Origin of the sequence: Paenarthrobacter sp. TYUT067, from assembly GCF_023656375.1 — a bacterium.
Classification (GTDB): domain Bacteria; phylum Actinomycetota; class Actinomycetes; order Actinomycetales; family Micrococcaceae; genus Arthrobacter.
This window is the reverse complement of the sequence record NZ_JAMOIT010000024.1, coordinates 1-55,043: the sequence shown is the minus strand read 5'-3', so window position 1 is coordinate 55,043 and position 55,043 is coordinate 1. Positions and strand designations below refer to the sequence as shown.

The 55,043-nt window shown below is 62.7% G+C and carries 57 protein-coding genes (1 of these 57 running past the window's edge); 31 read left to right on the top strand and 26 right to left on the bottom strand.

Annotated features, from left to right (window positions below):
* On the top strand, positions 1-377 hold the 3' portion of the coding sequence (locus tag MOD31_RS19150) for an SRPBCC family protein (RefSeq protein WP_011776421.1). Its footprint begins 91 nt before the window's first position; the window shows 377 of its 468 coding nt (coding positions 92-468); the start codon falls outside the window, past its left edge; it ends in the stop codon at positions 375-377.
* Between the two features lie 11 nt (positions 378-388).
* Here the strand turns inward: MOD31_RS19150 and MOD31_RS19145 are convergent, their stop codons facing one another.
* Positions 389-1,030, bottom strand: a complete 642-nt coding sequence (locus tag MOD31_RS19145) for a LysE family translocator (RefSeq protein ID WP_250821410.1) — start codon at positions 1,028-1,030, stop codon at positions 389-391.
* A gap of 103 nt (positions 1,031-1,133) precedes the next feature.
* Between MOD31_RS19145 and MOD31_RS19140 the strand changes: the two genes are divergently transcribed.
* Entirely contained in the window at positions 1,134-1,589 is a 456-nt protein-coding gene (locus MOD31_RS19140; RefSeq protein ID WP_011776419.1) for an Lrp/AsnC family transcriptional regulator, read from the top strand.
* A 4-nt stretch (positions 1,590-1,593) separates the two neighbouring features.
* Here MOD31_RS19140 and MOD31_RS19135 read toward each other — a convergent pair whose 3' ends face one another.
* On the bottom strand, positions 1,594-2,052 hold the full coding sequence (locus tag MOD31_RS19135; RefSeq protein ID WP_011776418.1) for an Lrp/AsnC family transcriptional regulator: 459 nt from the start codon (positions 2,050-2,052) through the stop codon (positions 1,594-1,596).
* A gap of 324 nt (positions 2,053-2,376) precedes the next feature.
* On the opposite strand from MOD31_RS19135, the gene gluQRS reads away from it, so the two are divergent.
* Positions 2,377-3,264 (top strand): tRNA glutamyl-Q(34) synthetase GluQRS, encoded by an 888-nt coding sequence (gene gluQRS, locus MOD31_RS19130; RefSeq protein WP_250821409.1) that lies wholly within the window; start codon positions 2,377-2,379, stop codon positions 3,262-3,264.
* Positions 3,265-3,289: 25 nt separating this feature from the next.
* Complete coding sequence (locus MOD31_RS19125) at positions 3,290-4,408, top strand: serine hydrolase domain-containing protein (RefSeq protein ID WP_250821408.1); 1,119 nt, start codon at positions 3,290-3,292, stop codon at positions 4,406-4,408.
* Here the strand turns inward: MOD31_RS19125 and MOD31_RS19120 are convergent.
* Positions 4,405-5,016 carry a TetR/AcrR family transcriptional regulator gene (locus MOD31_RS19120; RefSeq protein ID WP_250821407.1) on the bottom strand — a complete coding sequence of 204 codons (612 nt, stop codon included), beginning with the start codon at positions 5,014-5,016 and terminating at the stop codon, positions 4,405-4,407. The two genes, MOD31_RS19125 and MOD31_RS19120, sit on opposite strands and share 4 nt — an antisense overlap.
* Before the next feature lie 103 nt (positions 5,017-5,119).
* Here MOD31_RS19120 and MOD31_RS19115 point away from each other — a divergent pair, with 103 nt between their 5' ends.
* Positions 5,120-5,911: an SDR family oxidoreductase gene (locus tag MOD31_RS19115; protein ID WP_250821406.1), complete on the top strand. Its 792-nt coding sequence runs from the start codon at positions 5,120-5,122 to the stop codon at positions 5,909-5,911.
* Positions 5,912-6,020: 109 nt separating this feature from the next.
* On the top strand, positions 6,021-6,557 hold the full coding sequence (locus MOD31_RS19110; protein ID WP_142937638.1) for an HD domain-containing protein: 537 nt from the start codon (positions 6,021-6,023) through the stop codon (positions 6,555-6,557).
* 162 nt (positions 6,558-6,719) lie between these two features.
* Here MOD31_RS19110 and MOD31_RS19105 read toward each other — a convergent pair whose 3' ends face one another.
* The 4 genes from MOD31_RS19105 to MOD31_RS19090 form a co-directional block, all read right to left on the bottom strand.
* Positions 6,720-7,964 carry a low temperature requirement protein A gene (locus tag MOD31_RS19105; RefSeq protein WP_250821405.1) on the bottom strand — a complete coding sequence of 415 codons (1,245 nt, stop codon included), beginning with the start codon at positions 7,962-7,964 and terminating at the stop codon, positions 6,720-6,722.
* A gap of 133 nt (positions 7,965-8,097) precedes the next feature.
* On the bottom strand, positions 8,098-9,423 hold the full coding sequence (locus MOD31_RS19100; RefSeq protein WP_250821404.1) for an ATP-binding protein: 1,326 nt from the start codon (positions 9,421-9,423) through the stop codon (positions 8,098-8,100).
* 161 nt (positions 9,424-9,584) lie between these two features.
* Positions 9,585-10,343, bottom strand: coding sequence for an SDR family oxidoreductase (locus tag MOD31_RS19095; RefSeq protein ID WP_250821403.1), 759 nt, complete (start codon positions 10,341-10,343; stop codon positions 9,585-9,587).
* A 4-nt stretch (positions 10,344-10,347) separates the two neighbouring features.
* Entirely contained in the window at positions 10,348-11,256 is a 909-nt protein-coding gene (locus MOD31_RS19090) for a fumarylacetoacetate hydrolase family protein (RefSeq protein WP_250821402.1), read from the bottom strand.
* A 142-nt stretch (positions 11,257-11,398) separates the two neighbouring features.
* Here MOD31_RS19090 and MOD31_RS19085 point away from each other — a divergent pair, with 142 nt between their 5' ends.
* Genes MOD31_RS19085 through MOD31_RS19065 form a run of 5 tightly spaced genes read left to right on the top strand, consistent with a single transcriptional unit; the run spans position 11,399 to position 16,121 of the window.
* Positions 11,399-12,703, top strand: coding sequence for an L-fuconate dehydratase (locus MOD31_RS19085; protein WP_250821401.1), 1,305 nt, complete (start codon positions 11,399-11,401; stop codon positions 12,701-12,703).
* Positions 12,700-14,007, top strand: a complete 1,308-nt coding sequence (locus MOD31_RS19080; RefSeq protein ID WP_142937644.1) for an alpha-L-fucosidase — start codon at positions 12,700-12,702, stop codon at positions 14,005-14,007. The genes MOD31_RS19085 and MOD31_RS19080 overlap by 4 nt, the downstream gene beginning before the upstream one ends.
* Positions 14,000-14,314, top strand: a complete 315-nt coding sequence (locus tag MOD31_RS19075) for an L-rhamnose mutarotase (protein WP_223941131.1) — start codon at positions 14,000-14,002, stop codon at positions 14,312-14,314. The genes MOD31_RS19080 and MOD31_RS19075 overlap by 8 nt, the downstream gene beginning before the upstream one ends.
* Complete coding sequence (locus MOD31_RS19070) at positions 14,311-15,255, top strand: aldo/keto reductase (RefSeq protein WP_250821400.1); 945 nt, start codon at positions 14,311-14,313, stop codon at positions 15,253-15,255. The genes MOD31_RS19075 and MOD31_RS19070 overlap by 4 nt, the downstream gene beginning before the upstream one ends.
* Entirely contained in the window at positions 15,252-16,121 is an 870-nt protein-coding gene (locus MOD31_RS19065; RefSeq protein ID WP_250821399.1) for an amidohydrolase, read from the top strand. Before MOD31_RS19070 ends, MOD31_RS19065 begins: the two co-directional genes overlap by 4 nt.
* On the opposite strand, the gene MOD31_RS19060 is transcribed toward MOD31_RS19065, so the two are convergent.
* From MOD31_RS19060 to MOD31_RS19035, 6 genes are all read right to left on the bottom strand, one after another.
* A complete protein-coding gene (locus MOD31_RS19060) occupies positions 16,118-16,789 on the bottom strand; it encodes a FadR/GntR family transcriptional regulator (protein ID WP_142937648.1) in 672 nt (223 codons plus the stop codon). The genes MOD31_RS19065 and MOD31_RS19060 overlap by 4 nt on opposite strands.
* Positions 16,790-16,930: 141 nt before the next feature.
* Positions 16,931-18,439 carry an amino acid permease gene (locus MOD31_RS19055; protein ID WP_142937649.1) on the bottom strand — a complete coding sequence of 503 codons (1,509 nt, stop codon included), beginning with the start codon at positions 18,437-18,439 and terminating at the stop codon, positions 16,931-16,933.
* 138 nt (positions 18,440-18,577) lie between these two features.
* The gene (gene aspA / locus MOD31_RS19050; RefSeq protein ID WP_142937650.1) at positions 18,578-19,993 is read right to left on the bottom strand and encodes an aspartate ammonia-lyase; all 1,416 of its coding nucleotides are present in this window, start codon (positions 19,991-19,993) and stop codon (positions 18,578-18,580) included.
* Positions 19,994-20,006: 13 nt separating this feature from the next.
* The gene (locus MOD31_RS19045; RefSeq protein ID WP_374207001.1) at positions 20,007-21,035 is read right to left on the bottom strand and encodes an asparaginase; all 1,029 of its coding nucleotides are present in this window, start codon (positions 21,033-21,035) and stop codon (positions 20,007-20,009) included.
* Complete coding sequence (locus MOD31_RS19040) at positions 21,032-21,751, bottom strand: FadR/GntR family transcriptional regulator (RefSeq protein ID WP_142937651.1); 720 nt, start codon at positions 21,749-21,751, stop codon at positions 21,032-21,034. Before MOD31_RS19040 ends, MOD31_RS19045 begins: the two co-directional genes overlap by 4 nt.
* A 129-nt stretch (positions 21,752-21,880) precedes the next feature.
* Positions 21,881-22,105, bottom strand: coding sequence for a helix-turn-helix domain-containing protein (locus tag MOD31_RS19035; protein ID WP_223941128.1), 225 nt, complete (start codon positions 22,103-22,105; stop codon positions 21,881-21,883).
* Positions 22,106-22,277: 172 nt separating this feature from the next.
* Between MOD31_RS19035 and MOD31_RS19030 the strand changes: the two genes are divergently transcribed.
* From MOD31_RS19030 to MOD31_RS19020, 3 genes are all read left to right on the top strand, one after another.
* Complete coding sequence (locus MOD31_RS19030) at positions 22,278-22,784, top strand: hypothetical protein (protein WP_142937652.1); 507 nt, start codon at positions 22,278-22,280, stop codon at positions 22,782-22,784.
* A 93-nt stretch (positions 22,785-22,877) separates the two neighbouring features.
* On the top strand, positions 22,878-23,486 hold the full coding sequence (locus MOD31_RS19025) for a hypothetical protein (RefSeq protein ID WP_223941127.1): 609 nt from the start codon (positions 22,878-22,880) through the stop codon (positions 23,484-23,486).
* An 86-nt stretch (positions 23,487-23,572) separates the two neighbouring features.
* Positions 23,573-24,034 (top strand): DUF3817 domain-containing protein, encoded by a 462-nt coding sequence (locus MOD31_RS19020; protein ID WP_250821398.1) that lies wholly within the window; start codon positions 23,573-23,575, stop codon positions 24,032-24,034.
* 127 nt (positions 24,035-24,161) lie between these two features.
* On the opposite strand, the gene MOD31_RS19015 is transcribed toward MOD31_RS19020, so the two are convergent.
* The 3 genes from MOD31_RS19015 to MOD31_RS19005 form a co-directional block, all read right to left on the bottom strand.
* Entirely contained in the window at positions 24,162-24,944 is a 783-nt protein-coding gene (locus tag MOD31_RS19015) for a PKD domain-containing protein (protein WP_223941125.1), read from the bottom strand.
* Positions 24,945-25,105: 161 nt separating this feature from the next.
* On the bottom strand, positions 25,106-25,774 hold the full coding sequence (locus MOD31_RS19010; protein WP_250821397.1) for a DUF6318 family protein: 669 nt from the start codon (positions 25,772-25,774) through the stop codon (positions 25,106-25,108).
* 110 nt (positions 25,775-25,884) lie between these two features.
* Positions 25,885-26,265: an RNA-binding S4 domain-containing protein gene (locus tag MOD31_RS19005; protein ID WP_250821396.1), complete on the bottom strand. Its 381-nt coding sequence runs from the start codon at positions 26,263-26,265 to the stop codon at positions 25,885-25,887.
* A 320-nt stretch (positions 26,266-26,585) separates the two neighbouring features.
* Between MOD31_RS19005 and MOD31_RS19000 the strand changes: the two genes are divergently transcribed.
* Positions 26,586-27,977: an MATE family efflux transporter gene (locus tag MOD31_RS19000; protein ID WP_223941123.1), complete on the top strand. Its 1,392-nt coding sequence runs from the start codon at positions 26,586-26,588 to the stop codon at positions 27,975-27,977.
* A gap of 70 nt (positions 27,978-28,047) precedes the next feature.
* On the opposite strand, the gene MOD31_RS18995 is transcribed toward MOD31_RS19000, so the two are convergent.
* Both MOD31_RS18995 and MOD31_RS18990 read right to left on the bottom strand, forming a co-directional pair.
* The gene (locus tag MOD31_RS18995; protein WP_250821395.1) at positions 28,048-29,151 is read right to left on the bottom strand and encodes a sulfite oxidase; all 1,104 of its coding nucleotides are present in this window, start codon (positions 29,149-29,151) and stop codon (positions 28,048-28,050) included.
* Positions 29,152-29,315: 164 nt separating this feature from the next.
* Positions 29,316-30,350 carry an aldo/keto reductase gene (locus MOD31_RS18990; RefSeq protein WP_166842440.1) on the bottom strand — a complete coding sequence of 345 codons (1,035 nt, stop codon included), beginning with the start codon at positions 30,348-30,350 and terminating at the stop codon, positions 29,316-29,318.
* 247 nt (positions 30,351-30,597) lie between these two features.
* On the opposite strand from MOD31_RS18990, the gene MOD31_RS18985 reads away from it, so the two are divergent.
* Entirely contained in the window at positions 30,598-31,089 is a 492-nt protein-coding gene (locus tag MOD31_RS18985; RefSeq protein WP_011776380.1) for a flavin reductase family protein, read from the top strand.
* A gap of 4 nt (positions 31,090-31,093) precedes the next feature.
* On the opposite strand, the gene MOD31_RS18980 is transcribed toward MOD31_RS18985, so the two are convergent.
* Positions 31,094-31,942: a hypothetical protein gene (locus MOD31_RS18980; protein ID WP_223941120.1), complete on the bottom strand. Its 849-nt coding sequence runs from the start codon at positions 31,940-31,942 to the stop codon at positions 31,094-31,096.
* Between the two features lie 187 nt (positions 31,943-32,129).
* On the opposite strand from MOD31_RS18980, the gene MOD31_RS18975 reads away from it, so the two are divergent.
* Entirely contained in the window at positions 32,130-32,534 is a 405-nt protein-coding gene (locus MOD31_RS18975) for a YchJ family protein (protein ID WP_223941119.1), read from the top strand.
* Positions 32,535-32,654: 120 nt separating this feature from the next.
* Here MOD31_RS18975 and MOD31_RS18970 read toward each other — a convergent pair whose 3' ends face one another.
* Both MOD31_RS18970 and MOD31_RS18965 read right to left on the bottom strand, forming a co-directional pair.
* The gene (locus MOD31_RS18970; RefSeq protein ID WP_223941118.1) at positions 32,655-34,619 is read right to left on the bottom strand and encodes an acyl-CoA dehydrogenase family protein; all 1,965 of its coding nucleotides are present in this window, start codon (positions 34,617-34,619) and stop codon (positions 32,655-32,657) included.
* 62 nt (positions 34,620-34,681) lie between these two features.
* Positions 34,682-34,984, bottom strand: coding sequence for a hypothetical protein (locus tag MOD31_RS18965; protein ID WP_142937662.1), 303 nt, complete (start codon positions 34,982-34,984; stop codon positions 34,682-34,684).
* Between the two features lie 292 nt (positions 34,985-35,276).
* Here MOD31_RS18965 and MOD31_RS18960 point away from each other — a divergent pair, with 292 nt between their 5' ends.
* From MOD31_RS18960 to MOD31_RS18950, 3 genes are read left to right on the top strand one after another with little or no spacing between them, the layout of a single operon-like run.
* Positions 35,277-36,734: a DUF3375 family protein gene (locus tag MOD31_RS18960; RefSeq protein ID WP_223941117.1), complete on the top strand. Its 1,458-nt coding sequence runs from the start codon at positions 35,277-35,279 to the stop codon at positions 36,732-36,734.
* Entirely contained in the window at positions 36,727-37,662 is a 936-nt protein-coding gene (locus MOD31_RS18955; protein WP_223941116.1) for a DUF4194 domain-containing protein, read from the top strand. Before MOD31_RS18960 ends, MOD31_RS18955 begins: the two co-directional genes overlap by 8 nt.
* Complete coding sequence (locus MOD31_RS18950; protein WP_250821394.1) at positions 37,659-41,123, top strand: ATP-binding protein; 3,465 nt, start codon at positions 37,659-37,661, stop codon at positions 41,121-41,123. The genes MOD31_RS18955 and MOD31_RS18950 overlap by 4 nt, the downstream gene beginning before the upstream one ends.
* Positions 41,124-41,225: 102 nt before the next feature.
* Here MOD31_RS18950 and MOD31_RS18945 read toward each other — a convergent pair whose 3' ends face one another.
* Entirely contained in the window at positions 41,226-41,720 is a 495-nt protein-coding gene (locus MOD31_RS18945; RefSeq protein ID WP_250821393.1) for an FBP domain-containing protein, read from the bottom strand.
* A 493-nt stretch (positions 41,721-42,213) separates the two neighbouring features.
* On the opposite strand from MOD31_RS18945, the gene MOD31_RS18940 reads away from it, so the two are divergent.
* The 6 genes from MOD31_RS18940 (at position 42,214) to MOD31_RS18915 (ending at position 48,515) form a co-directional block, all read left to right on the top strand.
* Positions 42,214-43,284 carry an iron-siderophore ABC transporter substrate-binding protein gene (locus MOD31_RS18940; RefSeq protein WP_250821392.1) on the top strand — a complete coding sequence of 357 codons (1,071 nt, stop codon included), beginning with the start codon at positions 42,214-42,216 and terminating at the stop codon, positions 43,282-43,284.
* A 5-nt stretch (positions 43,285-43,289) separates the two neighbouring features.
* On the top strand, positions 43,290-44,420 hold the full coding sequence (locus MOD31_RS18935; RefSeq protein ID WP_250821391.1) for an iron ABC transporter permease: 1,131 nt from the start codon (positions 43,290-43,292) through the stop codon (positions 44,418-44,420).
* A 95-nt stretch (positions 44,421-44,515) separates the two neighbouring features.
* The gene (locus tag MOD31_RS18930; protein ID WP_250821418.1) at positions 44,516-45,499 is read left to right on the top strand and encodes an iron chelate uptake ABC transporter family permease subunit; all 984 of its coding nucleotides are present in this window, start codon (positions 44,516-44,518) and stop codon (positions 45,497-45,499) included.
* A gap of 1 nt (position 45,500) precedes the next feature.
* Positions 45,501-46,325, top strand: coding sequence for an ABC transporter ATP-binding protein (locus MOD31_RS18925; RefSeq protein ID WP_142937669.1), 825 nt, complete (start codon positions 45,501-45,503; stop codon positions 46,323-46,325).
* On the top strand, positions 46,322-47,377 hold the full coding sequence (locus tag MOD31_RS18920; protein WP_250821390.1) for a siderophore-interacting protein: 1,056 nt from the start codon (positions 46,322-46,324) through the stop codon (positions 47,375-47,377). Before MOD31_RS18925 ends, MOD31_RS18920 begins: the two co-directional genes overlap by 4 nt.
* A 271-nt stretch (positions 47,378-47,648) precedes the next feature.
* On the top strand, positions 47,649-48,515 hold the full coding sequence (locus MOD31_RS18915) for an SGNH/GDSL hydrolase family protein (RefSeq protein WP_142937671.1): 867 nt from the start codon (positions 47,649-47,651) through the stop codon (positions 48,513-48,515).
* Between the two features lie 50 nt (positions 48,516-48,565).
* Here MOD31_RS18915 and MOD31_RS18910 read toward each other — a convergent pair whose 3' ends face one another.
* Entirely contained in the window at positions 48,566-48,853 is a 288-nt protein-coding gene (locus tag MOD31_RS18910) for a YciI family protein (RefSeq protein ID WP_250821389.1), read from the bottom strand.
* A 67-nt stretch (positions 48,854-48,920) separates the two neighbouring features.
* Here MOD31_RS18910 and MOD31_RS18905 point away from each other — a divergent pair, with 67 nt between their 5' ends.
* Positions 48,921-49,400, top strand: coding sequence for a MarR family winged helix-turn-helix transcriptional regulator (locus MOD31_RS18905; RefSeq protein ID WP_017198795.1), 480 nt, complete (start codon positions 48,921-48,923; stop codon positions 49,398-49,400).
* A 53-nt stretch (positions 49,401-49,453) separates the two neighbouring features.
* Positions 49,454-50,218, top strand: a complete 765-nt coding sequence (locus MOD31_RS18900) for an SGNH/GDSL hydrolase family protein (RefSeq protein ID WP_142937672.1) — start codon at positions 49,454-49,456, stop codon at positions 50,216-50,218.
* 12 nt (positions 50,219-50,230) lie between these two features.
* On the opposite strand, the gene MOD31_RS18895 is transcribed toward MOD31_RS18900, so the two are convergent.
* The 3 genes from MOD31_RS18895 to MOD31_RS18885 are packed head-to-tail and all read right to left on the bottom strand — an operon-like array spanning position 50,231 to position 52,999.
* Positions 50,231-51,019 (bottom strand): FAD:protein FMN transferase, encoded by a 789-nt coding sequence (locus MOD31_RS18895; RefSeq protein WP_250821388.1) that lies wholly within the window; start codon positions 51,017-51,019, stop codon positions 50,231-50,233.
* Positions 51,003-51,542 (bottom strand): FMN-binding protein, encoded by a 540-nt coding sequence (locus MOD31_RS18890; protein WP_250821387.1) that lies wholly within the window; start codon positions 51,540-51,542, stop codon positions 51,003-51,005. Before MOD31_RS18890 ends, MOD31_RS18895 begins: the two co-directional genes overlap by 17 nt.
* Positions 51,539-52,999: a ferric reductase-like transmembrane domain-containing protein gene (locus MOD31_RS18885; protein WP_250821386.1), complete on the bottom strand. Its 1,461-nt coding sequence runs from the start codon at positions 52,997-52,999 to the stop codon at positions 51,539-51,541. Before MOD31_RS18885 ends, MOD31_RS18890 begins: the two co-directional genes overlap by 4 nt.
* A gap of 395 nt (positions 53,000-53,394) precedes the next feature.
* On the opposite strand from MOD31_RS18885, the gene rpmB reads away from it, so the two are divergent.
* The 3 genes from rpmB to rpsN are packed head-to-tail and all read left to right on the top strand — an operon-like array spanning position 53,395 to position 54,108.
* A complete protein-coding gene (gene rpmB / locus MOD31_RS18880; RefSeq protein WP_011776361.1) occupies positions 53,395-53,631 on the top strand; it encodes a 50S ribosomal protein L28 in 237 nt (78 codons plus the stop codon).
* Entirely contained in the window at positions 53,631-53,798 is a 168-nt protein-coding gene (gene rpmG / locus MOD31_RS18875; protein WP_003798558.1) for a 50S ribosomal protein L33, read from the top strand. The genes rpmB and rpmG overlap by 1 nt, the downstream gene beginning before the upstream one ends.
* Positions 53,799-53,802: 4 nt before the next feature.
* Positions 53,803-54,108 (top strand): 30S ribosomal protein S14, encoded by a 306-nt coding sequence (gene rpsN, locus MOD31_RS18870; RefSeq protein WP_011776360.1) that lies wholly within the window; start codon positions 53,803-53,805, stop codon positions 54,106-54,108.
* The last annotated feature ends 935 nt before the right edge of the window (positions 54,109-55,043 follow it).

The window sequence follows — 55,043 nt, the reverse complement described above, 5'->3', positions numbered from 1 at the left end:
AAGCCCACGTTGACCCGGATCTCTTGGCTAAGTGGCTGGGCCCGCGCAGTACTCAAACGAAAATTACCGAGTACAACGCCACCACTGGCGGCAGCTGGCGCTACGAGAGCGGCGACGATAATGGAATGGCCGGATTCCGCGGCGTTTTCCACACGGTCGAACCCGACGCTTTGATCATCCAGACCGTCGAGTTCGAGGGCGCGCCCAACCAAGTGGTCATCAGCACCACCACTTTCGAAGATATCGATGGCAGGACGCGGATGTCCGCGCACGAGGTCTACCCCTCGGTTGAAGCGCGGGACATGGCTTTGGCTACCGGGATGGACTACGGCGTGATCGAAGGATACGAGCGCCTGGATGAGCTGCTTGCGGCCTAGCGGCGTGCCGGCTATATCTGCTGTAGAAGCGGAAGGAGTTGCTCGGATAGCAGCGCTGTCCCCAGCCCGATCATGATGATTCCGCTGATCAGGGTCACAACGCGGGCGGCGCCGGGCCGGGAAGCCAGCAGCTTCCTGGAGGTCAATGCGACTGCGGTGTACACCATGCCGGCCAGGATCACGAAGGTCAGGCCCAGCAAGCCGGACTGGACCGGAACCGGCAGTGCCGCCTCGGGGCTGACGAACTGTGGCACCAGCGCCACGAAGAAGAGCAGGCCTTTGGGATTTATACCGCTGGTGCCCATGCCCTGAAGGAAGGTGCGGAGCTGGTTTCCGGACTGCACGACGCCGCCTTCCGCACTGAAGCTCGCGCCTCGCCACGAGCGGATGGTAGCCACGCCGAGCCACAGCAAGTAGGCAGCTCCCGCGATGGTCAGCCACCCCAGTAGTCCTGGGACTCCCGCCAAGAGGGCTGCCAACCCTGCCGTCATTAGCGCGGTGTGGACGACGTATCCGCTGCACAGGCCGGCGACGGCGGGGACGAAGCTGCGTTGCTTGAGTCCGGCCGAAATCGAGTAAGCCCAGTCGACGCCGGGCGTGCACGCCAAGCTGACGGCGACGATCATGAAGGCCATAAACAGCTGCGGGTTCACGTTTTCTCTCCAGGGCTAGGTGGTAGGAAAACTCTAGGGAAAAACCGGCCATAAGTGTTCCTCTTTTTAGCCCACTGCCCGTCGTTCCCGGTAAGATTATTGCGTGATTGACGGGATCGATAGAAGTATTTTGCGCCACCTCCAAGATGACGGCCGGATGACTGCCACAGCCCTTGCTTCGAAGGTGGGTTTGACGGTGGCTCCCTGCCACCGGCGGCTCCGCGATTTGGAATCCTCAGGGGTGATCCGCGGCTACCGTGCAGACATCGACCCTGCCGCAGTGGGCCTGGGTTTCGAAGCGATTGTTTTTGTGACCCTCAAGCAGGTGGAACGCACCATCATGGCGGAGTTTGAAGAGCGCGTCACCGCCAGTCCCAACATCGTGGAGGCGCAGCGGCTCTTCGGGTCGCCGGACTATCTGCTCAAGGTCATTGCCGCGGACCTCCCCGCGTATCAGCGGTTCTACGACGACGAACTGGCGGCCCTTCCCGCGGTGGAACGGCTGACCTCAACGCTGGTGATGAAGAACCTGAAAACCAACATCGGACCCCCGGTCTAAGGCCCTACTCCGCGAGCAAGCCAGTGGTCCGGTAGGGGATCACTTCCCGGAGGAACATGCTGGTTGACGTGCGCACTATGCCAGGGCATAGGCGAATCTCTTCGGATACGCGGTAGAGATCGTCCGGACTCTTGGCAACCACCCTGATGATGAGGTCGGTATCGCCGGCCGGGGCGTGGCATTCCAGGACTTCCGGGATCTCCCGCAGTGCAGCGATGGCCTCATTCAGGTGACTTTGATCGAGTTCGGCGCTGACGGCAGCTGCCACGCCACGGCCTAAAGCCGAGGGCAGGACGCGGCTGCTGTTGGGGCGGAGGGCGCCGGACGCCGTCATTCGTTCCAGGCGTGACTGAACTGTTCCGCGAGCGAGGTGCAACGTCTGGGCCAGCACCATGATGGGCACGCGTGGATCCTCGTCCAAAGCGGCGAGGATCCGGCGGTCCGTGGCGTCGAGTTCCTGCAATGTGACCACTCCCTGACTAAGTTTTCACGTAAGACTGGTCAGATCGACTAATCGTTCTGATGTCCGTTGCACCAACTGTATGTCTTCTGCTCAAATGATGACAACGAAGCAGGACGAGGCTACCGCCAAAACCCGCAGGCACCAGGACCCCGGAACACCACCCGGAGCCCTGCACAGGTTTCCCGCAAGGAAGCAGCCGCTGATTGACTCTTGTTCACAGCATTGTCATTCTGCACCCGCCCCTTCACCCGGGTGTCACAGCAAGAGCCCCTGAGCTACCGGATCGTTGCGGTAGCTGAGGGGCTCTTGTGGTTGGCTTGGATCATGACTTCCGCTGGCCGCTTCGCCCCGAGCCCCTCCGGCGAACTGCACGTCGGCAACCTTCGCACCGCAATTCTCGCCTGGCTATTCGCCAAGTCCAGCGGCCGGGATTTCCTGCTGCGCGTCGAGGATCTGGACCGCGCCCGCTCCGGTGCCGAGGCCGAGCAGCTCCGCGACCTGCAGGCCGTCGGCGTCAGGTGGGACGCCGCCGTCGTACGCCAGACGGAGCGGGCGGAACTGTACGAAGCCGCGATTGCGCGCCTCACGGCTGACGGCCGCACCTACGAGTGCTTCTGCACGCGGCGGGAGATCCAGGAAGCGCCGTCCGCACCGCACGCCCCGCAGGGCGCTTATCCGGGGACGTGCCGGCGACTTTCGCACGCCGAACGCGAGATCCGGCATGCGACGCGTCCGGCTTCCATCCGCTTGCGCTCAGAGGTTTCGGAGTGGGCTGTTGAGGACCAGTTGCACGGCACCTACCTGGGAGTGGTGGATGACTTTGTGCTTCGCCGGAACGACGGCGTCACGGCCTACAACCTCGCGGTAGTTGTTGACGATGCTGCCCAAGGAATTGACCAGGTGGTGCGCGGCGATGACCTCCTCCCGTCCACCCCGCGGCAGGCCTACTTGGCGACGCTGCTGGGGCTGCAGGTCCCTGAATATGCCCACGTTCCGCTGGTGGTGAATCACGACGGCGTCAGGCTGGCAAAGCGCGACGGTGCCGTGACGCTGGGCGACCTCGCCGCCGTCGGAATTCCCGCCCAACGCGTGCGTGACCTGATCCTTGAGTCCCTGGATTTGCCTGCCGGAAGCGTCCAGGATGCGCTCCAGCACTTCACCCCGCAAAATGTGCCAAAAACGCCTTGGGTGTGGAAAACTCCCCAGGCCTGAATCGACCGCCGCGTAGGCTGTCTGAATGCAGTCACAGCTGATCGCCCCAGGTTTCGAACCCGTCGCCGAGCTCTTTGGCCGTTTTCTCGAGCAGGATCCTGACTATTCTGCGCAAGTGGCGGCGTACCATCGCGGCGTCAAGGTGCTGGACCTCAGCGGCGGCCCGCGCATCCGCCCTGATTCCGTCACGGGCGTCTTCTCGTGTTCCAAAGGCATGGCCGGCCTGGTCATCGCGTTGCTCGTCCAGGACGGCCAGTTGGATCTTGAAGCCGAAGTGGTCAAGTACTGGCCTGAATTCGGCGCTGAGGGCAAGTCCTCAGTGACGGTGGCGCAGCTACTTTCGCATCAGGCCGGGCTCCTTGGACTGGAAGGTGGCCTGACCCTCCACGAGGTCAACAACTCAGAGCTCGCAGCCGCCAAGCTCGCACAGCTTCCGCCGCTGTGGAAGCCCGGCGCGGCATTCGGATATCACGCGCTGACCATTGGCATCTTCATGGAAGAGCTGTGCCGGCGCATCACCGGTTCCACGCTGCAGGAAGTCTTCGAGCAGCGGATCCGTGCCGCGACCGGCGCTCACTTCTACCTTGGCCTGCCCGATTCCGAGGAGGCCCGCTTTGAGCCTTTCCGTTGGGCGGCCGACCCGTCGTGGCCATGGGTGGACCCGGCCAGTCACTTCGGCCTGGCTGCCAACTCGGCAGTCGGTGACATCCTGGACCTGCCCAACATCCGTGAAGTCAGGGCCGCGGGGCTGAGCTCGGCGGCCGGCGTGGCCAGCGCGGAAGGCATGGCGAGGATCTATGCTGCGGCGCTGACCGGGCTGGAAGGCGAAGTCGCCACGCCGCCTCTCCTGACAGAGGAGACCATCCGGACAGTCTCCGCTGAACAGGTCTTCGGGATCGACCGCGTTTTTGGCGAGACCGGCTGCTTCGGCACCGTTTTCATGAAATCCCACACGCGGATGCCGTTCGGCAGCTACCGTGCGTTCGGGCACGACGGCGCCAGCGCATCTTTGGGGTTCGCGGACCCTGTGTATGAACTCGGCTTTGGGTACGTGCCGCAGACGGCCGAGCCCGGGGGAGTGGGCTGCCGCAACTTCCAGCTGAGCTCAGCGGTGCGGGAAGTCATTGGCGGGATCGAGGCTTAGTTGACTTGCGCGGCCTGGACTCCGGCCGTCATTCCTGCCCATAAAGTGTCCGTGGTGGCAATGACCACGTCTTCCACTGAATTTCCGTCCAACTGCCCGCCAGCCGCGAGAAGGGCTGTGCCATGGAGGCTGACGAAGCACACCATAGCCAGTGTCTCGGGGTTGCCGGGAGCCAGGACGCCGGCCTCCTGCGCTTCAGCGATCATGGCCTGGGCGAGGTGTATGCCTTGGGCGCCGGTGCTTCGAAGTTCATCGCTGGAATCGGGGTGGTGCTTGGTGGAGTACATCACCGTCAGCAGTGCGGGGTGCTCAACGGCGAAGTCGACGTACGCCTTCCCAACGCTGACGAAACGTCCCCGGAGGTTTTCATAGGACTGGGCGGCATCCCGAATGCGGCGGTTCATCGACTCAAAGCCGGCCATGGCCACGGCGTCGATCAGGGCCTGCTTGTCGCGGAAGTGTTTGGCCGGGGCTCCGTGGCTGACGTTCACGTCGCGGGCCAGCTGCCGCAGGGAGAGTCCGTCCACGCCAGCTTCTTCGATGGTTTCCATGGCACGCTCCAAAAGTGCTTCCCGGAGTTTGCCGTGGTGGTAGGGCTGGTCAGTCATGGGTCAAGTCTAGGCCAATGTAGTCATTGACAACAATGTAGACACTGCCTACCATGTAGACAGCGACTACATTAGTCTTCGACTCAACCGACGGGATCCAGCCATGACCATGACCTACGCAGGTACCACCGCACTCATCACCGGTGCCAGCTCCGGACTCGGCGCCGAATTCGCCGGGCAATTTGCTGCCCGGGGTTCCAACCTCGTCCTAGTGGCCAGGCGCGCAGACCGTCTTGAGGAGTTGGCCCAGGACCTGCGCTCCCGGCACGGTATCACCGTCGCTGTGCTCCCCATGGACCTCGGCCGGGCCGGTGCCGGACGCGAGCTCTTCAGCGAACTGTCCGGGCGGGGAATCACGGTGGACACCTTGATTAACAACGCGGGATTCGGAACCCATGGTCCGTTGGTGGAGGAAGACCCGGACACCATTGCCTCTGAGATCTCGCTGAATGTGGCCGCCCTCGTGGATATTACCCGTGCATTCCTGCCAGATCTGCTCGCCTCCGGAAAGGGTGCGCTGGTGAATGTCGCCAGCACCGCGGCTTTCCAACCCATTCCCGGCATGGCCGTGTACGGCGCCACCAAGGCCTTCGTCCTGAGCTTCACCGAAGCCGTGGCCCACGAAACTAAAAACTCCGGTCTCAACGTCCTGGCCCTTTGCCCGGGTGCCACGCGCACCGAGTTCTTCGACGTCCTTGGCGGCGACTCAGCCGCCGCGGGCAAGATGCAGACCTCTGCGCAAGTTGTGGGAACAGCGCTCAAGGCGTTGGATCGCAAGGACACCCCCGGCAGCGTGGTCTCCGGTTGGGTCAACCGCGTTGCGGCAGGTTTCGCTCAGCGTTTGCCCAGGGCCATCACCGTTGCCATTGCAGCCCGCGCAGTTCAAGACTGGTAGAGCGGGCAGAGCCGGAGGCCGGGTAGCTCGGTGTTTCGGGGCCCGAACAGCGGATAGCCTGAAGGGAAGGACCGATCCCCGTCGGTCCCTCTTCAAGCCGGAGGCCAGCATGACCGAACCACGCTTTACCGTAGAGACAGCCCAGGTTTTGGCCGAGGTGGCTCACAACCGGCAGAAGGACAAGCTCAAACGGCCGTATCGGGAGCACGTTCTGGCCGTGGGCGACGCGCTCGCCGACTTCGATGAAGATATCCAGATCGCCGGATACCTTCATGACATCGCCGAAGACACCCCTATCACCCGGCAGGCCCTGCTCGAAATGGGGGTGTCCGAGCGTGCGGTAGACATCATCGAACGTGTCACCCGCCGCTTCCACGAGGACCCGGATGATTACGACGCCGGTATCCGTTTCGTAGCGGAGGACCACGACGCAACGTTGGTGAAGATCGCGGACAACGCCCACAACTCCCTGCCCGAGAGGGTCAAAGCGCTTGCGGAAAAGTGGCCGGACAAGCCTCCGGTAACCCGCTACGCCGATGCCCGCCCTGTGCTGTACGCGGCCGTTCCACGCGAAGAGGTCCGGATGATTCTGGAGCGCATCAACCCGTACTTGCTGAAGGAACTGGACGAGATCGTCCCCGAGTAACCCCAAATCCACCCGTTGTGGGGCCTACTCTGCATGGTTTCGAGGCGATATTGCGTGCAGAGCGGGCCTCGCAACACAAGCGGGGTGTGTTGTGGGGCCTACTCTGCATGGTTTCGAGGCGATATTGCGTGCAGAGCGGGCCTCGCAACGCACCGGAATGCCCTAGCCAGCGGCGGATTCGAGCCGACGGAGTGCTGCCGCCCTGCCTTTGTGCCCACGCCGTTCGTCGTACCCAATGGACAGGCCCAGCACCAGCATCATTGCCAGCATGCAGATGGGCACGGATGCACCGGCCGCGGCCAGGGCAATACTGGACGCCAGACCCAGGACCACCAGCGCGGAACTCCAGATGAGGTCGCGATCCGGACCCAGCATGATGCAGTAAAGGGTGGTGAGTGAGGCCTTGAAGAGGATCACCGGGATGGCGATGGAGGCCACGGCAGCAGCCGCCGGGATGTGTGTCTCGTGATCAATGAAGTACGCAGCGACGTGGAGTCCCGCGCCTGTAGCCGCAATGGCTGCGAAGACCGGCATGTGCCCATAGCCAAACACCCATGAGCGATGCCGCTGGACGTGAAGTGCAGGGCCTGAGGGCAGGATGAAGTAGATCCACCACATGGCGAAGGCCAGCCCGGTTCCACTCAAGCCCACCAAGGCGGCGTCCATGGACCAACTGTGTGTGGCAACGATTGCCCGCAGGGTTTCAATAGCGCCAATCAAACATTCACCCAGGGCGATGATGGCAAGCAGGCCGTATCTTTCAGCAATGTGGTGAGCATGCCAGGGCGTACGGATCTTGCGTTCTGCGAAGTACGGGGTCGCCATCTCCAGGACAAACAAAGGGGCCGCCAGGAGGAACGTGGTGAGCACATCCGTCTCAATCACCAAGGCGATGACCCAGCCAACTTGCACGATTGCCAGGTACTTCGCGTAACGGAGGCATGTCTCGCGGCGTTCCGGGTCTTGGCGGGCAGCGCGCAGCCACTGGAAGATCAAAGCTACGCGCATGATGATGTAACCGATGAGGATGGCCACGTTGTTGACATGATCCCCTTCCACAATCGAGTGGAACATCGGCTCAATGCCCATGGCCAGGATGAGGACGCCAACCATCTGGATCATGGTGACCACCCTGAACACCCAGTCATCGGTGTCGTAGGCGCTGGCGAACCACGTGAAGTTGATCCAAGCCCAGATCACCGCGAACATAGCGAAGCTAAAGCCCAAAAGGCCCGCCCCGAAATGCGCTTCGGCCACCGCGTGCGCGAACTGGCTGCCGGCAACACCGAAGGCAATAACAAAGGTCAGGTCGAAGAACAGCTCAAGCGGGGTGGCGGTGCGGTGTTTTTCGTGGGGATCGCGGCCGCCCATGCGGGAGAGCGCATGGCGATGGGGATTCGAGGACATGGCTCAAAGATTACCGCCACCCATGGGCCCCTCGCCGAGATCGCTGGAATGCGTCCAGATCGCCGGATAGACCCGGCGATCTCACACCATTCCGGCGGCCCGGCAGCGTTCCGGCGATCTCGCCGGCAGAAACCTACACCCGCCCCAGCACGTCGATGTCTTCCAGGAAGTCCTGATGCACCTCGGGGCTCACGGTGGTCCGGGTATCCGCAATCGCGTCGAGGTAGTCCTGCGTCTCGGGTCCCTTGCGCCCGGTGGACCCGGCCCCGGACGCAAGGCCGGCTGAACCGCCCGAGGCAGCATCGTCGTCGTACACTGCTTTTTCCAAAGCCCGCTGGGAGGCGCTGCGGGCAGCGAACTCGATGTCCGCCGGTGAGAAGCCTTCGGTTCGTTCCACCAGCTGGGCAATATCGACTGAGTCCACCACGGTTGTGGGGATGAACCGCTGCCACATGGCCTCGCGGGCATGGACGTCCGGGAGACCGATGGGAATGACGTAATCGAACCGGCCGTGGCGCAGGAACGCGGTGTCCAGGGCGCGGATGAAGTTGGTAGCGCACACCAGCAGCCGGCCGGGTTGTTCGCGGAAAGCCGGGATGATTTTGAGGAGTTCGTTGGTGACGCCCTGCAGCGGGGACGGCGGGTCACCGGCCCGCTGCGACGCGATCTCCTCCACTTCGTCGATGAACACCACGGCGTGTTCCAGTTCGGCAATTTCCAGGAACGTCTCGCGCAGAGCACCGGCCAGGCCCTTGGGATCGGAGGCGAGGCGGGACGGGAACACCTCCACAAACGGCCACTCAAGCCGGGACGCAATGGCTTTTGCGAACGTGGTTTTGCCGGTGCCTGGAGGACCGAAAAGTACCACGGCCCGGGGCGGAACAACGCCGTATTCATCGGCCAGATCAGCCTCAGCCAATGGCAGAACCAGTCGGCGTTCCAGGAGTTCCTTCTCTCGGCGCATGCCGGCCACATTCTCCCAGAGATCCCGGGCAAGGATGCGCCCGCCCAAGAGCCCCAATGCCCCGAGTTCCTGCCGCTGCACGGGGATGGTCCGCTCGAAGTAGCGCAGGTTCTTCTTCACCACAAAGCCGCGGCCCAGGAATGCTTCCACCCGCGTTTCCGTTTCCGGCATCAGCGCGGAGAGTTTGTTGAGCCCGTGCGGGGCCATGCGGTTCTCGACGGCGGAGAGCAGTGAGGTGCCGATCCCGCGTCCGCGGAACTCCGTCAGCGTTGCCAGGAAAACGATCCAGCCTTGGTCGTGGGCCGCGCGTCCGACGGCGGCTCCCACCACCTGTTCACCCTGCACCGCCACCACGGCATGGTCTTTTTCGCAGGACGCCAGAACCTCGGACAGTGCGTATACGGGTTCCACGCCGTCGGCTTTGAGTGACTCCCAGAGGTGCAGGATGCCGTCCAAATCGGACGAGTGGAAGTCCCTGATGCGCCAGTTGCTCATGGCTGTATCTCCTGAGTCTGCTAAGTGAGTCGCCGTTGATCTCTTGGAGTTGAGCATAGGCGAATCACCGCTGCCGGAGGTTGCGGGCCCGTTGCGTTACGAAGCAACGCGCGACGGCGGCCTGTCGGCGCGCGCGTTCGCTCCGGCGTCGTACCTCCCACCTAAGATGAGCGCAACCGCAGTCCCTGCATGCCGCCGTCCACCGCCAGGGAGGTTCCCGACGTCGATCCGGACAGCGGGCTCGCCAGGTAAGCGACGGCACCGGCCACCTCGGCAGGGTCCACCATCCGGCCGTGCGGTTGGCGGGCGTTGAGGGCGGCCCGCTCACCGGCGGGGTCAGCGGCTGAATCGAGCAACCGGCCAACCCACGGGGTGTCTACGGTGCCGGGGTTCACACAGTTCACGCGGATGCCCTCCCGGACGTGATCCGCGGCCATGGCGAGCGTCAGCGACAAGACGGCGCCCTTCGACGCCGAGTACAGGGCACGCTGCGGGAGTCCGGCGGTGGCGGCGATGGAACAGGTGTTCACGATCGCAGCCGCCGGGGATTCGCGCAGATACGGCAGGGCTGCCCTGGTGACGCGCGCGATTCCCACCACGTTGACGTTGAGGACACGCAGCCACTCGTCGTCGTCATTCGCGGCAATGTCACCTTGCGCGCCGATGCCGGCGTTGTTGATCACGATGTCCAGGCGGCCGAACTGCTGTACAACGCGCTCGACGGCGGCACGCACCGAGCCGTCGTCGGCGACGTTGCACTGCACTCCAAAGTGCGGGCTGGTTTCGGGGGCCAGGTCCAGGACCGCCACCTGCGCGCCCCCTGCCGCCAGGCGGTCCGCGATGGCTGCCCCGATGCCCGAGGCGCCGCCGGTTACGAGTGCTGTGAGGCCTTCGAAGTCGTTGCCCACCGAGGTTGCCACGGCGTTAGGCGTAGATGTGGGCGGTCGCACCGGACTGCGCGCCGGCCTGCGCACGGAAATACTCCTGGCGCTGGCGTCCAAGTCCTTCAATTTCCAGTTCCACCGCGTCGCCGGGCTGGATGAAGGGGAAACGGCCGGACAGTGCCACACCCTCCGGCGTGCCCGTGATGATCACGTCGCCCGGTTCCAGGACCATGTACTGGCTGAGGTGGTGCACGATCGTTGCGGGGTGGAAGATCATGTCCGAGGTACTGGAATCCTGGCGGGCCTCGCCGTTGACCAGGGTCTGCAGGCGGAGGTTGCCGGCATTGATGTCCGAGGCTGGAACCAGCCACGGGCCCAGGGGAGTGGAGCCGGGAAGGGATTTGCCTTTGGTCCACTGTCCTGCGGCGCCGGGGATTTGGTAGTCGCGCTCCGAGAGGTCGTTGGCCACGGCGTAGCCGGCGATGCATGCTTCGGCGTCGGATAGGGAGGAAAGGTATGACGCTTCCTTGCCGATCACGATTGCCAGTTCCACTTCCCAGTCGTACTTTTCCGACGACGGCGGGATGGGGGCGGCGTCGAACGGCCCGGCGATGGTGTTGGTGGGCTTGAGGAAAACTACGGGAACCTCGGGCGGCGTAGCACCGGATTCGGCAGCATGCGCGGTGTAATTGAGGCCGATGGCGACGACGGCGCCCGGGCGGGCAATGGGTGCACCGATGCGCAGGCCCTCCGCTGAGATCTCGGGAAGTTCCCCATTGTTCAGGGCTTCGCGGGTGCGTTCGATGCCGTCCGAGGCGAGGAAACCGCCGTCGATGTCTTGGGTCAGGGCCGTAAGGCTGAAGTACTTTTCAACACCGGCGGCGTCCTGGGCGATGACGGCCGGTTGTTCGTTTCCGGCCGTACCCAGCCTGGCGAATTTCAAGGTCATGGCTTCCTCCGTGCGTTCGGGACTAACATCCGAACTCTAGTGTGGTGTTGTTACCCATAATACGGAAATGTGACCCATTGACAAGGTATACATCCGATGTTTAGTGTCGGGTAAAGGTAGAGCAACGCACCTCAGGAGCCGTATGAGCACCATCACCGCAGTGGATACGTTCGATGTCCGCTTCCCAACGTCCTTGGAACTTGATGGTTCCGATGCCATGAATCCGGACCCGGACTATTCAGCGGCGTACCTCATCATCCGCACGGATGCCGGGGATGGGCACGAGGGCCACGGGTTTGTGTTCACGATTGGGCGCGGGAACGAGGTTGAAACGGCGGCGCTTGATGCCCTCCGCGGGCACATCCTCGGCCGGTCAGTTGAAGAGCTGCTCGCTGACATGGGCGCCACCTGGAAACTGTTGGCCCATGATTCCCAACTCAGGTGGCTGGGGCCGGAGAAGGGCGTTATGCACATGGCTATCGGTGCGGTGGTCAATGCTCTGTGGGACCTGAAAGCCAAACGTGCAGGTCTGCCCCTGTGGGAGTTGCTCGCAGGTATGACGCCCGAAGAACTCGTAGCGCTCGTGGACTTCCGGTACCTCACGGACGCGCTCACTCCGGACGAGGCGCTGAGCATACTTCGCGCCGCCGAACCCGGACGCGAAGCCCGCAAAGCGGCACTTCGCGCTGAGGGTTACCCCGCGTACACCACGACGCCGGGTTGGCTGGGTTACAGCGACGAGAAACTGACGCGGCTGGCCAAGGAAGCCGTGGCTGACGGATTCGCCCAGATCAAGTTGAAGGTGGGCGCCTCCTTGGAGGACGACATCCGCCGCGTGAGGACTGCGCGCGCTGCTGTGGGCCCCGACATCAAGATCGCCGTGGACGCCAACCAGCGTTGGGACGTGCAGGAAGCCATCGACTGGATGGCCCACCTCGCTCCCTACGACATCGCCTGGATTGAGGAGCCCACCAGCCCGGACGACATCCTGGGCCACGCTGCAATCTCCCGTGGAGTTGCGCCCATCCCCGTTGCCACCGGTGAACATGTCCAGAACCGTGTGGTGTTCAAACAGATGCTTCAGGCAGGGTCACTTCAGGTCCTGCAGATTGACGCCGCCAGGGTAGCGGGCGTGAACGAGAACATCGCGATACTACTTCTTGCTGCCAAGTTCGGTGTGCCGGTATGTCCGCACGCCGGCGGGGTTGGCCTTTGCGAAGCCGTGCAGCACCTGTCCATGTTCGACTTCGTAGCTGTCTCCGGTACCAGGGAGAACAGGACCATCGAGTTCGTGGACCACCTCCATGAACACTTCATCACTCCCGTGGTGGTCCACGACGGCGCCTACTGGCCGCCGTCGAACCCCGGGGCCGGAAACGAAATGCTCCGTGAAACACTGGCCGCTTACAGTTTTCCGAACGGCCCCATCTGGAAGGAATCCCGTTGATTCAGCACGCACCTTGGTTTGAAGAGGCACGCTTTGGGATGTTCGTGCACTGGGGCATCTACGCCCTGCCTGCCCGGCACGAGTGGGTGATGAACCAGGAAGAAATCACAGTGGAGGAGTACTCAAAGTATTTCCAACGCTTCGACCCGGACCTCTACGATCCCAGGGAATGGGCCCGCGCCGCCCGGAATGCGGGGATGAAGTACGTGGTCCTCACCACCAAGCACCATGACGGCTTCTGCCTGTGGGACTCAGCCTTGACTGATTACAAAGCCACCAACACGCCGGCCGGCCGCGACCTGATCACACCGTATGTGGAAGCACTCAAGGCTGAGGGGCTGAAGGTCGGCTTCTACCACTCGCTCGTTGACTGGCACCACCCCGACTTCACCGTTGACGGGGTACACCCGCAACGCAACGCTGCCGACGTCGAAAGCTTGAACGCCGGGCGCGACATGGCCCGCTACCGCGAGTACCTGCACGGCCAGGTGCGTGAACTCCTGAGCAACTACGGAACCATCGATTACCTGTTCTTCGACTTCTCCTACACAGGTGGACATGAAGAGGAATTCTGGGGCGGCAAGGGGCGAAAGGATTGGGATTCTGAGGCGTTGCTCGCCATGGTGCGGGAGCTGCAACCCGGCATTATTGTCAACGACCGGCTGGAAATCCCGGGAGACTTCGTCACGCCGGAACAGTACCAGCCCGCCGGCCCCATGATGCTCGACGGCGAACCGGTCACCTGGGAGGCATGCCAGACACTGAACGGAAGCTGGGGCTACGACAGGGACAACCTGAACTATAAATCCGTGGACCTGCTCATCCGCATGCTGGTAGACGGTGTTTCCAAGGGCGGCAACTTGCTGCTCAACGTCGGCCCTACCGGAAGGGGAAACCTCGATCCTCGGGCCCTGGCATCCTTGGAAGGCATTGGCGGCTGGATGAAGCTGCACTCGCGCGCCATCTACGGGGCGGGGGCCTCGCAGTTCACGGCCCCGGCAGATACGCGATACACGCAGCGCGGTGACAGGCTTTACGTCCACCTGTTCGCTTGGCCGTTCGAGTACGTCCACCTCCCGGACCTTGCCGGGAAGGTCGAGTACGCGCAGTTGCTGAACGACGCCTCCGAGGTGTTCCTCAAAGAAGTAAACCCCGGACAGCAGGCCATGAACATGACCCAGGGAGGCCAACCGCCAGGGACATTGACCATCAAGCTGCCAGTGCAGCGGCCGGACGTCGCCGTACCTGTGGTGGAACTCTTCCTGAAACCGTCGGCTGCAGAGCCGGAGGCCGTGAATGGTTGAGAGCATCGCCCTCCACACACGGCTCAAACCAGGGACGGAAGAGGCGTACGCTGACGCCCACTCGCACATTCCCCCTGAGCTGGTGGCGGCACTCAAGGAAGCCGGTGTGCGGAACTGGCGTATCTGGCGCAGCGGGCTCGACCTCTTCCACGTAGTGGACGTCGACAACTATCAAGAAATGCGGCATGCGCTCGCCCACCACCCGGCCAATGTGCCATGGCAGGCCCGAATGGCTGAACTCTTAGAGGTCCACGACGATTACTCAGGGGCGGATACGGGTATCCAAAGGGTATGGGAACTGCCATGAACTCACTCGATCTGCGAAAACTGGGCAAACTGGGCTTCGGCGGGGCGGGCATCGGTAACCTCTACCGGGCCATCCCCGACGGAGAGGCGCTCGCAACCGTCCTGGCAGCCTGGGACGCCGGCATCCGCTACTTCGACACCGCGCCCCACTACGGACTGGGCCTCTCCGAGCAGAGACTGGGTGCTGTTCTTAGGGACAAGCCCCGCAACGAATTTGTCATCTCCACCAAGGTTGGCCGGCTCTTGGAGCCCAACACACGTGGGGGCCAGGACCCCGAAGGCTTCGACGTCCAAGCCACCACCCGGCGTGTGTGGGACTTCTCCGAAAAGGGCGTCCGCCGCAGCATCGAAGACTCCCTGGAACGGCTCGGCCTGGACCACGTGGACATCGCATACCTGCACGATCCCGACGTCCACGATCTCCAGGCCGGAATCACCCAAGCGCTCCCGGCCCTGGAGAAACTCCGCTCCGAGGGTATGGTCCGGGCGATCGGAGTGGGCATCAACTCTGCCGAAGCGGCGTTGGAGTGCGTCGAAGCCGCGGACCTGGACCTTGTGATGCTCGCCGGCAGGTACACCCTGCTTGAGCAGCCCCGCGTCCCGCTACTTGAACGCTGTGCCGAGCGCAGCACCGGCGTCGTCAGCGTTGGTGCCTACAACTCGGGCCTCCTGGCCCGGCCCGAAGTCCCCGAGGACGCCCACTACAACTACAGTCAGGCACCACCGGATGTGCTGGAACGGGCGCGTGCGCTCGCAGCCGTTTGCCGCAATTTCGGCGTGGAACTTCCGACGGCGGCACTCCAGTTTCCGCTGCGGCACCCGGCAGTGGTGAACGTGACAGCCGGGGCGACTTCTCCTGAACAAGTCTCCATCAACGCTGCCCGTATGGAGGCGACCGTGCCGGACGAGCTGTGGGAGGCTTTGGAGGGCGTTGGGCGGTGATTGATTCGCACCTGCATTTGTGGACCCTGGACACCTTCGTCACCGGCGGTGCGCGCCACTATCCGTGGCTGGGCCCGCAGTATGGTGAACTCTTCCGCAGCTTCGGCGAAGATGAGGCGCGCCAGACGTTGGACGCTGCCGGAGTCAGGGGAGCCGTGCTGGTGCAGGCCGACGATTCCGTTGCCGATACCGAAAGCATGTTGGCCGTCGCCGCGAGGAATCCCTGGGTGTTCGGAGTGGTGGGCTGGATCAGGTTGGACGCGCCGGCTGACGCCGCTGAGCAGTTGGATCGATTCACGGCTCAAGCGGTTTTCAGGGGAGTGCGGCATCTGGTGCATGACGATCCCCGGGATGATTTCCTGGATCTTCCGCCTGTTCGGGAGTCGCTGGCGCTGGTGGCGCGGCGCGGCCTCACCTTGGACATCCCCGATGCTTTTCCACGGCACCTCGGTTCTGCGGTTCGGCTCGCCCGTGAGATGCCGGAACTGACCGTTGTGCTGGATCATTTGGGTAAGCCGCCGCTGGCTGATCCTTCGCTCATGGACCTGTGGCGCGCAGACTTCCTGGCGCTGGGACGGGAGCCGAACACAGTGGCCAAACTTTCCGGCTTACATTTGCCCGGAGTCGACTACACCGCGGATGCGTTGCGGCCGCTGTTTGAAACAGCATTGGAGGCATTCGGGCCGGGGCGTTTGATGATTGGCGGTGACTGGCCAGTGAGTACTGTGGGTGCACCGTACGGCCGGACGCTGGATGTCTTGCTGGAACTGGTGTCTTCCTTGAGTCCCTCGGAGCAGGACCTTGTGCTGGAGGAGACGGCGGTGCGGACCTACGGCTTGGCGGTCACCCCTTTGCCGGACAATTAGAGCGCCTGCCGCAACCAGTTCTCTACGCCGCTGATATGCACGGTGACCAGGGCCCGCACCAGTTCAGCGTCGCCGCGTTCCAAGGCGTCAGCAATTGCGTGGTGCTCCGCCAAGGTGTGCGCCACAGCTTTTTCCTGCGTCAGTCCGCGCCAGATCCGGGCCCGCACGGTGCTGCTGGACAGTGCTTCCAAGAGGCTCCCGAGGTAGTCGTTTCCCGCGGCCTCGGTAATGATGCTGTGAAATTGCAGGTCATGCGCGACGAGTTCCTCAACGTCCGTGTTCTCGTCGATGCCGTCCATGGTGCTTCGCAGGGCTTGCAGCTCGGCCGGCGTGATTTTAGCGGCCGCCAGGTGTGCGGTTGCGGGCTCCAGGATTCGTCGGACCTCAAAGAGTTCCAGGATGGACCGGTCCTGGTGCAGGTCAACGACGAACCCAACGGCTTCGTTGAGCAGCTTCGCGTCGAGGCTTGTCACGTAGGTGCCATCGCCGCGGCGAACATCCAGCACACGGATCAGCTCCAGAGCCTTCACAGCCTCACGCAATGAACTCCTTGAAAGGCCGAGCCGTTCGCTCAGTTCTTTTTCCGGCGGGAGTCGGTCGCCGGCCTTGAGTTCGCCGCGGATCAGCATGTCTTTGATCTTGCTGATCGCCTCGTCTGTGACAGCCATGGACCAATAGTAGCCACGAATGATCGGATGTCTGTGTCCGCCCCCTTCTCAGTTGGGTGCGTTAACGTACGACGGCGGCACCTGGGTTCCGATTGGTACGGAACCCGGGTGCCGCCGTCGTGAACTAGCGGTAGTTGCCTGTTACTTGTCGCCGCCGGGAAGAGGGCGGTTGGCGATGACGGGGGCGCTGCCCGTGTAGCCGTCACGGGTGGCAGCAAGCTCATGGATTTGCTTGCGGCACAGGAACCAGCCCCAGACCATGAGTCCGCAGGCAATCGCGGTGACCAGCATGGTCAATGGGGACTCGATGAAGACCATGATCAGCACAGCTGCCAGGAAGATCAAAGACAACCAGCCGGTGTAGGGGGCACCAAACATCCGGAAGGACGGGCGCTTGAGCCACCCCTTGTCGGCCCATCGTTTGAGCTGCATCTGGCACAGGACGATGGTGGCCCACGTGACGATGATGCCCACGGATGCGACGTTGAGGACGATCTCGAAAGCATCGGACGGGACCAGGTAGTTCAGAGGAACGCCGAGCAGGGAAACGCCGGCCGTGATGGCGATGCCGCCGTACGGGACGCCAGCCTTATTCATGCGCTGGGCGAACTTCGGGGCCGAACCGGCCACGGACATGGAGCGGAGGATGCGGCCCGTGGAGTAAAGCCCGGCGTTCAGTGAGGACAAGGCTGCGGTGAGCACCACGAGGTTCATAATGACGTCCACGCCCTCAACGCCAATGGAGCCGAAGAACGTCACGAAGGGGCTGACGCCCTTCTCGTAAGCGGTGAACGGGAGCAACAGGGCCAGGAGGATGACGGAACCAACGTAGAAGAGGGCGATGCGGATGACCACGGAGTTGATGGCCTTGGGCATGATCTTTTCCGGGTTGGCAGTTTCGCCGGCTGCAGTGCCGATGAGCTCAATCGATGCGTAGGCGAACAGCACACCCTGCATGAGGATGATCATGGGAAGGACGCCGTTGGGGAAGACGCCGCCGTTGTCTGCGATGAGGCTGAAGCCGACTTCCTGGCCTTCCACGGGTGTGCCGAAGATGACGAAGTAGGTGCCCACCAGGAGGAAGGCCACCAGTGCTGCCACCTTGATCAGCGCGAACCAGAACTCCATTTCGCCGAAGACCTTCACGGACACCAGGTTGAGGCAAAGGACTACCACCAGGGCAATCAGCGCCCAGGCCCATTGCGGAACAGCGCCAATCCAGGCGACGTATTTTCCGAAGAAGTTCATGTACAGCGCCGCGGCGGTGATGTCCACGATGGTGGTGGTGGCCCAGTTGATCCAGTAGAACCACCCTGAAACGAAGGCGGCCTTCTCGCCGTAGAACTCACGGGCGTAGGAAACGAAGGAACCCGACGACGGGCGGTGCAGAACCAGTTCACCGAGTGCGCGGAGGATCAGGAAAGCGAAGAAACCACAGATTGCGTACGCGATGACAAGGGAAGGGCCAGCTGCGTTGAGTCGGCCGCCGGCACCCAGGAACAGCCCGGTGCCGATCGCGCCGCCGATCGCGATCATCTGGATCTGGCGGGGCTTGAGGTCCTTGTGGTAGCCGGAGTCCTCCTGGTGGAGGGCTTTCTCGCTGGCGTGCGCTTGGGCCGGGACCGTGTGGTCCGTGATGGGGTTGGTCATTGGAATCCTTAGGGGTGTCCTGTTGGGGGTGTCCTGGGCGCGCCCGGAGAGGGATTCGGGCACGCAGAACAAAGCCTCGTGGGGGTATGCCTCATGGGGCGGGACGGCTGGTCGGAGCGCTTACAGGCCAGTTTCGGCCTATTTGCTGAGATTTGCCAGACGCTCGGGGCTCAGCAGTTCCTCCAGCTGGGCAGCGGTCAGGAGACCGTGCTCCAACACGAGTTCTGCAACGCCCTTGCCCGTTGCCAACGCTTCCTGGGCGATAGCGGTGGCGGAGGCGTAGCCGATATGGGGGTTCAATGCCGTGACGAGACCGATCGACTGCTCCACGGTAAGCCGTAGCCGTTCGGTGTTTGCAGTGATGCCCCGGACGCAGCGCGCCGTAAGGGTGCGGCACGCTGCTTCCAGGTGGGAGATGCTCTTGTGCAGGCTGTGCACAATGATCGGTTCGAAGGCGTTCAGCTGGAGCTGGCCGGCCTCCGCGGCCATGGTGACTGTGACATCGTTGCCGATGACCTCATACGCCACCTGGCTGACCACTTCCGGGATCACCGGATTGATCTTGCCGGGCATGATCGACGAACCGGACTGCACGGCCGGAAGGTTGATCTCGCCCAAACCCGCACGCGGTCCGGAAGACAGCAAGCGGAGGTCGTTACAAATCTTGGAGAGTTTCACGGCCACGCGCTTCAGCACGCCGGACAGGTGGACGAACGCACCCACGTCCTGCGTGGCCTCAATGAGGTCAGCAGCAGTAATGAGGGGAAGGCCAGTGATGTCGGCCAGATGGCGGCACGCGGCATCCGCGTAACCGGCCGGGGCATTCAACCCCGTGCCGATTGCCGTGGCACCGAGGTTGATCTCGTGGATCAGCATGTGGGATTCGTCCAGGCGCGCCCGGTCCTCGCCGATGGTCACGGCGTACCCGCCGAACTCCTGGCCAAGTGTCATGGGAACCGCGTCCTGCAACTGCGTGCGACCCATCTTCACCACGGTCCGGAACTCCCGGCCCTTCTCGGCGAAGGCCAACTCGAGTTCCTCGAGGGCCTCCAGGAGTTCCTTCACGGAGAAGATCGTGGCGAGGTTCACGGCCGTCGGGTAAACGTCGTTGGTGGACTGGCTCAGGTTCACGTGGTCATTGGGGTGAAGCTTGGAGTACTCGCCCTTGGGGTGGCCCAGGATCTCTAACGCCCGGTTGGCGATGACCTCATTGGCGTTCATGTTGGAACTGGTTCCCGCACCGCCCTGGATCACGTCCACCATGAACTGCTCGTGCAGCATGCCGTCAAGGATGTCCTGGCATGCCTGCTCGATGGCGCCTGCCTTCTCGGCATCCAGCAGGCCAAGCTCATGGTTGGTGCGTGCGGCTGCCTGCTTTACGGCCGCCAGGCCCCTAACCAGGTGCTTGTTGGTGGAGAGGGGTTGCCCGGTGATGGGGAAGTTCTCGATAGCGCGGAGGGTGTGCACGCCCCAGTAGGCATCCGCGGGGACATTGCGGTCGCCCAAAAGGTCGTGTTCGGAACGGAGGGGGATCGCCTGATCGACGGTGGTCATAGCTGTCCTTGGTTTAGTTGCTGAAAATTTGGGCTGCGCGGAGCTCGCCGACCGGAAGGCCGCCGCCCAGCACAGGGGGGCTTTGAAGCGTGTCCAGGCTGCCGCCGTCGACGCCCAACCGGCGAAGAACCTCGACGGTGACGGGCATGCGGGCGCGATCGCCGCCGTCGGAAATCTTCACTGCGACGCCGGTGCCGTCCGGGAGGCCAACCAGCTGGAGGCCTTCAAAACCATCCTTCGCGAGCAAGCCGGGAACGGCCCGCATGAGGGCTGTAACGTCACGGCTCTCACCAGCCACCATCTCCGGGAACCGGCGCATGGCGTGGGCAACCTTGCCCTCGTCTGTGCTTTCATCGGCAGCGGCGAGGCGGCCGTAAGCGCGCGCCATGCCGTGCAGCGAGTGCGCGAAGAGCGGGGTACCACAGCCGTCCGTGCTGACCGCAGCGGCTTCTTCGCCAGTGAGCTCTGTGATGGTGTCGCGGACCAGGACCTGCAAGGGGTGCCCGGGGTGCAAGTAGCCCTCCACAGGCCAGCCGTTGATGACGCAGACGGCGGTCATGGAGGCGTGCTTGCCGGAGCAGTTCTGCGCGAGCTGGGTGGGGCCGTTGCCGGCGCGGAGCCACTCTTCACGTTCAGGGACACCGAAGGGGAGGTCCTGGCTGTTACCCAAGGCCGCCTCGGTGAGGCCGTGCAGCTTCAGGATCTCAACGGCGCCGTCGCGGTGCATCTGCGCGCCGGAGTGGCTGGCCGCCGTAAGGGCCAAGAGGTGCTGGGGGATGTCCAACCCGGCCTTGAGCAAGGCAACAGCCTGTAATGGCTTCAGGCTGGAACGCGGGTACATGGGGGCGGCCGGCTCGCCAGCCTCGACGGCGGTGCTGCCGCCCGCTGTGAGGGCGATCAACGAGCCGTAGTGGATGCTCTCCACCAAGCCGTCACGTGTTACCTCTACGAGCGGGACGTGGTGGGGCGGCTTTATGTTCAGTGCCGCGGCCTGGTGGGCCGGTGCTGCAGGGGCGGGCATAGTGTCCTTCGGATGTGTCATTTGCTGAGGATCGTGTCCAGTGCCACGCTGACGGCCTGCAGATGAGCGGCCATCGCGTTGCTCGCGGCTTCGGAGTCGCCGGCTTCGATTGCGTTGAGTACTGCGACGTGTTCCTCGTCCGAGCGGTGTTGCCGGTCTGCGACGAGGTTCAAGGTTTCGGACTGGTGGGCCAGGGCTTCACGAATGTCCGAGACGACGCTGGCAAACACACGGTTCCCGCTGGCGCGGGCAACGGCTGAATGGAAGCTGGCGTCCAGGTTCACCCACGCTTCGGGATCGTTCTCGGTGAGCATCTCCTGGACGATTTCCTTGAGGTGTTCCAGTTCTTCCTCGGTCCTTCTTTGAGCCGCCAGTCCCGCTGCCGGGATCTCGATGTGAGGACGTGCTTCGTTAAGATCCCGCGCACTGTACTGACCCAAGGTAAGGTCGTTAGCAACCTTGTTGGCCACAATGAACGTGCCCTTGCCGGTCTTGGTCACCGTGAGGCCCAAGGTGTTGCAGGACCTCAAAGCTTCCCTGATGACTGAGCGGCTCACGCCGTACTGGCCTGCCAACGTTGCCTCGGAACTCAGCTTGGTGCCGATATCGAACTGGCCGCCCTCAATGGCGCGGCGGAGTGCCGCAAAGACCGCCTCGGCTGCGGAGATGCGTGAGATGGGCGTATGCCCACCCTGAGGTCCTTGCTGTCCGGCTGTCCGGCTGTCTGACAGGTTCACGCTCTGAATATGGCACGGGTCACAAGGGCGTGTCAACGCTGAAAGAGTCGCTTCACGGTTTGGGGACTTTCTTGTGGACCCCGGCGTCCCCTCGGGGCAACGTGGGATACGTTCTATCTGCGCGTTCGTTTACCATCGGACATTGCCCGTCTCGCTGTTGCGAATGGCAATTTCGAATCCCAGAGCTTGGAAGACGTCCATGAATTTCGATGTCTCCACGGTGGCTTTGCCGGACTCCACATCGATCACGAAGGTTCGCGACACGTTCGCCCGGCGGGCGAGTTCCTTCTGTGACCAGCCACGCTCGTCGCGAAGCTCACGCACCAGCGGACCAGCCTCTCGAACCGTACGCAATTCCACTCCTGTCGCCGTACGGCAACTTTGGAGGATGTCGCCGTACGCCGACTTTAGCTTTTGTTGCCGTATGGCGACAGTGCATCTTCTGCCTCCTTGAAAAGCCCTGGTCCAAATTGACGGACGCCGGGCTGGCAGCAGAGGTTATGACGTGGGCTTGACACAATGAACCATGATCTTCACCAAAAAGTCCCTCACCGAGAACGGGTTCACCGGCTTCCGGCCGATCGACGAACTCGATCTTATGAGGATTCCGCAGGGCCCGGGCATTTTCGTGATCCTCCGCCCCGCGGACTTCGAGCCCTTATTCCTCGGTAAGAGCACTGCAGGCACGTTCAAGAAGAAAGACCCCAATCTCAAGCGTGACGAACTGGAAGCCGAATGGGTGCCCGACGCTTCTGTGCTCTACATCGGCAAAGCCAGCGCCGGGAGCCAAGGTAATCGCGGGCTCCGCAAGCAGATCCAAGAGTTTCTGGACTACGGCCGTGGACGGCCAACCGTCGTTTGGGACGCACGGCTCATCTGGCAACTCCGCGACGCCTTGGACCTGATCATCGCGTGGAAGGAACTCCCGGCTTCCGAGGTCAATGCAGCCGAGGCCGCCTTCCACGCAGGCTTCGTGGCCGCTCATGGGCGCCTGCCGTTCGCCAACCTGGTTCAGGCTCGCCCCAAGAAGTGAAACCCTGCCACCCGCCAACAGCACCACGACGGCGGAACTTGAGATCCGCCGTCGGCCTCCCGCTCGCAGGCCTTACGGCGCATAATGGCAACCATGACGGGCAGTCATCATCCCGCTGCAGGCAAACCGCATGGACCTCGCATCACAGTTGAGGTGCCTGTCCTTCGGGTGGGCGCAGGAGCGTCGGACTACGACGGGCTGAACCGGTTCGTTGAGGCCCTCCGCAAACCGCAGGGCCTGCATATGACGTTGCTCCATGTTGGCATCCTGGATGAACTGGGCCGCGACATTGCTGCCTGGACCAAAGGGTTGTCAGCTCCAGAGAAGACGCTTCCGGAGATCGCCAGTTGGTTGACGGAGTTGCCGGTATTGCAGGGCTTTCTGGGGAAGTCGGACAAACTGATCCCTTTGGGCGGGGGCCGTCTGATGGGGCTCGAAGTCGAAGTGCCTCAAGAAGTGCACGACTATCAGGCACTTTTGGTGCAAGGGCTACACGTACTTTTCGACGACCTGGGCCTGGACAACATCGACGACTTCATCCTCAGCTCGCCCGCCCTTGGTTACAAGTCGCCGCGGTGGTTGCCCCACATCGCTGTTGGCAAAGCCCGCTCACGCCACGAGCCGGAGGTGGAGATAGCTCCCGTGGCTATTGAGTTGGGCGACTCGCAGATCCGGAATCGGAAGGCGCTGCCTTTGCCGTAACGCTGCGAGGCCCATGCCGTGACGTGGGGGCAGTTCTACAGCCGGTAAAATAGCGCGTGTCTCCCGTTTCCGACCTGAGGACTTCAATGCAGCCCCGCACCTTGTTCCGTACCGTTGCTTTTGCCGAGGCCGTGACATGGACGTTGCTGTTGATCGGGCTGTTCCTTAAGTACGTCACGCGCACCACTGAGGTTGGGGTGAGCATTGCCGGAGGCATCCACGGCTTCGTTTTCCTTTGCTACGCTGCGACGGCGGCATTCACGTGGATCAACCAAAAGTGGTCTACCCGAACGGGTCTGCTCGCGATCGGTTCAGCCGTTATCCCCTACGCCACCATCCCAACGGAGAAGTCGCTGGATCGTCGCGGCCTTCTCGACGGCGGCTGGCGCTTGGCCGCTGGCGGCGACGCACCCCGAGGCGGATTTGAGAAAGCCCAGGCCTGGGTTCTCCGGAACCCGATTCTCGCCGTAGTTGTTACTCTCGTCGCCGTGGGGGCCGTCTTTAGCTTCCTGCTGTTCATGGGTCCTCCAGGTACCTGGTTCTCCTAGAGCTTGGCAGGCTAGAAGCATCAGTTCTTAGGAACTGATGCTTCTCTTCACTTAAGGCGAAGGATCCCTGAATTCCTGGGCCGCAACCACCCACTTTGAATCGTGGGTGGTACGCGGCGTCGTCCGTTTACTTGGAAACTGCCCCGGGGCAGCCCCAGGAGTTGGGGTTTTCCTGGCAGGTGTCGGCGACGAGTGCTCTTTCTGTTTTCCAGACGTGGATGGTTTTGGTGGGTGTGGTGATGTCCAGGGTGCCGTTGATGGGTAGTGGTGGGCCGTTGTTGACGGAGTAGGTTCCGGTGAAGCTGGTGGTGACTGCTGCTTGGTAGTTGCCGGTTTCTGTGTAGATGTGGCTGGTGCGGGTCTGGTTGTTGAGCCATTCGGTTTCGGGGATGGAGTAGCCGGCGGCTGGTGTGGGGCCGAGGGTGGTGCCGTCGCCGAAGGTGTAGGTGTAGTTGGTGGGTGTGGCGGTGAGGTGGACTGTTTGGCCGAGGATGGTGAGGTCGAAGGTTTGGTCGTTGGTGGTGGTGTAGAAGTTGGTGGGGCCGCCTTTGAGGGTGTGGGGGAAGGGTTGGGCTTGGAGGTTTCCGGGGTTGACGGGTAGTTGGCGGAAATCGGCAAGGATCCGGGCGGCGATATCTTCCATGACATTTTCGGGCTCGGCGTCATACAAACATGCGGGCTTGCCGTCGACTGGCTGCCAATCAGTGAAGGTCGGATTGGTGATCCCCTTGGGAGCCTTCAACCAAATAACAGGCGAGCCCTTCTCGCCGCCGGATGTAGTAGGCGGGCATTCAAGAGTTAGGCAGCCCATTTCGCGGGAGCCCGGACCGCCAACGCGGCAGCGGAAGTCCGCCTTGTATTGGTATGGATCCTCCCCGGCGGCGTCTGATCCCATGTTTGTGGATGGCACGCCAGTAACTGGATCGATGATGAACTTGGAGCCGACCTCAATTGAGCGATCAGTGAAGCCGGTTCCCGGGCTTGGTGTGTTCGCCGCCCAAGAAGGCGCCGAAGAAAGCGTTGCCGAAACAAGTAGAACGGTGACAGCCACGAAACGGGCAGAGATGGATCTCATCGAATCACGCCGAGATCCGCTGTAGACCAAGAATCATTGGCGAACTTGCCAAAGAAGGCCGCTGCATCATTTATTGCAGCCGTCGGCTCCCTGCCATTAGACCCATCCGGGTTCATATACAGGATCTGGTCTTGCAGCACTTGGACCTTTGCAGGTTGCGATGGTGCCGACGGCTCCCAAAGGACTTCGATTACAGGCGTCTGATATTTTCCGCCGACCAGCCACCGGCCCTCCGTGTAGTTTGTTGCGACGTTGGACAGGAGGTCTGTGCAAAGCACGCAACTTTCATTGGACAACTCTTTTGCCTTGGCTGTGTCGCCGGTTTCGTACGCGTAGCTAAGCAACTGGAACCAGTACCCAATGAACGCTTCCAGCCCGGCCTTCGAGTTCTCCTTCGCCAGCTCTGGCATCACGGGAACGGGCACGTTCTGCGCCTTTCCGTGGGCGTCTGCAGGCTTGTATACGGGGGAGGCCGTCGCAGTAGCCGAAGCCGCCGGAGCCGAAACGCTCAAGCTGGGCGACGCCGTCGTCGAGATGCTCTCTGAGGGTGACGCGCCTGGTGCGGAGCCGCCCTGGCAACCGCTCAAAAGCACCACAGCGGCGAGTCCCGCGACCCACGTTCGGACGTGAACAAAAGGAAAAGTGGCAAACGAAAGGCGTGACATGACAGGCTCCCCAGCAGCTGTTTGGCGGTGTGCCGGTCAGTCTAGGCCGGGGACGGGCATCCATTCATGTCAGAAAACGCAGCCTGTGGATAACGTCCGCGAGGGCCCGCCTAGCCCCGCAGCTTCTCCATGTCCCGTCGGTCCTTCTTGGTGGGCCGGCCGGTTCCGCGGTCACGCTGGGGTAGGCCTAGCTTAGGGGCTACGGGACGCGGGGGAGTATGGTCCGTGAAGCAGTGGGAAGCGGCTTCGGCTCCGACGCGTTTGGCGATAAGTCGCCGTACCTCAAGGATGCGTTCCCAGCCTGACTCCCGGACCCGGATGGTGTCTCCAATGATCACGCTCTGCGACGCCTTGACCGGGTTCCCGTTGATCCGGATGTGCCCTGCGCGGCAGGCAGCCGTGGCAGCGGAACGGGTCTTATAGGCGCGGATCGCCCACAGCCAAGCATCGACTCGGACGTTGGCCGGGGACGAGGACGGGATGCTCATCATTGAATTGTCGCCGATAACCGGGGTGTGTGCACGGCAGACCCAGTTTCGAGGCGTCAAAGGGGCCCGAGCGAGCCGGTGTGGAACGGACCCAATGAATGTGACTTGCAGCAATTCTGCATTTCCTGTATTCCTGCCGTAATCCCACGAAGCGTCATTCTGGCGCAATTTCCAATGCACTAAGAACTCCGATCAAAGTAAATTTAGGAAACCCTCGGGAATCGTCAATGGGCGAATAATGTGTGTTAGCTTGTGATTCGTAATGATGAGACCCAGTGCCCGAGTTCAATCTGCAAAGGACCTGCTCGCGCGGGAATAGCGTGATGTCACAACGAATCGGTTCAACGGAGGACCCGGCGGCGTCGAGCGCTGCTACCCACACTGTCCTATCTCCTCGGACGTTTGCCTCCCTGGCCGGGACCATGTTTGCAGTCGATCTCCTGAGCGCCGGAAATGGAGCTATTGACCTGGCCTTCGTGGCCCCTTTCGGTGCCCTCATGGTGGCCGGCATAGGTTTGGGCGATCTCGTGACGGCGCTCTTCATGGCCTTCTTCGCGGGAATCATCGATGTTTTTGCTGTGAAATTGGCTCGCGCCGAAGGGCGGAATGATGCCAGCAGGTTATTGCCCAAATTATTTGCCGCGCTGTTGATCGTTGCTGCCGTCTGGACTGCAGCCGGGATGGTGGTCACCCGGGTTGTTCCCCTGATCTTTGCCGTTGTAGGCTCCGAGCCTGCTGTGGCTGCCATAGCCACCGATTACTTGACCGTACGCATGATGGGCATTCCCTTCACGTTGGCTCTGGCCGCCGTCTCGGTCACCCTCCGCATCGTGGGGAGACAACGCGCTTCCATTGTCCTCATTGCCACCGTGTTCGTGTTGAATGCGGCGTTCAATGCCGCCTTGGTTTACGGTCCGCTGAATGTGCTGGCAGCCAACCCGGTGATTGCTGTAGCCATTGCTACGGTGATCGCTCAGGTTTTCACTGCTGCCTGCGGGGTTGTTGTCCTCGCACGGCATTTCTCCCGAGGTCACGGGGAAAGCGGAGCCGCGGCTGATCAACCCCGGATCATCCTGCTGACCCGCGAGATGTTTGTAACAAGCCTTGGAGTCGGGTTGCGGCAAATGAACAACTACGCCGCTGCCGTGGTGCCCTTCATGCTCATCAGCCGTTTGGACGTGGCCACCGTTGCTGCGGCAGCGGTGGCCACGAGGATCTGGACCCTCTACTGCCGGGTTCCGCAAGCGACCCTCAGCGCTGTTGGCGTTTTTGTTGGGTACTCCCGGGGCCGAAGCCAGCCGGACGCCCACGCTGTGGTGCAACGTTCGGGTAAGTATGTTGTCTGGCCCAGTTTCATCGCGGCGGCCGGTGTGGCAGCGGCCGTTCCCGTCTTTGCCAGGGTCTTTGGCGGCGATGAGATTGACGTTGGATTGGTGTGGATGCTGACTGCTGCCTATCTCCTCGCAGTGCCTGCCTATGTCGTGGAGAATTTGTGCGGGGAGATCTTGACGGTGGAACAGCGGGCATCGTGGCTCTCCCTACCATCAACCGTGGTTACGTATCTGGTAACCATCCCGATTGCCATCATCGGGATCCTGATGTGGGAATCGGCGATGGTCGCCGTTGCCTCCGCAGCCGTGGCGTCGCTTCTTCTTGCCCTGCGGTACAGCATGCGGACAAGGCAGCTCGGCTATCGGATAATCGGGAGGTTCTGAGTGGCGCGTCTGACCATCTGGTCGGGATCCCGCCGTCGGAAACCGCCGCTGGCAGCCCGCCGAGAGCCAACTACCGCACCGTCACCTCAACCACCTGCGCCATGTTGTTCCCGATGCCCTGGTAGTTCCACACCTGTTCAGTGGGCTGGAGCGCGCCCGACGAATCCATGGCCCGGCACCGCAGAACATGGTCCCCGGGGCTCGCGACCCACACCATGGACCACCGCCGCCACGCGAAATCACCCAGCGGCGGATCCACATGCGCGGGCATCCACTCGCCGTCGATCCCCACCTCCACGCGATCCACCTCACCGTGCCCGGACCAGGCACGCCCGTGGAGCATCACGGGACCGGCGTCCACGACGCGTCGCCGCGTGTAGAAGTCCGGGATTCCCGGCGGCACCATCAGGGAGCGGACGCGAATGTGGGACACGGGTATGCCGGGCCCGTCTGGACCTTGGAGGTAGTGGTACGCGACCGCCTGCTGGAAACCCATGAACCGCGACGTCACAGCTTCGATCGACGTCAACCACTTCACACTGGCCATGCCGTACCAACCCGGCACCAGCAACCTGAGCGGAAAGCCGTGCTGAATGGGCAGCGGGTTGCCGTTCATGGCGTAGACCAGCATGACTTCGGGATGCATGGCTTCCGCCACCGAGAGGCTGCGCGCGTAAGGCTCTTCGACGCCCCCTTGTATGCCGTTGTCGGCACCGGTAAAGACAAGTTCGACGGCGTCACTCGCCAGGCCTGCTTCCTCCAGCAAGGGTGCCAACGGGGTTCCGGTCCACTCTGCCGTGCCCACCGCGCCGAGAACCCAGGGTTGGCTGACGGGACGTGGCTGCAGAAGCGACCGTCCGTTTCCTGCGCATTCAAGGGTGACGGGCATGGTGACGGCGGGCCGGGCTTTGATGTCCTCGAGACTCAGCTCGAGGCTCCGGTCAACGGCGCCACCCAGCCGAAGCCGCCATGTCTCAGCGGAAACATGGGGGATGTCGAAGTGAATCAGCAGGTAATGCAGCCCGGCCGGCGTGATGTCGTCGTGCAGGGCCTCGAGGGGCATGGAGTGGTTCCGCCCGGAGAGCTGAAGTTCTTCGTGGGTCAGGGGGCCTTCGGTTGGCTGCCCGGGGTTGGCGGCTTTCGATGCTCTTTGTTTGACATGGTGTTTGGACATGGGACGGCGGCGTTCTACTGGAAGCTAAACGCTGCGGAGTGCCGCAGCACTTAGGTCAAGGATCACGCCGCGGCCGAACCCACGTCAATAGCCTGTTGTGAGGCCTGCTTTGCGCGTTAACGCGTGCCGGGAGCGTGCAAAGCGGGCCTCACAACGGAAGGGGGCTACCGGCGTCGTAGTTCCGGGTACTCAAGGTGGGGCGCAACAGTGCCGGCGTCCCGCTCCAGGAAGTTCACGGCCGGGGCCACGATGTCGTCGATCTCGTCCAGGACGGACTCGCTCAGCACCACGTCTGCTGCTTTCAAGTAGTCGGTCAGGTGCTCTTCGGTGCGGGGGCCGATAATCACGCTGGTCACGGCAGGGTGGTTCATGGCGAATGCAACGGCAAGCTGGATGAGGGTCAGGCCGTGGCGGGCTGCGAGCTGCGCCAAAGCGTCGGCGGCGTGCAGCTTGCCTTGGTTGAACGGTGCGTTCACGTCGAATCTGCCGGGAAGGGCGGAGAAGCGTGAACTCTCCGGCTGGCCCCCGCCAACGCGGTAACCGCCAGCCAGCCACCCGCCGTCGAGCGGTCCGTAACTCAAAACCCCGACGCCGTACTGCTGGGTGATGGGGAAAACGTCCCGTTCATTAGCGCGCACCAGAAGGGAGTAAGGAACCTGGTCCACCACGGGCGGGGTCAGGTGGTTGGTATTCGCGATCCACTGGGCCTCAACAAGTTGGGCGGGGCTGAACACGGACGTGCCGTAATAGAGGATCTTGCCCTGGCGGATGAGGTCGTTGAGGGCAGTGATGGTCTCAAGGAGATCGGTGTTGTAGTCCGGACGGTGCGCTTGGTAGAGGTCGATCCTGTCCGTGTTCAGCCGCCGCAAGCTGTCCTCAACAGCCCGGACGATCCACCGGCGTGAGTTGCCGGCATGCGCTGGGTTGGAGCCCATCTGGCCGTGGAACTTCGTGGCCAGGAAAACGTCGTCGCGCCGGCTGTGGATGGCCTGGCCAACCACGGTCTCGGCCTCGCCCTGTGAGTAGATGTCGGCGGTGTCAACGCTGGTGATACCGGCGTCGAGGGCGGCCTTGATGATGCGGATGCTCTCGGCCGGACCCGTGGGTGCGGCGCCGGTGCCGAAATTCAGGGTGCCCAGCGTGAGGGGGCTGATCAGGGCGCCAGTGCGTCCAAGCGTTCGTAGCTCGTTGAGGCTCATGTCGGCTTCCTGTGGTGGAACGGTGCGGATGTTCAATCGAGGCTACACACGGCTACCGGAGGCATAAACGCAAATGGTAGAAGTTCTTCGTTTTTCTTCTTGCGAGGTAATGGAGGAGGCCTTACTTCGCGACATTTCTTGACACGCGGCAACACAAATGTCTTTCGAATCAACAAATATTGCCGTTACCGGAAGCAGGTGAATCATGGGAAGGGAACTCAGGCATCGCACGATAGGGGACACCGGAATGACACAGACCACAGTGGAAGAAACGGCGGCCATCAAGGCAGCATTCGCGCAGTTCCCGTCCGGAGTTGCGGCGTTCAGCGCCATGGTGGACTTCACGCCGGAAGCCTTGGTTGCATCGTCCTTCACGGTGGGTGTATCGCTGGAGCCGCCATTGGTGATGTTCGCCGTGCAGAACTCCTCCACCACTTGGCCGAAGCTCCGTCAAGCGCAGCGGCTTGGCGTTTCGGTGCTCGCCGAGGGCCAGGAAGCGGCCGCCCTCCAGCTGGCTTCCAAGACGCGCGACCGTTTTGCCGGATTGGACACCAGCGTGAGCGACTCAGGTGCAGTTCTGATCGACGGCGCGGTGCTGGGTTTCGAATGCGAAATTGTGTCTGAGACGCCCGCGGGGGATCACGCGATCGTCGTTCTGGAGGTCAAGGCCACCACCATCAATCTCGAATCCAAACCATTGATCTACCACGGTGCTGCGTTTAGGCAGTTGGCAGCCTAGGCATCTAGGAGTTGCGGCTGGCGCCGCTGAGCGAACCTTTTCGGATCGGGCTCGGAGACTTTCCATTCTTGGAAGTGTCCGGGCCCGGCTTCTTTGCCCCATTGCCTGAGGCCGGGCTCTTGGTGTCGCGGCTCTGTGCGGGACCCTGCTCCGGCTTCTTGGGTGGAAAGTCGGGACGCTTGGGAGGCGGGGTTTTGCCGTTGGACGACGGCGTCGGCTCGTCAAGGTCGCGGACGGTGACCTTGATGGCCGGTGGCTGTTGCGCTTTGGCGCGTGCGGCGGCCCGCTCGTCTGCTTCTGCCACTGCGTCTGCCCAGTCCTTCGCGAGGACAGGTGGTTCCTTGGCGGCTGCGACGACAATCGGGTGGTGGGCGGTCTGGTGTTCCACCACTGATTTAACCTCAGCCGGTTTGGGCAGGTTGCGGGGGTCTACTTTTGCCTTCCACGCGCCTTCCTTGAGCGCAGAAGACGCACCCGAGAGGCGTCGTCGGGCACCGCCCAGGAGGTCTCGCTTGGGCGCTGCAGGTGGGGCCCCGGCTCCGGGCGCGGAAGCAGCTCCAACCCCGGCCGACGCGAAAGCGGGCTCCGGCGCAGCGGGAGGCACCAAATGGTGGTGTGCCTCAGCGGGATCAGGTACGCGTTCAGGGTGCTGGGGGAGGTGAACTATGGGAGTGTTGGCCTTCTTGGGAAAGATCCCCACCATGGCCAAAAGGATGATGGACAGTAGCCGTCCGATTCCGGCGATCACCAGGGTGATGATGACGATCAACATCAGACCCAGGAACATCAGGACCGCCAGTCCGAGTGTCCCCAAATACGTCAGGTTGATGGCGAGTGTTGTCGGATCCTCCACGTTAGCCTCCCCTGGCCGTCGTTTTGTGATGCGCCCAATGCCCACCCAGCTTGCATATATAGCCTAAGGTCCAGCACCGACGGAATCACGCCCCGCCCCACCCTCTGGCGGGGTTGTTTCGAAGCTGTTATAAGGCGTGGGAAAATATGTTGCCCAGCTCTCATTTTTGGTCTCAGATTGGCGCTCCATGACCCCTGATTCAACCCGTCTCCGCAACGGTGCCTGCCCGTGCCTCTCCGGCGAACAATACGAGGAATGTTGTGGGCGCTTTCATCGCAGCGCGGCGGATGCGCCAACGGCTGAGCAACTCATGCGGTCCCGCTATTCGGCGTTCGTCATCCTGGATCCCGGCTACCTCCTGCGCACCTGGCACTTGTCCACCCGCCCCGCGTCGATGGACCTTGATCCGGACATGGAATGGCGCAGGCTGGACATTGTCTCGGCCACGGGCGGTGGCCCCCTGGACACGACGGGAACAGTGGAGTTCGCTGCGCACTACAGGCTCGACGGCGAACGCGGGGTCCAGCGCGAGCTAAGCCGCTTCGTCCGGGAGGACAAGCGTTGGTTCTATGTGGATGGGGACGTGCGCTAGTCGCGTTCCTTCCCAGTTGCCTCGATATTGCCGTGCGCCGATCACGGTGGTTCCGCGGCCTGGCCCGCCAAAGTCACGGTGTCCCCCGCACTAACTGGGAAGGAACGCGGCGGGAACGCCCTACCGGTAGTTCCGGTGCAGGTTCTCCTTGGTTGAAGCGCCAGGGGAGGCATCGCCGATCCAGGGCCCGGTGCCTTCGGACTGATCCAGGACGCCGGCCTCCAACCAGGCGTAGTCACCGGCCAGGACCTTCCGCGAAAGGTCGTGATCGCCGTCGTCAGTATTCCTCCACAGCTGATCGAAGTATTCGTCCACGCGGACGCGCGCCTGCTCGCAGTACGCCTCGGCCAGCTCAAAAGCGGTAGCGCCCTGTTCAGGATGGGTCCGGAGCAGCATCTCCGCCCGCGAACAGCACGCAGCCATGGCGAACAGCTCAGCGCCGATGTCCACGATCCTGCCCAGGAACGCCTGCTTGTGCTCAAGCTTCGCCTGCCAACGCCCCATGCCGTAGAACGTCTGGCGGGCCAGCCGCCGCGAGGACCTCTCCACAAAGCGCAGCTGCTTGCCAAGGCGTCCAAATTCCGCATAGGACCGCGGATCCATTCCGGCGCCAGCCACCAGTTTCGGGAGCCACTTAGCGTAAAAGCCGGAAGCCCCGACGGCGGCCCTCGCCTTATCCTGCAGGCTCGCGTCCGCTGAGGCGAGGTCTCCCGCGGCGGCAAGGTGGGCATCCACGGCTTCCCGGGCGATGAGGAGTTTCATGATCTCGCTGGAGCCCTCGAAGATCCGGTTGATGCGGAGGTCCCGGAGGAGTTGCTCGGCTGGGACTGCCCGTTCGCCGCGGGCTTCCAGGGAGTCGGCCGTTTCGAAGCCGCGTCCACCGCGGATCTGAACGAGTTCGTCGGCAATCCGGCAGCTCAGTTCCGTGGACCACAGCTTGGCCAGCGCGGCCTCGATGCGAACGTCCTTCTGGCCCGCGTCGGCCATCTCAGCGGAAAGCTCGAACACAGCCTCCAGCGCGAAGGTGGTGGCGGCGATGAACGCGATCTTCTTGCCCACGGCTTCGTGTTTGCCCACCGGACGGCCCCACTGCGTCCTCGCGTTGGACCATTCGCGGGAGATCTTCAGGCTCCACTTTCCGGCGGCCACGCACAGACCCGGGATGGAGAGCCGCCCCGTGTTGAGGGTGGTGAGGGCGATTTTGAGTCCTTGGCCTTCACGCCCCAGCCGGTTGGCTGCAGGGACGCGGACTTGGTGGAAGCGGGTCACACCATTCTCTATTCCGCGCAGGCCCATGAACGTGTTGCGGTTTTCCACGGTGATGCCGGGGGAGTCCATTTCCACCACAAAGGCGGAGATCCCGCCCTTGTGTTCCGTCCCGTCAGCGTCGGTATGGGCTGGAACCCTTGCCATGACCACCACCAGTTCGGCGATCACGCCGTTGGTGGTCCACAGTTTCACGCCGTCCAAAAGGTAAGAGTCGCCGTCGTCGGACAGTACGGCAGTGGCGCCCATGCGCGCGGGGTCGCTGCCGACGTCGGGCTCTGTGAGGAGGAACGCGGTAATGGCGCCGGCGGCGCAACGCGGCAGGTATTCCTGCTTCTGCTCGGGCGTGCCGAACTCCTTCACCGGTTCCGGAACTCCGATGGATTGGTGGGCTGAAATCAGTGCGCCCAGGCTCGGATGGACCGATCCCAGCAGGGCAAGGGCGCGGCCGTAGTAGACCAAGGACAGGCCCAGGCCGCCATATTCGCGCGGGACTTTCATGCCGAAAACGCCTAAGTCCGCGAGCCCTTTCAGGTATTCGTCGGGAATTTTTGCGTCCCGCTCGATTGTGCGGCCGGACATTGTTTTGGCGAAGGGCACCAAGCGGGCCATGAATTCTTCGCCCCGCTGGACGTCTTCTGTTTTTGCTTGCGGCCAGGGGTGTATCAGGCTCAGGTCGAAGCTGCCCAGGTACAGGCCCTTGGCGAAGCTGGGACGGTTCCATTCTGTTTCGCGCGCGGCTTCGGCGACGGCGCGGGCTTCTTCTGCGGTGGCGTTGACGCTTGCGGCGGCGAGACTGTTGTCAGTGGCGGACGTCATGGGATAACTCCTCTAGCCGGTGGTGCCGGATGGAGCCAGGGTCCGCCGTGGGTGCGAACCCTTCAGCTGTCCCTCAATGCTACCCGCGAGTAGCTACCTGTGCTAGGGGAAACCTGCGGCTGGAATTCGGCCGGAATTTCCACTTGTCCGGCGTGGTGAACCACCCGGTCCCACGCAAAGTTAATGCCATGGACCAGACCACCCAGAACGGCCTTAATGGCGTACCAGGCGATGCCCATTGCTCCGATAAGAATGATTGTTGCCAGTGCTGCGGCGGCAATGAAGGCCACCAGAATTGCAGCGAAAACCAGTGTTCCAATGAATACGTACGTGGCGGTATCAAGCGCAGAGAAGTCGAAATTCATGGTTCCCCCCGGGGCGACGGTGCGTGGGTTGACGCGGCGTGGCTGCGTCGATGCTCTGACACTAGGGGCGTCCATGGTTTCCGGCCAGTGCGGAAACGCCTCGCGGCGGCGTTGATATGGGATCGAAACCATACCAGGCGGTAGGTTACGGAATGGTTGCGACGGCGGTGCTTCCGGCAAGGCTCGACGGCGCCGCTTCCGGCGGTCGGTCGCCCCGGCGACGCTCTGCGTTAACCTTGTACGGGGCAGTTTTCGCTGCCAGCCAGGTTTCGCAGCAGCTGAAGGAGAGTAGTTGTCCCGTTCAGCCATGTCCTCCGCCGACGCCATCGGCGCCCGGCTCCGTGATCTCGAGCAGCTGACCAAAGGGCCTGCCTGGGCCCTGACGCGGTCGGCTCCGTGGGTGATCGCCGTGCTGCAGGCATCCTTTACCCGCACCCGGCCGCAGCTTCCGCTCGAAGAGTTCCATGCCGACGTCGATGCTTTCCTTGAGCAGCTCCGCCGCCAAGACCCGGCGTTGGGCGGCCAACAGAACGGCAAGCTTTTCGGCGACGAGTGGACTAGGAAACAATTCCTGACCCGGCGTAGCCAATCAGGTCAGATCGTTTACGAAGTCACCGAACCGGCCGCCCGTGTGCTGGCTTTCCTGGACAGCCTCTCCAGCGAGCGTTCCACGCTGAACGGTTCTCGGCTCGGCACATTGTTGGGCGACGTTGAGAAGCTCGCCAACGAGACCAACCCGGACCAGAGCGCGCGCTTGGAAGCCCTCGAAGAGGAAATCCAGGAGCGGCAGCAGTTGGTGGAGGACATCAGCTCCGGTGAGTTCGATGGACTTCTGGATGACGAAGAAGCTGTGGAAGCTGCCGGCAACATCCTGGACCTCGCAGCCAGCCTGCCGGCGGATTACAAGAAAATGCGCGACCGGATCGAAGAACTGGTGGGTGAGCTCCGGAACCAGATTATTGAGGAATCCCTGAGCAAGGGCGCCACCATGGCCCAGGTTTTGGAGGCCGACAAGCGCTTGCGGCAAAGCCCTGAGGGACGAACCTTCCGCTCGTTCACCGCATTCTTGGAGGACCCGCAGCAGCAACTGCGGTTCCGCTCGGCGATCGGTGAGGTGCTGAGCCGTCAATTTGCGGACGACCTATCCCATGAGGACCGCGAAACGCTGAAAAACCTGGTGGCCGAGTTGCGATATCAGCACAGCCAGATCCAGCGAATCTACGGCAAGCTCTCCGAAAGCCTGAACACCTACATTCAGAGCGACGACGTCAGGCAGTCCGTCAGCCTGCGCAAGGTGCTTGCCGAAGCCGAGCAAGCCATCCGGTCCATGCCGTACGAGCGAGACCGTCCCGGTCTGGTCCGCGGGCCCGTGCTGTTTAACGCCGGGTTCGAGTCGTTGGCCATGGTCAAACTTTTCGACCCCGACGAATTTGCAACACCCCCGCGCCTTGCCGACCCCATCGCCTTCAGCGACTCCGACCGCGTACGGTCGGCGCGCACCGGAAAGGCCAAGCCTGCTGTCGTCCGGGCAGCCATGGCCGGTGCCGCCACCCTGGGCGACGCCTGGGAAAACCTGCCCGCCGAAGAACGCCACATCAACACCGTGCGCACCCTGCTGTCCATGGCGCTTCAGACGGGCGCAGCCTTTGACAGGGCCACCTGGGAACACATCGACTTCGAACAAATCGACGGCAGCATCCGCACGGCGTACCTGCCTGTCGTCAAGCTGAATGAGGATTCTGATGACTGAAGAAATCACGACGACGGACGTCACCGCAGCGGACAGCGTCACCGAAGCGGTGGCTGAAGTCGGTGTCGAGCCCGAGCAGGTTGTCGAGCCTGAGCTGGATGCGGAGGCTGAGCCGGTTCCGGAAATCAGCCACTCGGACCCCTTCCGGATCACTCCGCGGGACACTTTTGTGGATGGCGCTGCTCTCTTCCCCGGCGATACCGGAGTGTTGCCGATGAAGGTTCGGCATGCGCTGGTGAAACTGCTCAAGGGCCCGTACATTGACGGTGGCCGCGACGAGAAACTGTGGACCACGCTGCTGGACAACCAACTGATCCTCCGCAGCCGCCTCTCCGAGCTGTTCCTCACCCTGCAGCTCGATCACGACCGCAAAATCGCAGTCCTCCGACCCGTTGACCCGGAAGTGATCGGCGCCAGCTCCCGCTCCAGCATCCTGCGCCAGCAGCGTGCCCTGAGCCGCGTGGAAACCATTGTGTTGCTGCGACTGCGACTCCTGCTGGACCGCCATGTCACAGCCCAAACGGACCCCACCATCACCCGCGAAGAGATCTCAGACCTCGTGGCCAACTACACGCCGTCTGGCCAACAGGACGCCCTCCGCGACTCCGACGTGGTCACCCGGACCATCACCAAACTCCTGGCCCGCCAACTCATCCTCCCCACCCCGCTGGACGACACCTACACCATCAGCAACGCCCTCCCACTGGCCCTGCCCTTCGAAAACATCGGCGACATCCCAGCCCAAATCGAGGCCCTGATAGCAGTAGCAGCCGACGAATCAGGCACGGAGCCCCTCCTGGATCTCGATCCCGATTCCAACCCAACCAGCCCTTCAGATGACGAGTTGGACGACGGGGATGGTGACGGGCCTGCGATGGTGCGTACCGCCGCGGACAGTGACCCGTCAACAGAAGAGGCAGCCAAGTGACCATCGCAAGCATGCTCCCTCTCGGCGAGCTCACGAACCCAGGCCAGATGCGCCTCGCGTTGGTACAGGTGGTTAACTGGGGCACCTTCCATGGCGCCCACACCATGCACGTGGACCGCAAGGGCACCCTCCTGACGGGTAATTCGGGCGTCGGCAAGTCGACTCTTTTTGATGCGATGCTCCGTGTTTTCGATGCCCGCCCGCGCTCGAACGAGGCCGCCGCCCAGCGTTCCGGTGGCGCTGTAGAGGATAAGAGGACCACATTCACTTACATGCGCGGCAAGGTTGGTGATAAGGCGGTCGGCGACAGCTCGGCGAGTGCCTTCCAGCGCCCTGGTGCCACGTGGTCCGCCGTCGCGCTGACGTTTGATAACGCAGCCGGCACGAAGGTGACGGTGTCGGCGCTGTTCGACCTTCCGAAAAACGGCACGGAGTCCAGTGTCGGGCGCTTCTATGTCATTGACAGCAAACCGCTGGACCTCGAGGCAATCGAGGGCATTGCGCAGAAGCGGTTCACCAAGGGCGCGTTGGAGTCGATTTTCCCGGATGGGCAGGTCTTCGATGTGCACAAGGCCTTCGCCGAGCGCTTCCGCAGGCTTCTGGGCATCAACTCTGACCAGGCCCTTCCGCTGCTTCGCGTGATCCAGGCCGGCAAGGGCTTGGGCGGCAGCGTGAATACGTTCTTCCGCGATCAGGTGCTTGATGCTCCTGCAACGTTGGCTGCAGCCGATGATGTGGTGGAGGAATTCAGCAACCTGATGTCCATTCGGCAACGGTTGGAGGACGTCCGGCAGCAGCGGGACCAGTTGGCTCCGGTACCGGGGTTGAACAAGGAGTACGCGCAGGCATTGCTGGACGCGAACCGTCTCCGTGAGTTGGCTGGCGAAGAGTTCGAGGCTTACAAGCAGCAGCTTGCAGTCACGGTCCATGCCAAGACGTTGGCCCGGTTCAAGGAGTTGGCTCAGTCCAAGGCTCAGGAACTGGCTGCCGAGCGCACGGTGCGGGATGATTTGGCCAAGGAACTCCGCGACCTTGAGCTGGACTACAACAACCGCGGCGGCAACGCCATTTCGGCGATTGAGCAGTCGTTGGAGAACGCCAAGGTTGGCCTGAAGCTGCGTCAGCAAGTTGAGGATTCGGCGAAGAAGGCTTTGGCCGATGCCGGGCTGAACCTTGAATGGTCCGCCGAAGGGTGGGATCAGGCGCATGAGCAGGCAGCCGCCCGCTCGGCCGAGTTGAAGGACGATTCGGAGGCACTCAAAGAGCTTCGCTTCGAGGCTTTTGACGGCCACGCCACTAAGAAGCGTGAGCTTGCCGCAGCTCAGCAGGAGCTGATTTCCTTGCGCTCGCGCAAGTCCCTGCTGCCGCCGTCGAGCATTGAAAACCGGGCAGCCATCGCAGCGGCAACCGGGGTCCCGGAAGAGCGGATGCCGTTTGGTGGCGAGCTGATCGATCTCGCCGAGGGGCAGGATCAATGGCGCCCGGCCGCCGAGCGCGCGCTTCGTAACCTGGCCACCACATTGCTGGTACCGGGTGAGCATTTCGCGGCGGTGACCCGATATTTGAATGACAACACCGTCCGCGGTGCCCTCCGTGCTGTTGATGTGTCCAAGCCGCTCGCCGGTGGCGCGCTGGCTGTTGAGGAAGTGTCCGACGGCGACCTCTTGACTAAGTTGAGCATTCTCACCTCGGGTGCCAATGCTGACGCGGGAGAGTGGATCCGGGAGCGGATCGCCCTGGACTTCGCCTACCCGTGTGTCGAGGACCCGGACGAGCTTGCCTCGATGGACAAGGGCCTGAGCCTGGGCGGCGTGATCAAACGCAACCGGCACACCGTGGAGAAGGACGACCGTTTTACGAGTCGCCAGGATTACGTCCTCGGTTTCGACAACGCTTCCAAGCTCGAACTTGTGGCAGCGCGTGTGGGCGAGCTGGAAAACGAGCTTGTGAAGGCCGCGGAACTTGCCCAAAGCCGCGAAGATTCGCATCAGGGTATGGCGCGGCAGCTCGAAGCCCTGCGTCGCGTCGCTGAAGACGAACGGCCATGGGAACAGGTTTCCGCAGCCGTGGCCGCGGACGAGCTGGCCAGGATCGAACAGCGGCTGACAGATGCGTTGGCCGCGCAAGCGGACCTGGAACCGCTGCGGGCCAGCATCGAAACCGTCAGGGAAAAGCACCAGTCCTCCACAGGTACCGCTGCCGTTCTGCAGAGCGAATACAAGGCGCTGGATCACAAGATGACCACGGCGGACGGCCTGCTCGATGCCGCGAGGCTTAAGCTGGAGCAAGCACCGCCGTCGGCCTCTACTGTCACCGCTTTGGAGCCGTACTTCCAGGGCGTCACCGACCTCTCTGAACTGTACGAACTCGACAACCTGGCCAACAGCGTCCGCAACAAGCTGCTGGACGAACTGCACGCCGCGGAATCGCGCGGGCAAGCGACCGCCGAGCGGTTGACCCGCATGTTCGAAGCGTTCGTGCGGGACTGGGGAAGTGCCATCAGCGCCGATCATGGCACGTCGATCGGCGCCGCCGGGGACTTCGAATCCCGGTACCACGCGATCGTCAGTGATGGCTTGCCCGCCCAGGAGGCCGAGTTCCGGCTGTTCTTCAACCAGCGCACGCATGAGTCGTTCAGCACGCTCCTGCACTTGCTGGATGAGGAACGCCGCAGCATCACCAGCCGCATCCTGCCCCTCAACGGCATCCTGTCCCAGGTGAACTTCCATGAGGGCAGCTTCCTGGAACTGGACATCAAGCAGACGCTCCCGGCCACAGCCAAACAGTTCAAGGATGCGATCCAGAACGCCCTGAAGGCGAAGCACACCAGGCCCTCGCGCGGAGCTGCCGCTGGTCCGGCCGAAACGGACGACGACGCCGAGCTCACCGCGCGCTATAAGTCGTTGGAGACCCTGGTCAAGCGGCTCGGATCGCAGACGCCGGAGGATCGGCGTTGGCGGGCTGAGGTGTTGGACGTCCGCGGGCACCTGTTTATTCAGTGCAAGGAGCACAGGGAAGTTGCTTCCAAAGCCGCCGCGGGCAAGGCCGGCAAGAAGAAGACCGAAGTCTTCATGCATGCCGATACCGGTTCCATGTCCGGCGGTGAGCGCCAGCGATTCACGGCGTTCATCATGGCTGCTGCGCTGAGCTACCAGTTGGGCATCGCCGAACAGGGCTTCACCACCTACGGCACCGTGATGATGGACGAAGCGTTCGTGCTGGCTTCCGAGGAATTCGCAGGCGCGGGCATCAAGGCGCTCCACGAGTTCGGTTTCCAGCTGTTGCTGGCTGCGCCGGAAAACGTCATTGATCTCTCCAGGCACCTTGGGTCCGTCACCGAGATCCTCCGCGACAAGCGAACCAACCGCTCGGGAGTGCTCACGGCTCCGGTTATCGCCGGGCCCGGCGAGCCGGGAGCGTGGCGTTCCGAGGCGAACCCGGTGGATATCGTCCTGCGGTGACGTCACCTCTCCCCGGCTGGCCCAAGTAGGTAGCAGTTAAGGCCGATTTGATGCCGCCTCAAAACGGCACCTGCTGCTACCTACTTGGGGAATTATTCGCGGCTACTTCGCGCGGACGCGGTCAAGGAACTGTTCGGTTCTGGACTCCAGTCCCGCGATTTGTCGAACGATGACGGCGGCAGGGTCCGGGTTGATCTCATTGACGGGCGGTTCCTTGCGCACGTTGGCGCTACAACCGAACTCAGCGCAGATCAGTGTCCCCACTGTGTTCCCGTCCTTACCGGATTGTCCGGCTTTTTTGGCCACCCACAGATAAACGTCGTCCTTCGAAAATACGTCCCGGCACAGTTCGCAGAGGACTACACGCCTTTTTCCGGATCCGCCTTCAGGAGCGCGGAGCATGATCCCGGTGAGCTTGCCCCGGTGCGGAAGCACAAGGTATCCGCGCTGGGGCATTTTCTCGTCGCGCCAACCCAGGAACTCCAGGTTGTCCCAGTCGAGGGTTTCGAAGTTCCGGGGGAGATTCAGCTTGGCAGCCTCTGAGCGGCTGGCATTGATGAACGACGAACGGATTTGTTGGGCAGTGATTTTCTGCATGGCAAAGCTTCTTCTTTCGGAAATGGTCGACGTCCGCGTGCCTTAGTGGGCGCGCGGGAAATGGCAGGGGTCGTCGGTCATCTGAGAAAGCGGGCGCAGCAAAAAGACCCGGAAAACGGGTGCCCGGCTAAGAGCCTAGGAAGATACCGACGTGCGAGGGAGTGCCAAGCAGGCCAAAGCGGCCACCTCGCCAACCGTGGCTGCAGCCACTGAAACAGTGCGCACGCTCATCCCCTCGATCGATTCCATAAGAAGCGGTAGTCCGCTGCCGCCAATACTTTCAAACCTTCCGGCAGGTGTCCACTGCGAGAGGGTCTGGCTGAAGGGCACGGGATGTGAGAGAGGGTCTGGCTGAAGGGTGCGGGATGTGAGAGAGGGCGTGATCTGCGACGCATTTAACCAGTTGAGCGGATTACGTGACGCAAACGTTTCGTAATTATCCAGAGGCTAGGCTAGCCTTACTTAGGTTCGCATCACTTACTTAAGGAGTCCCGTGGCTTCCCTTCTCCCACGCCGCGCCCTGCTCAAGACAGCAGGAACCGCGACGGCCGCTCTGGCCGCCGTCGCTCTTACCCTCACCGGCTGCTCCACTGGTCCGGTAACGTCCACTCCGGCAACTGAGCAGGCAGCATCCTCAGCTTTCCCCGTGACCATCAAAAACGTCTTCGGCGAGACCACCATCAAGGAACAGCCCAAGCGCGTAGTCACCGTTTCGTGGGTCAATGATGACGTCGCGATCGCCCTGGGTGTTGTCCCGGTTGGTGTTCCGAAGAACGAGTGGGGCAATAACGACAAGGGCTCCACCCCTTGGAAGGACGCAGCACTGGAGAAGCTCGGCGCCGGCTTTGGCACCGACAAGGCCCCGGTCCAGTTCTCCGAGGCAGATGGCATCAACTTCACCGAGATCGCCAAGCTCAACCCGGACGTCATCCTGGCCGCCTACTCCGGCCTGGAAGAAGCTGACTACAAGAAGCTCAGCGAAATCGCTCCCGTGGTGGCCCAGCCCGAGCTCGCCTACGGCACGCCTTGGCAGGAAAGCACCACCCTGATCGGCAAGGCACTGGGCAAGGAAGCCGAAGCCAAGAAGCTGGTAGAAGACACCGAATCCACCGTCAAGGAGAAGGTCGCCAAGTTCCCGCAGATTAAGGACAAGACCTTCATCTACGGCAACCTCGAGCCTGCCAAGGGTGACGGCGCCAACGTATACACCGCCATCGACAACCGCCCCCGCTTCCTCTCCGAAATCGGCATGAGGCTCGCCCCCGTGGTCACTGAGAACACCAAGAGCAACACGGAATTCTTCATCCCGTGGTCTGCTGAAAAGGCCAACGAGCTCGAATCCGACGTTTTCGTCACCTGGGTGCCGGACGCGACCACTGCCGACGCCATCAAGGCTGACCCGCTGCTCGGCCAGATCCCTGCCATCAAGAAGGGTGCCCTGGTTGCTGATTCGGACCAGACCTTGACGCTCTCCATCTCCGCTTCATCGCCGCTGAGCCTGCCGTGGGCATTGGACACGTTCCTCCCGCAGCTGGGTAAAGCAGCAGACGCAGCAGGCAAGTAACTGCAATGAAACTGAGTACGACGACGACACTCCGGGGGCGGGGCGGTGGCACTTTGGTGTCGGCCGGCCCGGGAGGCATCACCCCCGATCCCGCGGAAACCGGCAGGGGAGCCGGCGCCCGTGGGACAGCGGACAAGCGCACTGCACTCACGCGCAGCGCTTGGCTGCTGGTGGCCGTCGTCGTACTCGCAGCAGTATCCGCCGCATCCTTGGCGGTCGGCGCACGCGGAGTTCCCCTCTCCACGGTGTGGGAAGCCCTCACTAACTTCAATGCGGCGGACGGCAACCACGCCGTGGTCATCGCCCGGATCCCCCGCACGGTCCTGGGTCTCCTGGCCGGTGCCGCGCTGGGCCTGGCAGGCGCGGCCATGCAGGGCGTGGCCCGCAACCCGTTGGCAGATCCAGGCATCCTGGGCCTCAACGCCGGAGCGGCGCTGGCGGTGGTCATCGGGATTTACGTCTTTGGCGTTGGCTCCCTGACCGGATACATCTGGTTCGCCTTCATTGGGGCCGCAGCGGCCGCCGTCGTGGTGTACGCCATTGCTTCCCGCGGACGGGACGGTGCCACCCCGGTCAAACTCGCGCTTGCCGGCGCTGCCCTCAGCGCCGGTCTTTTCTCCCTGCTGAATGTGATCCTGGTATCGAGCCAGGACACGTTTGACCGTTTCCGCTTCTGGCAAGTGGGCAGCATCGGCGGCCGCGACTGGTCCGTGCTTCTGCCCGCACTCCCGTTCCTGGCAACCGGCGCCGTGATCATCCTGGCCGGCGGCCGCGTCCTTAACAGCTTGGCGCTGGGCGACGACATTGCCCGCGGGCTGGGCCAGAACGTCGGCCTCTCCCGTGGGATCACCGGCTTGGGGATCGTCCTGCTGTGTGGCTCGGCCACCGCGTTGGCGGGTCCCATCGGCTTCCTTGGCTTGGTCATTCCGCACGCTGTCCGTTTCCTAACCGGCCCCGACTACCGCTGGATTCTGCCGTTCTCCATGGTCTCAGCTCCCATTCTGCTGATTAGCGCGGACATTATTGGCCGCGTGATCCTCCTTCCGGGCGAGGTCCCCGCTGGAATCATGACGGCCTTGGTAGGAGCACCGGTGTTCATCTGGCTCATCCGCCGCGGCAAGGGGGCAGGACTGTGAGCACTACCAAAACGGTCCCCCAGGTGTCGCCTCATTCTGTGCAACTTCGGCGGACACTGAGCCCCACTTTCTGGCTAGGCTTCGCCGTCCTGGCCATGTTTGCCGTGTACGTGCTCCTGGGCAGTTACACCGTGACAATCCCGGATTTCTTCACTATCGTCATCAACCACCTGACCGGCGGCGAGAAAATCCCCGGGGCGAGCTTCATCGTGATGGAGCACAAACTGCCCCGGGCAGTCGTTGGAACCATGATCGGCGTTGCCTTCGGCCTGGCCGGTGCACTGTTCCAAACCATGCTCCGGAACCCCCTGGCGAGCCCGGACATCATTGGCATCAGCTACGGTGCCAGTGCTGCGGCAGTGACGGCGATCGTGATATTTGGTGCCTCGGGTGCCGTGGTTTCCGGGGCCGCGTTGGGCGGTGCCTTGGGTGTTGCCGCCATTATTTACATGATTTCCCGCGGAACAGGTTCCGGTGCAGGCGGAGGTAGCCGCGGCAGCGCTGCCGGCAACCGTCTCATCCTGGCGGGCGTTGGCATCGCCGCTGCCCTGCACGCAGTGGTCAACTTCCTCATGACCCGCGCCGATATCCGCACCGCAGCGGATGCCCTGATCTGGCTCAACGGTTCCCTCAATTCGGCCACGTGGGACCGTGCAGGCGTGCTGTTGGTCTCCCTGCTGGTCCTGATACCAGCCGTTATTGCCCTCGCGGGGCCTTTGCGCATCCTCGAATTGGGGGATGACACCGCCGCGGGCCTTGGCATCAAGGTTAACGCCGCCCGGCTGGGACTGGTGCTAACCGCCGTCGGACTTGCCGCCGTCGCAACTGCCGCCGCCGGTCCGGTCGCCTTCGTCGCTTTCCTCGCCGGACCCATCGCCCGGCGCATCGTCCGCAAACCCAGCCTCCCGGCGTCGGCCCTCACCGGTGCGCTGATCGTGCTCCTGGCCGACTTCTTCGCCTCCAACATTGCACCCGTCATCCTTGACGGGACCGTCCTCCCGGTCGGCGTCGTCACCGGCGCCCTCGGTGCCCCCTTCCTGTTGTGGCTGCTGGTCACGTCGAACCGAAAGGAGGCCTGAGATGGCCGTCCTTAATGCCCAGGACCTTACGCTGCAATACGAGCAGCGCAAAGTGGTGGAGGGCCTGTCCACCGAAATCCCCGAGGGTAAAGTGACCATGATCGTGGGCGCCAACGCCTGCGGAAAGTCCACTTTGCTCCGCGGCCTTTCGCGCCTGCTGAAGCCGGCCGGTGGTGCCGTCACGCTGGACGGCAAGAATATCCACAGCCGCCCCGCCAAGGAACTTGCCCGGACCCTCGGCCTGCTGCCCCAGCACCCCACCGCCCCGGACGGCATTACCGTCCGCGACCTGGTGGGCCGGGGCCGGTACCCGCACCAAGGCTTCTTCCGGAGTTGGAGCGAGTCCGACGACGCCGCGGTGCAGCGTGCGCTGGACGCCACGGACACGCTGGAGCTTGCTGAGCGGGACATCGATGAACTCTCCGGCGGGCAGCGTCAGCGCGTGTGGATCGCCATGGCCCTGGCCCAGGAAACCGACGTTCTGCTGCTGGACGAGCCCACCACCTACCTGGACCTGGCGCACCAGGTTGAGGTCCTGGACCTGATCACCGACCTCAACCGCAGCCGCGGCACCACCGTGGCGATCGTGCTGCACGATCTCAACCTTGCTGCACGCTACGCGGACCACGTCATCGCCATGAAAGGCGGGTGCATCGTGGCCGAAGGCGCCGCCACTGCAGTGGTCACGGAGGAACTTGTGTTCAACGTTTTCGGCTTGGAATCCCGGGTGGTCCCGGACCCCATTTCAGGCACACCGCTGATCGTCCCCATCGGACGCCACCACGCACGTACCGCTTCAACCAACGAACTGGAGATCGCATCATGAGTGCACAACCGACCCAGGCCAAAGCAAGCGCCGCAGTGGAACCCATGACCCTCGCCTTCGATGTCACTGTGACCGCGGTGCAGGAGCTCAGCCCCAACTTCCGCAGGATCACTTTCGGCGGATACTGCCTGCGGGACTTTGGAGTGGCCGGTGACACCCTGGACCTGCGCGTGAAGCTGATGATTCCTTCCATCGACGACGCCGGCCGGATCATCCCCTTGCCCACCTTCACCATGGAGGAGGCCGGCTGGTACCAGGAGTGGCTTGCCATGGACCCGGCCGTCCGCGGCAGCATGCGCACCTACACCGTGCGTTCCGAACGCCTGGATGCCGTGTACCCGGAAATCGACATCGACTTCGTGATGCACTTCGACGACGCCGGCAATGGTGGACCCGCAGCCAACTGGGCCGCTGCCGCGAAGCCCGGCGATGCCCTCACCATCATCGGCCCCAACAACAGGGCAGCGCAGTGCACCACCGCCGGAGCCTACGGCGGCATCGAATGGCGTCCGGGCCTGGCGCAGCGCGTGCTCCTTGCGGGCGACGAAACTGCCGTTCCCGCCATCAGCGCCATTCTGGAGAGCCTGCCTGCGGACATGACCGGCCACGCCTTCCTGGAAGTACCCTCAGCTGCTGATTTCCAGGACATCTCCACCGCTGCAGACATCCAGATCACCTGGCTGGCACGTGGGGCTGCCATTGGCCGCTCCCGCCCGCACGGTGAGCTGCTCAAAGAGGCTGTTGCCAAGGCCGTTCCCGTTCCCGGCTGGGTTGGACTCAAGGGCGCAGGATCCGCGGCGGGTCCGGAGCCCGAGGACGTCAACGTGGATCAGGACATCCTGTGGGAAACCCCGCAACGCATGGACGCAGCAGCCATCGAGGCCACCAAGAACCCCACGCTGCCTGCCGGAGCCTTGCCCTTCTACGCCTGGATCGCCGGCGAAGCATTCGTGATCAAGGAGATGCGCCGCTACCTGGTGCGGGACGTTGGTATCGACCGCAAGCAGGTTGCCTTCATGGGCTACTGGCGACGAGGAAAAGCGGAGGGCTAAGCCCCTGGGTGCGGGCCGGGCCGCCCGCAGCGGCGGTTTTGCCGTCGCTTAGACACGGCCCATAGGTGACGTTGCGGTCGCTGGGCGACCTTCACATCACGATGGGCCGCGATGCGCTCCTACCCAAAACCGCCGCCGCGGCCGTGAACGCCCCACCTTCCGATGCTCTCTCACTTCCCGACGGTTTTTGGGCGTTGCTCTCTCACATCCCGTTCGTTGTGTTCATTTGGGGTTGGCTCTGGTGTAACCGGGGGCGGGTAGCGTCGCTGCCGTGCGGGAGGAACTCGGGGACGGGAACAGCGTTCGACGGCGGTATGTCGCCATCGGGGACTCCTTCACCGAAGGCGTGGGGGACCTCAGCCCGGTGTTGCCCAACGGGGTGCGCGGCTGGGCAGACAGGGTGGCCGAGAAGTTGGCCAAGGACCAGCCCGGCTGGGAGTACGCCAACTTGGCCGTGCGCAGCAAGAGGCTCCGGCACATCATCGATGAACAACTTGAGCCAGCCCTCGCCATGGAACCGACGCTCGTTACGGTCTATGCAGGGGGTAACGACATCCTCGATTTCGGTACAGACATGGATGCTCTCCTCAATGACTACGAGATGCTGGTCGCGCGCCTCAGCGAAAGCGGGGCGACGCTGGTCCTGTTCACTGGCTTCGATGTTAAAGTCTCGGCGGTCCTGGAGCCTTTCAAGAAGCGAAACACCCTGTACAACCAACGGGTCCGGGAAATTGCGGCCAAGTACGGTGCGGTGCTGGTGGATTATTGGTGCTTCGATGCCTTTAAGGACAAACGGATGTGGGCTCCTGACCGCCTGCACATGTCTAAAGCCGGGCACAAGTACTTAGCCGCGCAGGTCCTCAATCACTTGAATGTGCCCCACAAGATCAGGCCAAAGGAATGGGAACCACCGTCGCGGGTGACGCTCCGGGAGTGGGAACGAGCCCAACGCCGCTGGGTCAACGATTGGGTGGTTCCGTTGTTCGGGCGGAAACTGCGGGGCGTGACTTTGGGTGATTCCACACAGGCCCGGTGGCCGGAGCCCGTCAAGGTTCCCCGCAAGGGCGGTCTTAGGAAGCTGGTTGAAAGCAAGGCGCAGGATGTGAGAGAGCGCCCGGCTGGGGAGGGTGAGATGTGAGAGAGCGCCCGGCTGGGGAGGGTGAGATGTGAGAGAGCGTGCGGAAAGCTCTAGCTGTCCAGCAGATTCTCGTAACCCTCGGCCACACTGGTCGCCGTGAATTCAATGATCTCGAACTCCGCCACACCGTTGCTGTAAAACGGGTCCTTGGCCAGCGAAGCATCCAACGTGGCCCGGTCCACTTTGGACAGCAGCACGCCTCCCGTGGCAGGGACGCGACGTCCGGACGCAAGGAAGATGCCGCCGTCGAACGCGTCCTTAAGCCAGGCCATGTGGCCCGGGCGGTGGAAGTCGACAATTTCGTCGGGAACTTTATAGTTCAATGAGACGACAAACATGCCGCCAGCCTATCGCCTGAGCAGGGGCGGCGACCTAGGAATCAGCGAATTCTCATAAGATGGAGGCATGACTCAACCCCGCTGGCTGAATGCCGACGAACGCCGTGCTTGGCTGGCCCTGCTGAGCATCAACACCTTGCTCCCCTCGGCGTTGGACACCCAGCTTCAGTCGGCAGGCAAACTGTCCTTGTTCGACTACAACGTGCTCGCGATGCTCTCCGAGACCGAGGGCCGGTACCTGCCTATGAGTGAGCTCGCTGCGCGGACCAGTGCCTCCCTGTCACGGCTTTCGCACGTCGTCACCAAGCTGCAGAAACGCGGCTGGGTGGAACGGCAGGCGCACCCCGGCGACGCCCGTGTGACCGTTGCCCACCTGACGGACGCCGGTATGTCCACCATCGTGTCCCTCGCCCCGGGGCATGTTGAATCAGTGCGGACGCTGATGCTCGATTCGCTCAGCCCCGACGACGTCGCGGATCTTGCCCGCATCGGTGAGAAAATCGTGGCCCGCTTGGACAACAACCACTGGATCCTCCGTGACTCGTAACCCCCTTTACGGGTGCTTTGTGGCCTCGGGCGCCGAAGTGGCAGACTGACGGCATGGATTTTTCTGCCCGTTATGTTGCCTTGGGGGACTCGTTTACTGAGGGCGTCGGAGACGACGATCCCACCCGCCCCAACGGTGTTCGCGGCTGGGCCGACGTCGTCGCCGGGCAGTTGGCGCACAGCAACGCCGACTTCGGCTACGCCAACCTGGCGATCCGCGGCCGGAAGCTGCGCCAGATCATGGCCGAGCAGGTTGACGCCGCCGTCGCCATGAACCCCACCTTGGTAACGCTGTACGCGGGGGCTAACGACATCCTGCGGCCGAAGATCGATATTGACTCACTTTTGGACGAGTACGACGCCGGCATTGCCAAGTTGAGCGCGTCCGGCGCCACCGTGGTCCTCTTCACGGGCTTTGACGCCAAGGGATCCAAAGTTTTCAGCGCCATGCGCGGGCGGACTGCCATCTACAACGAGCTGGTGCGGGAAATCGCGGACAACCACGGTGCGTTGCTGGTGGACTACTGGCGTTTTGATGAGTACAACGATTGGCGCCTCTGGGGTGAGGACAGGATGCACATGTCCTCGGCCGGACACGTCAACATGGCCAAACGGGTCCTGGATGTCCTGGAACACGAGCATGCGGTGGAGGTGCCGGAACTTGCCCCGATCCGCCTGGCCAACCGCGTGGAAACCCTCAAGGCCAATGCGCGCTGGGTGAAGGAATCGGCTGCACCGTGGGTATCACGGAGGCTCCGTGGAGTTTCCTCCGGTGATGGACTCAGCCCCAAGTACGCGGAACTGATCAAGCCCTTTTAGGCGCGGAAGCTTTTAGGCACGGAAGCCCGGTGTTGCCAGCAACGACCCGTCGCGCTGGACCGCCAGGACATCCACGCCCCACTGCTCCACCGCGTGATCCAACGCCCGGGTGCCGCCAGCAACAATCGCTGTTGCCAGCACGTCCGCTGTGACGATCTCCGTCGCCGCGACCGATACCTGGATGAATTCCGGGCGATCCGAGCCGGCTGTCCAGATATGCTCTCCGCGCTCGGCGGACCCCGAAGTAGCAAGGGCCCGGTTGGCCGCCAGCGGGTAGGCGCCAAGCAGTGACTGACGATCCCCGGGGTCCACGATGCCGGCCAACCAGGGACCCGCTGCCGCCTTGGTTTCCGGTGATCCGCTGACCAGTACGTCCCCGCCGGCATTTATGCACCAGTCCTGAAGCCCCAAGGCCCGGAGGGACACCGCGGCTTCCCGGACTGCGTGCGCTTTGACGATTCCCGAAAGATCGATCCTGCCGTCCGGGCGCTCTGCCGTGAAAGCCCCATCAGTGGCCAATCGCCATTCCGAGGCCTCTGTGTACAGGTCGCGGAGAGACTCGGATGCATAAGCCAGAGCCAGCTCGCCGCTGTTGATTCTGTTTGCTTCGGACCCGGACCGGTAGAGGCTGAACGTCAGGTCGAGGCTGGCAAAGATCCCTTCCAGGACCTCGACGGCGGACTCCAGCTCGTCCACGGCGGTATCAGGTGCGGAGGTGCTCGCCACCGTCAGGCTCACCACGGTGCCCATGCTGTGGAAGGTCCGCGCACGGAGCTGCGGGCGGCTAGAAGTTTGCTGCATCGAGGGCCGCCTGGAGGGAGGTGAGGTAGGCGTCGCTGGTGATGGTTGCGCCGCCTACCGTTTGGACATTGGCCGATTGTGCCTGGAGGACTTCAGACCGCAATACGGGGGCCGCGCGACTGCTGATCTGGGCGGACTTTCGTTCCGCGTCGGTCAGCTGCAGTGGGGTGATCTCGGTGATTTTGCCGGCTTGGATGGTGACCCGGACCTGCACGGAACCGTAGCGGGTCTGGACGGTGGAACCGTCGTACGTTGCCGCCGTCGTACTTCCCGTCCCTGTGCTGCCGGTGCTGCCTGAGTTGCCGGTACTGCCGGTGTCAGAAGAGCCGGTGCTGCCGTTGGACCCGCTGCTGCCTGTCCCGGAACCTTCGCTCGCGGCGGATCCGGCGCCGCCGCCGGTGGTGTTGCTGCTGAGGCTGGTGGTGGCTGTGCCAGTCTCGGCCACGTGCGATCCCGATTGCCACCCCGCCAGCAGGATGCCTGCCGATGCAACGGCTGTTGCCAAAGCTGCCCGTATTCTCACCAGTCGAACCTTTCGTAGTGGAGTTGCTGTGCGGGGACGCCTGCCAGTTCGACGTCCCGGATGACGGACGCAGCCCAGGGGGACGGCCCGCAGACATAAACATCGGCGTCCGCGATGCCCCGAACGTAGGAATGGAGTCCAAAACCTGCCTGGACTGCGTCCTGGGGAAGCCAGGCGTGATCGCCCTGCGAACGTGGGCCCAGAAGGTGGAACAGGGTGACGCCCCGGGCTTTGCAGAGGGCCATGATCTCCTGGCCCAGGAACAACTCCGAGTCTTGGTGGCCACGGAGCAGAACGGTTGCTTCGCCGGGCTGGAACGGTGTTGTTTCGAGCAACGAGCGCAGGGGAGTAATCCCAATGCCGGCACCGATCATCACCACCTTGTTCCGGGTCCTGGCGGCCGTGCTGAACATGCCGTAGGGTCCTTCGATTGCCACTTTGGTGCCGGGCCTGATGTGCGCAAGCTTGGCCGTGCCTTTGCCAAGCGTGCGTACGGTGATGCGGAGTTTGCCGGGCTGATTGCCCCTCCCTGGAATGGGCTCTGCCGACAGGCTGAACGGATGGGGCTGCCACCAGTGCCCGGGGGCCAGGAACCTCCAGAAGAAGAACCGGCCGCCGGCCCCGGACAAGCGCTCCAGATTTCTTCCGGTCATTTCGATGCTGAAGACATCCGCCGAAACACGGACCACCCTGCTCACCGTGAGCTGGTGCTTGAAACTGGCGGCAATGGGTTGGTAGATCCGGAACCAAAGCAGTGCCGCGCCGGTTCCCACACAGAGCAACAACCAGTACCAGCGCTGCCACGTGCCCTCCGCAAACAGGCCGCCCACACTGAATTGGTGCGGGATGGCAGTCCCCACTGCGGCGTAGGTGAGCAGGTGGACTACGTACCAGAATTCGTAGGGGAACTTGCGGCGGACCGCCACCAGGGACGTCACCACCACGGCAAAGAACAGGGCCATGGAGACGAAAGCCAGCCACATATCCGGAACATTCACCCACAACGAGATTGATTCACTGACAGGATCCAGTCCTTCTGCGGCGCCGTACCCGATAGCCAGCAGCACGCCGTGGGCAAGCAGAAGATAGAGCGCCGGCTTGCCCAACCATTTGTGGACTTCCAGGGCGCGGTCATGGCCGATGGTGTTGTCAATGAACGGGATCCGGGCTGCCAGAAGCAGCATCAGCAAAACCACATCCATGCCGATCAGTCCTGCAATGATTCCCAGCGCCGTCATGGTTCCGGCGAACGAGGAGAACCCGCTGATACCGCCATCGGCCAGCCACAGCGCCACCGCCGCCACGGGTGACAACCACGCAAGGAAACCCAGGACGTCGGTCCGGGCCAGCCGCCGTCGTGCCTGTGTGTGGAAACGTTCGACGGCGGCGGGCCGCTTGCGTTTCGCCCCTTCCGGGGCGCTATTCGCCGGTGCGTCGGAGGTGAGTAGCGAGGTCATGAATCAAGACTCGCCACGATTCCTTTCATTCTGCTGTGAAAGGCCTGACGGAGGCTTATGATTCCTGATTGGTCTTAATTTGGCCTGACCCGTAGAATAGTTAGGCGCTAGGTAGTGCGGATCGTGTGCAATTGCTCCGGTTGGTGGTGAAGGTCAGTCTGACTGACATCCCGTTGGCCGGTAGTTAGGGGCTCAAGTTGCGTGCATTCCTGTATTCGCCCGGTATCCCAGGTTCTGATCCAGTGGTTTCCACTGCCCGGACCTGAGGCCAACCTTCTTCGCCGCAGTTGCTGCGGAAACTACCGAAATGGTTTGGAACGGATGCGGACGCTGCCTGTCGCACGGTAACGCAGGAACATCTGCACGCCGTTACATTCAATCTTTGGAGGAGAGTCATGGCAGCACACTGCCAAGTGACCGGAGCCGAGCCGGGCTTTGGACACAGCATTTCGCACTCGCACCGTCGCAACAAGCGTCGGTTCGACCCGAACATTCAGAAGAAGCGCTACTGGGTTCCGTCCCTGCGCCGTAATGTCACGCTGACCCTGTCAGCCCGTGGCATCAAGACCATCGACGTACGCGGCATCGACTCAGTCGTTGCTGACATCCTGGCACGAGGAGTAAAGCTCTAATGGCAAAGGACAAGGACGTACGTCCGATCATCAAGCTGAAGTCCACTGCGGGCACCGGTTACACCTACGTAACCCGCAAGAACCGTCGTAACGATCCTGACCGCCTGGTCTTGAAGAAGTACGACCCCAAGATCCGCCAGCACGTCGAATTCCGAGAGGAGCGCTAAACACATGGCGAAGAAGTCCAAGATTGCTCGCAACGAGCAGCGCAAGGTCATTGTTGAGCGTTACGCTGCCAAGCGTCTCGAACTGAAGAAGACCCTGGTTGACCCCAACGCGACTGACGAAGCACGCGAAGCTGCACGCCTCGGCCTGCAGAAGCTGCCCCGCAACGCCTCCCCGATCCGTCTGCGTAACCGCGACCAGATCGACGGCCGTCCCCGTGGCACGCTCCAGAAGTTCGGTATCTCCCGTGTTCGCTTCCGCGACATGGCTCACCGTGGTGAGCTCCCGGGCATCACCAAGTCTTCCTGGTAATCACGAAGCTCTGAAAGGGTCGGCAACCGTTATGGTTGCCGGCCCTTTTGCGTTTAAGCGTGCCTTCTGGTGCCGGGCCCTCTGTCGTTGGCGCGGGCGTGGCGCGGTGGGTGGTTGGTGGGGAGTCTGGTTGGTGGGGTTGGCGCTGTGTCTGGTTGGGTCGGTTGGTGGGGTTGGCGCGGTGTCTGGTTGGGTCGGTTGGTGGGGTTGGCGCGGTTGGCGCGGTGTCTGGTTGGGTCGGTGGCGGCGGTCATCCTCTGTGCGCTCGGTCGTTCCTCCCTTGGACGCGTGCTGCCGGATGACCGCCTCCACCTTCCGACGCTCTCTCACGTCCCGCGGGTTTTTGTGGATCGCTCTCTCACTTATTTGCCGTTTTTGGGCGTCGCTCTCTCACTTCCCGCGGGTTTGGGGGCGTCGCTCTCTGGTTTTGCGGGTTGGGTGGGTGTTCGACGGCGGGTGGTTGTGGTGTGTTCGGGGTCTTGCCTTTGGCGGGATGGCTGGGTTGTGTGATGGGCTTCACTAAGGTTGTTTTTCTCGGGTTTATGTTGGTTTGGGGCCTTGATGAGCGAGTTCGGCCCGTGTTTTCGGGGTTTTGGGTTCGATATGGGGGCGATTTGTACCGAGGCCCGTGGGCGTGTAATGTCTTCTGAGTCGCCGCGAGTGAGACAGCTTGGAGCTGAGAACCGCGGAGGCCAACCCCTTTGATAACAGCCTGAAAATTGGCATGCTTTTGAGTGTGCACGTGGCGGGTGGGGCCGAGGCCTGGATCGGGAATCGCGGAAACGTTGATTTGCAAAGATCTGGCTGATCGGGTAAGTTTGAAAAGTTGCTCCGGAGCGATCCAGTTGAGGCTGGTGGTACTGCTCTGGGATAGTGACCTGTTGTTTGAGAACTCAATAGTGTGCCAAGTTTGTTGATACCGATTGTTTTTTTGA

What these genes read in the sequence shown, in the direction of transcription:
- gluQRS (WP_250821409.1), top strand. Translation starts at nt 2,377, where the DNA reads ATGACTTCCGCTGGCCGCTTCGCCCCGAGCCCCTCCGGCGAACTGCAC.
- MOD31_RS19125 (WP_250821408.1), top strand. Translation starts at nt 3,290, where the DNA reads ATGCAGTCACAGCTGATCGCCCCAGGTTTCGAACCCGTCGCCGAGCTC.
- MOD31_RS19120 (WP_250821407.1), bottom strand. Translation starts at nt 5,016, where the DNA reads ATGACTGACCAGCCCTACCACCACGGCAAACTCCGGGAAGCACTTTTG.
- MOD31_RS19115 (WP_250821406.1), top strand. Translation starts at nt 5,120, where the DNA reads ATGACCATGACCTACGCAGGTACCACCGCACTCATCACCGGTGCCAGC.
- MOD31_RS19110 (WP_142937638.1), top strand. Translation starts at nt 6,021, where the DNA reads ATGACCGAACCACGCTTTACCGTAGAGACAGCCCAGGTTTTGGCCGAG.
- MOD31_RS19105 (WP_250821405.1), bottom strand. Translation starts at nt 7,964, where the DNA reads ATGTCCTCGAATCCCCATCGCCATGCGCTCTCCCGCATGGGCGGCCGC.
- MOD31_RS19100 (WP_250821404.1), bottom strand. Translation starts at nt 9,423, where the DNA reads ATGAGCAACTGGCGCATCAGGGACTTCCACTCGTCCGATTTGGACGGC.
- MOD31_RS19090 (WP_250821402.1), bottom strand. Translation starts at nt 11,256, where the DNA reads ATGACCTTGAAATTCGCCAGGCTGGGTACGGCCGGAAACGAACAACCG.
- MOD31_RS19085 (WP_250821401.1), top strand. Translation starts at nt 11,399, where the DNA reads ATGAGCACCATCACCGCAGTGGATACGTTCGATGTCCGCTTCCCAACG.
- MOD31_RS19075 (WP_223941131.1), top strand. Translation starts at nt 14,000, where the DNA reads ATGGTTGAGAGCATCGCCCTCCACACACGGCTCAAACCAGGGACGGAA.
- MOD31_RS19070 (WP_250821400.1), top strand. Translation starts at nt 14,311, where the DNA reads ATGAACTCACTCGATCTGCGAAAACTGGGCAAACTGGGCTTCGGCGGG.
- MOD31_RS19060 (WP_142937648.1), bottom strand. Translation starts at nt 16,789, where the DNA reads ATGGCTGTCACAGACGAGGCGATCAGCAAGATCAAAGACATGCTGATC.
- MOD31_RS19055 (WP_142937649.1), bottom strand. Translation starts at nt 18,439, where the DNA reads ATGACCAACCCCATCACGGACCACACGGTCCCGGCCCAAGCGCACGCC.
- aspA (WP_142937650.1), bottom strand. Translation starts at nt 19,993, where the DNA reads ATGACCACCGTCGATCAGGCGATCCCCCTCCGTTCCGAACACGACCTT.
- MOD31_RS19045 (WP_374207001.1), bottom strand. Translation starts at nt 21,035, where the DNA reads ATGACACATCCGAAGGACACTATGCCCGCCCCTGCAGCACCGGCCCAC.
- MOD31_RS19030 (WP_142937652.1), top strand. Translation starts at nt 22,278, where the DNA reads ATGATCTTCACCAAAAAGTCCCTCACCGAGAACGGGTTCACCGGCTTC.
- MOD31_RS19025 (WP_223941127.1), top strand. Translation starts at nt 22,878, where the DNA reads ATGACGGGCAGTCATCATCCCGCTGCAGGCAAACCGCATGGACCTCGC.
- MOD31_RS19020 (WP_250821398.1), top strand. Translation starts at nt 23,573, where the DNA reads ATGCAGCCCCGCACCTTGTTCCGTACCGTTGCTTTTGCCGAGGCCGTG.
- MOD31_RS19010 (WP_250821397.1), bottom strand. Translation starts at nt 25,774, where the DNA reads ATGTCACGCCTTTCGTTTGCCACTTTTCCTTTTGTTCACGTCCGAACG.
- MOD31_RS19005 (WP_250821396.1), bottom strand. Translation starts at nt 26,265, where the DNA reads ATGATGAGCATCCCGTCCTCGTCCCCGGCCAACGTCCGAGTCGATGCT.
- MOD31_RS19000 (WP_223941123.1), top strand. Translation starts at nt 26,586, where the DNA reads ATGTCACAACGAATCGGTTCAACGGAGGACCCGGCGGCGTCGAGCGCT.
- MOD31_RS18995 (WP_250821395.1), bottom strand. Translation starts at nt 29,151, where the DNA reads ATGTCCAAACACCATGTCAAACAAAGAGCATCGAAAGCCGCCAACCCC.
- MOD31_RS18990 (WP_166842440.1), bottom strand. Translation starts at nt 30,350, where the DNA reads ATGAGCCTCAACGAGCTACGAACGCTTGGACGCACTGGCGCCCTGATC.
- MOD31_RS18985 (WP_011776380.1), top strand. Translation starts at nt 30,598, where the DNA reads ATGACACAGACCACAGTGGAAGAAACGGCGGCCATCAAGGCAGCATTC.
- MOD31_RS18975 (WP_223941119.1), top strand. Translation starts at nt 32,130, where the DNA reads ATGACCCCTGATTCAACCCGTCTCCGCAACGGTGCCTGCCCGTGCCTC.
- MOD31_RS18970 (WP_223941118.1), bottom strand. Translation starts at nt 34,619, where the DNA reads ATGACGTCCGCCACTGACAACAGTCTCGCCGCCGCAAGCGTCAACGCC.
- MOD31_RS18965 (WP_142937662.1), bottom strand. Translation starts at nt 34,984, where the DNA reads ATGAATTTCGACTTCTCTGCGCTTGATACCGCCACGTACGTATTCATT.
- MOD31_RS18955 (WP_223941116.1), top strand. Translation starts at nt 36,727, where the DNA reads ATGACTGAAGAAATCACGACGACGGACGTCACCGCAGCGGACAGCGTC.
- MOD31_RS18945 (WP_250821393.1), bottom strand. Translation starts at nt 41,720, where the DNA reads ATGCAGAAAATCACTGCCCAACAAATCCGTTCGTCGTTCATCAATGCC.
- MOD31_RS18935 (WP_250821391.1), top strand. Translation starts at nt 43,290, where the DNA reads ATGAAACTGAGTACGACGACGACACTCCGGGGGCGGGGCGGTGGCACT.
- MOD31_RS18930 (WP_250821418.1), top strand. Translation starts at nt 44,516, where the DNA reads ATGTTTGCCGTGTACGTGCTCCTGGGCAGTTACACCGTGACAATCCCG.
- MOD31_RS18925 (WP_142937669.1), top strand. Translation starts at nt 45,501, where the DNA reads ATGGCCGTCCTTAATGCCCAGGACCTTACGCTGCAATACGAGCAGCGC.
- MOD31_RS18920 (WP_250821390.1), top strand. Translation starts at nt 46,322, where the DNA reads ATGAGTGCACAACCGACCCAGGCCAAAGCAAGCGCCGCAGTGGAACCC.
- MOD31_RS18910 (WP_250821389.1), bottom strand. Translation starts at nt 48,853, where the DNA reads ATGTTTGTCGTCTCATTGAACTATAAAGTTCCCGACGAAATTGTCGAC.
- MOD31_RS18905 (WP_017198795.1), top strand. Translation starts at nt 48,921, where the DNA reads ATGACTCAACCCCGCTGGCTGAATGCCGACGAACGCCGTGCTTGGCTG.
- MOD31_RS18900 (WP_142937672.1), top strand. Translation starts at nt 49,454, where the DNA reads ATGGATTTTTCTGCCCGTTATGTTGCCTTGGGGGACTCGTTTACTGAG.
- MOD31_RS18895 (WP_250821388.1), bottom strand. Translation starts at nt 51,019, where the DNA reads ATGCAGCAAACTTCTAGCCGCCCGCAGCTCCGTGCGCGGACCTTCCAC.
- MOD31_RS18885 (WP_250821386.1), bottom strand. Translation starts at nt 52,999, where the DNA reads ATGACCTCGCTACTCACCTCCGACGCACCGGCGAATAGCGCCCCGGAA.
- rpmB (WP_011776361.1), top strand. Translation starts at nt 53,395, where the DNA reads ATGGCAGCACACTGCCAAGTGACCGGAGCCGAGCCGGGCTTTGGACAC.
- rpmG (WP_003798558.1), top strand. Translation starts at nt 53,631, where the DNA reads ATGGCAAAGGACAAGGACGTACGTCCGATCATCAAGCTGAAGTCCACT.
- rpsN (WP_011776360.1), top strand. Translation starts at nt 53,803, where the DNA reads ATGGCGAAGAAGTCCAAGATTGCTCGCAACGAGCAGCGCAAGGTCATT.